The organism is Streptomyces sp. NPDC000941, from assembly GCF_053599555.1.
This window is the reverse complement of record NZ_JBSFMM010000091.1, coordinates 1-43038: the sequence shown is the minus strand read 5'-3', so window position 1 is coordinate 43038 and position 43038 is coordinate 1. Positions and strand designations below refer to the sequence as shown.

Here is a 43038-nt window from a genome sequence, read left to right as displayed (position 1 = left end):
CTCACCCGCGAGCTGTTCACCATGGACCCGGACCGGGTCGCGCTGTTCGACTACTACGAACGGGCGTGGCTGAACCAGATGATCGGCCAGCAGAACCCGGCAGACAGCCACGGCCACATCACCTACTTCACCCCGCTCAACCCGGGCGGCCGACGTGGTGTGGGTCCGGCGTGGGGCGGTGGCACCTGGAGCACCGACTACGACAGCTTCTGGTGCTGCCAGGGCACCGGCCTTGAGATGCACACCAAGCTGATGGACTCCATCTACTTCTACAGCGACACCACGCTGATCGTGAACCTGTTCCTGCCCTCGACGCTCAACTGGTCACAGCGGGGGATCACGGTCACCCAGACCACGTCGTACCCCGTCAGCGACACCACGACCCTCCAGGTCACCGGCAACGTCAGCGGCACCTGGGCCATGCGCATCCGCATCCCGAGCTGGACCACCGGAGCCACCGTCAGCGTCAACGGCACGGCGCAGAACATCACCACAACGCCCGGCAGCTACGCCACCTTGACCCGAACCTGGACCTCCGGCGACACGGTCACCGTCCGCCTCCCCATGCGGATCATCATGCGGGCCGCCAACGACAACGCGAACATCTCCGCGGTCACCTACGGCCCCGTGGTGCTGTCCGGCAACTACGGCAACACCTCGCTCAACTCCCTCCCGACGCTGAACACCTCCTCGATCACACGGACCAGCAGCACCTCGCTCGCCTTCACCGCCACCGCCAACGGCACCACCGTCAACCTGGGCCCGTTCCACGACGCGCACGGCCACAACTACACCGTCTACTGGAACGCCAACGGCCAGGGCGGCGGCAACAACGCCACCGTCCGCCTCGTCAACGTGAGCAGCGGCCTGGTGCTGGGCATCCAGGACATGTCCACGGCTGACGGTGGCCGCGCCCTGCAGTGGCACGACTCGGGTACCGCGGACCACGACTGGGAAATGATCGGCGAAGGAAGCGCCGTCCGGTTCCGCAATGCCAACAGCGGCAAGGTGCTCGGCGTTCAGGACATGTCCACGGCCGACAACGCGTCTGTCCTGCAGTGGTCGGACAACGGCACCGCCGACCACACGTGGACACCGCTCGATCAGGGTGACGGGACCTACAAGATTCGCAACGTGAACAGCGGCAAGCTGCTCGGCATTCAGAACAACTCCACCGCCGTCGGGGCGTTCGCGGTCCAGGATTCGGATAACGGTACTACCGACAACCGGTGGAGAATCGTGAGCAACAGCTGACCGAGCTTTTCAGCGGTGACCCAGCCCAGGCCGGTGGCGCGTTCGGCCGGCTCGTACACCTTGGCCGTGGCCGCGTAGACCATGGTCTGGGCGCTGAACAACCAGACGGCGTGCGTCGCCGAGGTACTGCCCGCCCTGCGCGCCACGGCCGAGCGCATCGAGCGGGAGCCGGCCACTACAGCACGCTTCCTGCGGGAGAGCTGGGTGCGCAGGGTGCTCTGGTAGGGGTCGGTGTCGGCGTAGGTCACCGTGACGTCACGGCGCACAGTGCGCCCTGAGTCATTCGCTTCACAAGGTTCTCCAGCTGATCTTGGAACGATTCGAACAAGCGGGGGCGTGACGCGGGCAATCATCCGGCGCGCTTGGGTGTCCGGCTGGCTTCAGTCCGCCCGACAGCGCGGCCCCGTCGACCACTTTGCCCTCGGCGACCCGGCCGACGAACGCACCGCTGCGCGCGACCGCCTCGGTGGCCTCGGGAAGGAACCCGGAAGACACCTGCCAGGCGTGGAACATCCGCGGCCACACGTCCAGTTCGACCTGCACCCCCGCGCGGGCGGCCCGGTCGGCGAGGATCAGCGAGTCGTCCAGCAGGCGTTCAGCGCTGGAGACCTGGATGAACAGCGGTGGCAGATCCCGGAGTTCAGCCCTGATGGGACTGACGTACGGGTCGTCGGCCGGGTGTCCCGCCAGGTAGTCGTCGTGCATGAGGCGGCCGTGTTCCTGCCGGAGGATCAGCTCGGTATGAGCGTTCTCGACCCACGTCCCCGTGTCGAAATGCTCCAGCCGCAGGTCGAAGATGCCGGAGTGGAGCGCCCCCGCCAGCAGCGCCGGATGCCGCTGAGCGGAGCGCCGCAGGAGAACCGCGAGGGCGAGGTTGGCTCCCGCGGACTCGCCGGCCACGACGACCTTGGGCGCGATGGTGGCGGCGTGGTCGAAGGCGGCGAGGCAGTCGTCGAGGCCGGCGGGGAAGGGGTTCTCCGGCGCGAGCCGGTATTCGGGGAGCACCACGCGCGCGCCGGTCGCGAGGGCCAGCTGTGCTCCGATGACCCGCGCCCCGGAGGCGGCCCCGGACCGGAACCCGCCTCCGTGCACATGGAGGATCACCACGTCGTCGCGGGCGCCGTCCGGTGTCATCAGCCAGGAGCCGGGCCTGAGCTCAGCAGCCTGCTCGGCCACCACGCCGGGGACCGGCTGGTACATGCGGGCGAAGCCCGCCGCCGCCTCTCGTTCGGCCGCGAGGTCCGCGGGACCGGGGTTGCGGGCGGCTTCCTTGAACCACCCCTCCATCAGGGCGTAGGTCTCACTGGGCATGGCGATGGCTCCTCGGCGGAAGCCCGGCCGGGGTTCCGCCCGTATCGGGGTCGAGGACCGGTCTCGACGGCCCTCGTGGGGAGATCAGGCGGTCAGCGCCGCGAACCGTTCCTCCAGGGCGGCCAGGAACTCCTCGCCGTTGGGCAGCATGCCGGCGATCACTCGTACCGTCATGCCGGTCGGGGCGCCGGGGCCGCTCTCGATGAACTCGGCGGCCTCCGGCACGTAGGAGACGAGCAGTTCCTTGAAGTCCCGGGCGGCGTCCTCCTGGTCCAGCAGTTCGTCCACCGTCATGTCCACGGACAGCGGCGCCCGCTCGGCGGACTCCGCGCCGAAGGGCGCCGTCCAGGTGTGCCGTCCGGATCCGACCTCGACCACATCGCCGCCGTCCGGCAGCATGACCTCCGCCGTGGTGTTCGGCGGGATGAGGGCCTGGACCGTGAGTTCGCCGTCCGACAGTGTCCAGGACACCTCCGCGGTTCCGTACGGCGTGTGCAGGCGGGCCTCGGCGTGGGTGAGGCCGCCGCCCGGGCGCGGTGCGACGCGCAGGCGGCGGTAGCCGGGTTCGGCGGGGGCGAGGCCGGCGACCGTGCGGTGCAGCCAGTCGGCGACGGCACCCAGCGCGTAGTGGTTGAAGGACGTCATACCGCTGGGGTTGACCGTGCCGTCGGGCAGCAGGCTGTCCCAGCGCTCCCAGATGGTGGTCGCGCCCATGGTGACCGGGTAGAGCCAGGACGGGCACTCCCGCTGGAGCAGCAGGCGGTACGCGGTGTCGGCGTGCCCGGTGCGGGTCAGGGCATCGCAGATCAGCGGAGTGCCGACAAAACCGGTAGCGATCTTGTAACCGTTGCCGCGGACCAGCTGGGCGAGGCGGTCGCCGGCCCTGCCACGCTGGGCGCCCGCGTCCAGCAGGCCGAAGCAGAGGGCCAGGGCGTACGCGGTCGGCGCGTCGGACATCATGCGGCCCGCGCCGGTGACGTACTCCGCCCGGAAGGCGGCGCGGATCTCGTCGGCGAGCGCCGGGTAGCGCTCGGCGTCCTCGGTCCGGCCCAGGACCTCGGCGGTGCGGGCGACGATGTCGGCGGAACGGAAGAAGTAGGCGGTGGCGATCAGTTCACCGGGGGTCGCGGCAGCGTCCGGGCGGCCGGCGGGGGCCGTCGGGTCGAGCCAGTCGCCGAACTGGAAGCCGCTGTCCCACAGCAGGTCCTCCCCCGCGAGCGAGGCCACGTGATCCACCCACCCGCGCATCGAGTCGTACTGCGCGGCGAGGATCCCGGTGTCGCCGTAGCGCTCGTACAGCACCCATGGCACGACCGTGGCCGCGTCCCCCCATGCGGCCGTGGGGGTGTCGGCGCCGGGGACGACCTTCGGCACGACGAAGGGGACGACGCCGTTCTCGCCCTGCTCGGCGGCGAGGTCCGCCAGCCAGGAGCCGACGAAGCCCGCGCTGTCGTAGAGGAAGGAGGCGGTGGGCGAGAAGACCTGGATGTCGCCGGTCCAGCCCAGACGCTCGTCGCGCTGGGGGCAGTCGGTGGGGACGTCGAGGAAGTTGCCGCGCATGCCCCATACGACGTTCTCGTGCAGGCGGTTGACGAGCTCGTCCGAGCAGGAGAAATGCCCCGTGCGTGTCAGGTCGAAGTGGAGGACGACGGCGGTTACGGCGGTGGCCGGGTCGAAGTCGTCCGGAGCCCCCGTGACCTCGGCGTAGCGGAAGCCGTGGAAGGTGAAGCGGGGTTCGTAGATCTCGGTCCCCTGCCCGCGCAGGGTGTAGGTGTCGGTCGCGGCGGCGGTGCGCAGCGGCCGGGTGCACAGTTCGCCGTCCTCCAGGACCTCAGCGTGCCGCAGCGTGACGCGCCGGCCGGCCTCGCCGGAGACGGTCAGACGCAGCCGGCCGACCAGGTTCTGCCCGAAGTCGAGAATCGTCGTCCCCGACGGGGAGGTGGCCACCGCGACCGGGGTGATCTCCTCGACGCGCCGCACCGGTGGCCCGTCGGGCGCCACCAGAGTGGTCAGATCCCGCTCCAGCACGCGCACCCCGTGCCAGCCGGAGGCGTCGTGGCCGGGCTCGGACCAGCCGGTGCGCTCCAGCCGGGCGTCGTACGCCTCACCGTCGTAGAGGCCGGAGGAGACGACCGGGCCGGTGGCGGCCCGCCAGGATCCGTCGGTCACCACCCGCTGTGCCGTGCCGTCCTCGTACTCCACGTCCAACTGGGCCAGGAAGGCCAGTCGGTCGCCGTAGATCGCGCGGGTCTTGCCGTCGAAGCCGATACGGCCGCGGAACCAGCCGTCGCCGAGCACCGCTCCGAAGGCGTTGCGGCCGGGGCGCAACAGGGTGGTGACGTCGTGGGTCTGGTAGCGCAGGCGCTTGTCGTACGCCGTCCAGCCGGGCGCGAGTACGTGGTCGCCGATCCGGCTGCCGTTGAGCTCGGCCTCGTAGACGCCGAGGGCGGTGGCGTACAAGCGGGCCGAGCGGACGGGGCCGCGCAGCTCGAACTCATGCCGTAGCAGCGGGGAGGGCTGGTCGGACTGGGCGTCCTCGTCCCAGTCGGGGGTGACGAAGACGGCCGACCAGTCCTCGGGCGCGAGCAGGCCCGTCTCGACCGCCGCTGGTTCGCTCCACGGCGAGACCGCGCCGTCGGATCCCGTCACGCGCACCCGGACGGTGGCCCGGCCGCGGGCCGTGAGGGGCTCGAACGGCCACGGCACCAGGACGGATTCGGCCGAGTCGACCGTGACGACGGCGGTGCCGGCCGCGGTCAGCTCGATCTCGTACGCCGTCTGGTACCAGTCCTCGGCATCGGTGAGCGTCGTCCACGACAGGCGCGGGCGACCCGTGCCGATCCCCAGCGCGTCGCGCACATGCTCGAACCTGACATCCGTCACAATGCCCGGCTGGTTACAGGTTTCCTGCCTCACGAAGCGTCCTCACTTCTCGCGCCGGGCGGGTGTGCTCACGTCCATCATGGGCCGCCACTCAGTTTATGAATCGATTCAAAACAAAGGGTCGGAGCGCGGACCAATCCGACATGAAGCAACGACCCGCCCGAGCGGCGGCTCGGAATCTTTGACCGAAACCCTAGCCACGAATCACGAACGACGCTAGGTTTCCGACACGTGAACTTCTGGCTCACCCTTGATCCCGACTGCTCAGACACCTGAACGCAAGGATCACCCCTCCGTCCACCCTTTCCGCCTACGCGGCGAAGTCGACCGCGGGCAAGGGGGTTGACACCCAGGAGTGCGGTTCTCACTATGGCCGCCACGGAATTGAAAGGTTCCAATCCCGACATGGGCGGCCGAGGGGCCGGGCCGCTTGTCCGGGGCCGCTCACATCACCACCGCACGTCGTTCCGGGTCTCCCCGCGCCCGTCGACGTCACCCCTGCAGAGCCGCCGAGCCGCGCGGCCCTCCCCCTGCGACGAGAGGTCACATCGCCGTGTCTTCTTCCACCACTCCGTCCCCGACCGCACCCGCACCGGTCGACGCATCCGGGGGGTCCGGGCTCGGAACCCGCCTGGTGCTGATCGCGCTCGCCCTGATGTGGCCGACGCAGTTGCTCTCCCTGTCCGGCATGCTGGGCGGAAACGCACAGGCCTCCGTCGCCCAGCACTTCCGCACGACGGAGATCGGCTGGTTCATCCTGGTCAACGCCCTGGTCGCGACGGTGATCACGCCGTTCGTCGTGAAGTTCGCCGACTTCTACGGCAAGCGGAACGTCATGATCGTCATCACCGTGCTCGGTCTGGTCGGCGACATCATCGCGGCGCTGGCCACCAGCTACGGCATGCTGCTGGTCGGCCGTGGCATCGCGGGCTTCTACGGCCCCATCGCGGCGCTCGCCTACGCGTCCGTCCGTGAGCTGTTCCCGCCCAGGCACGTCGGCGCGGCCAGCGGCCTGATCGGCAGTGGCATCGCCTTCGTGGCCCTCGGCGGCCCCTTCCTCACGGGCTGGCTGCTGGACTCCTACGGTTTCCGCGGGGTGCTGTGGGCGCTGACCGCCGCCACCGCCATCGGACTGCTGCTCCTGCTCACCGCCGTCCCGAAGACCCCGCAGCGGGTGGCGCGCACAAAGGTGAACTGGTTCGGCGGCGCCCTGCTGGGTGGCGGCGCGGCGGCGCTCACCTACGGCCTCGGCAAGGGCGGCGAGTGGGGCTGGACCGACACCGGCACCCTCGGCTTCATCATCGGCGGCGTCCTCGCCGTGCTGCTGTACGTGGCGACCGACGCACGGAGTGCGCACCCGCTCTTCCACCTCGGCATGATGTCCCGTCGCTCCGTCTGGACCGTGACACTGGCCGCCTCGCTGGTCGCCGCCACCGTGTACGGCACCGGCATCATCGCCCAGCTCCTGGTGCTCTTCCCCAAGATCCCGCAGGTCTCCGACGGCCTGGGCATGTCCGCCACGCACTTCGCGGTCATCGGCATCCCGTCCAGCATTCTCATCCTGCTCGTCGGCTTCGGCACCGGCGTCGCCCTGCGCAAGGTGGACGCCCGGATCCCGCTGGGCCTCGGCGCCCTGCTCGCCGCCGTCGGCTTCCTGCTCCAGCGGCAGTGGCACTACAACGACACCCAGCTGATGCTGCTCGGCACCGTATCCGCCCTGGCCATGGGCATGATCGTGTCGTCCGCCCCGGTGCTGATCATCGAGGCCGTGACACCCGAGGAGCAGGCCACCGCCAACGGCCTGCAGACCATGGTCCAGGGCGTGCTGACCACGGTCATCACGCAGCTGGTGTACGTGGTCCTGGCCCAGGACAGCCGGATCGTCCAGGGCACCCGCTTCTACCTCGACGCCGGCTACAAGAACAGCATGCTCCTGGCCGCCGGCCTGGCCGTGCTCGGAGTGCTCGCCGTACTCCTGATCCCCCGGCTCCGACCGGCGCGGGACGTCGAGGCGGGATCGGCCGTCACCGCTGCCTGATCGCGAACATCACAACCCCGGGACCGCCGTGCGGCCAATGCCCCGCCACGGCGGTCCCGGAATCACCCCCCTCGCCCCATGAAAGGCACTTCACCTCATGACCCGTCGGAACCCGGTCGACGAAGCGGACCTCACCCGGCGCCTCGACGCCATGTCCCTCAAGGAGAAGGTGACCCTGCTCACCGGCGGCGACGCCTGGACCCTGACACCGGTCGCCGCCGCCGGCCTCGCTTCCATCGCCCTGTCCGACGGGCCCGTGGGCCCCCGCGGCACGTCCTTCGGCGGCGACACCCCGCCCGCCCTCCTCTTCCCCAGCCCCAGCTCGCTCTCCGCGGCCTGGGACGAGGACACCGCCTACGAGACGGGCCGGCTGATGGGTCTGAAGGCCCGGGAGATGGGCATCCACGTCCTGCTGGCCCCCACGGTCAACCTCCACCGCTCTCCGCTGGGCGGCCGACACTTCGAGTGCTACTCCGAGGACCCGCACCTCACCACCCGCGTCACGGTCGGCTTCATCAAGGGCCTGCAGTCGACGGGCGTCGCCGCCACGGTCAAGCACTTCGTGGGAAACGACTCCGAGACCGAGCGCATGACGTACGACGCCCGGATCGACGAGAAGACCCTCCGCGAGGTCTACCTGCCGCCCTTCGAAGCAGCCGTGCGCGAGGCCGGCGTCTGGGCCCTGATGGCCGCGTACAACGCGGTCAACGGCACGTCCATGACCGAGAACGGCCGGCTGCTGACCGAAGTGCTCAAGGAGGAATGGGGCTTCGACGGCGTCGTCGTCTCCGACTGGCAGGCCACCAAGTCGACCGAGGCCTCGGCGCTGGCGGGGCTCGACCTGGTGATGCCGGGCCCCGACGGGCCCTGGGGCGACGTGCTGATCGCCGCCGTCGAACAGGGCAGGGTGCCCCTGTCCGTGATCGACGACAAGGTACGGCGTGTGCTGCGGCTGGCCGCCAGGGCCGGCGCCCTGGACGAGACGACGGGCGCTCCCGAGCACAGCGCGCTTCCCTCGGACGTCCATTCCCGTATGCGGGATCTGGCGGTCAAGGGGTCCGTCCTGCTGCGCAACGACGGACTCCTGCCTTTCGAGCCCGGCACCCTGCGCACGGTGGCCCTCATCGGACCCAACGCGGTCCGCTTCGCCACCCAGGGCGGTGGCAGCGCCCATGTCACCCCCGAACACATCGTCACCCCGCTCGAAGGACTGCGTCATGCGCTGGGCGAGGACGTCGAGATCACGGTCCACCCGGGCGTCTTCCCGCACGCCAAGCTCCTGCCGCTCGACGGTGAAACGGCCACCGACCCGGTGAACGGCGAGCCCGGCGCACGTCTGGAGTACCGGGGCGCCGACGACATCCTGCTCTCCGAGGAGCACAGAGACCCGGCGAACTGGTGGTTCCCGGTCGTCCTCGGGGACGGAGTCGAGGAACTGGTCGTCCGCACCCGGCTCACCCTTCGGGCCTCCGGCACCCACCGGCTCTCGGTCATCGGCACCGGCCACTTCACCCTGTACGTCCCGGGGCACGAACCGCAGGCCCACGAGCAACTCCAGGAGGACGACGACATCGCCACGCTGCTGCTCAACCCGCCGTCGCACACCTTCGCCTTCCCGGCCGCACAGGGCGAGACCGAGGTCATGCTGCGCGTCCGCCCGCAGCACAACCTCCCCTACCCCATCACCCTGCTCGGCCTCGGCTACGACGTCCCCCGAGGCACCGACGAAGAGGAACTGGACGCGGCCGTCGCCGCCGCGGCGAACGCGGACGCCGTCGTCCTGATGGTCGGCAGCGACTCCGACACCGAAGCCGAGAACGTCGACCGCACGACACTCGCCCTGCGGGGCCGCCAGGACGAACTCGTCGAGCGGGTCTGCGCCGCCAACCCCCGTACGGCTGTCGTCGTCAACGCCGGCGCCCCGTTCGTCCTCCCCTGGGCCGAACGGCCCGCCGCGCTGCTGTGGTCGTGGTTCCCCGGACAGGAGGGCGGCGACGCCATCGCCGACATCCTCACCGGCACCGAACCGGGCGGGCGGCTGCCGACCACCTTCCCGGCCGCCGAGGCCGACGCACCCGTCCTGTCCACCCAACCCCTCGGCGGAGTACTCGACTACGTGGAAGGCCACCGGATCGGCTACCGGGCCTACGACGCCTGCCGCACCACCCCGCTCTTCCCGTTCGGCCACGGACTGTCGTACACCACCTGGGACTACCAGGACATCACCGTCACCGGAGACATGGCCCGCGGCCTCACCCTTGAGGTCACCGTCCGCAACTCGGGCGACCGGCCGGGACGCGAAGTCGTCCAGGCCTACCTGGAACCGGTCGACGGCGGCGAGCCCCAGCGCCTGGTGGGCATCGGCGCCGTCGAGGCGGGGCCCGGCGAGGCCGTCGTCGCCACCGTCACCATGTCGGCGCGGACGCTCGCCACCTGGACCGACGGAGGCTGGGCCGCGCGTTCCGGAGCCCATCGGCTGCGGGTGGGACGCTCGTCGGCGGACGTACGGCTCACAGCCGCCGTACCCGGATCCCGGTGATCGTCGGCAGCGGCCCGGCGGTCTGCGGGAGCCACAGGTGAAGTACGGTCGGAGCGTGACGACACCACGCAAGCCCCGGGGCCCCTACCGCAAGGGTCTCGAGCGCCGGAAGCAGATCCTGCGCGCGGCCCTTGAGGTCTTCAGCGAGCATGGCGAGCGGGGCTCGTCCCTCAAGGAGATCGCCGACCGCGTGGGTATGTCGCAGGCCGGGATACTGCACTACTTCGACTCCCGCGAGGACCTGTTGCTGGCCGTGCTGGCCGAGCGGGACGCACTGGATGTCGAGGCGACCGCCGACGTGGCCTCGCCCGGCGAGGCGGTCGCCCGCACCGCCGCACACAACGCACGGCAGCGGGGTCTGGTGGACCTGTTCGTCACCCTGTCCGCCGCAGCCTCGGATCCGGAGCACCCGGCCAACGCGTTCTTCATCCAACGGTACGAGGCGCTGACGGAGTCCATCGAGGACGGGCTGCGCAAGGCCCAGGAACGGGACGCGATCCGCACGGACATCCGGCCGGACCACATGGCACGGATGCTGCTCGCCCTCTCGGACGGGCTCCAGTTGCAGTGGCTGCTGAATCCGAGCATCGACATGGCGGAGACCATCCAGGCGTTCAACCTCATGTGCCTCGGCCCGTCGGGCGAGCGCGATGGCGCCACCCCGGAGCCGGGTTCAGCCGACGGCGCCTGAGCTTCGGGCTCGCCTCCGCCCCTTCTGCCCCGATCGCCCACGCGGCCGGTGGGGGCTGCCGGGCGTACACGCCGGCGGCCCCGGCTTCATGACATCCACAGGCTTGAAAACCTAGCCTTGTTCGACTTTTAGTCCTAGAGTCGTCCGCTGAGCGTGCGCCCAGTGGCGCGCACGGAGCCGCGCACCCCTCTCCCGCAACGCCCGCACAACGGGCGGTTCTCTTCCGCGCGCCCACGGCGCGGGATCTCCCTTCCCCCAAGAAGAAACGACGCGAGGTAACCCACATGGAACGTCTGGACAATCGACGCATATTCGTCACCGGGACCGCCTCCGGCATCGGCCGTGCGACGACCTTGCGACTGCTCGCCGAAGGTGCACATGTCGTCGCCACCGATGTCGCCGAGGAAGGGCTTGCGGAAACCGCGGCCCTCGCCGCCAAGGCCGGGACCGGCGACCGGTTGAACACCGCCGTCCTGGACGTCTCCGACGAGACCGCCGTGAACACGGTCGTGGCGGACGCCGTCACTCGGCTCGGCGGACTCGACGCCCTGGTCAACGTGGCCGGCATGCTGCGCGGCGCGCACACGCACGAATGCTCGCTCGACCTGTGGAACCGCGTGATCGCCGTGAACCTCACCGGCACGTTCCTCGTCACCCGGGCCGCGCTGCCCGCTCTTCTCGAGACGGGCAAGGGCGTGGTGGTCAACTTCAGCTCCACCTCGGCACAGTTCGCCCACCCGTTCATGGCCGCGTACTCCGCGAGCAAGGGCGGCGTCCTGTCCTTCACGCACAGCATCGCCCAGGAATACGCCAACCAGGGTCTGCGCGCCGTGAACATCAACCCGGGCAGTATCTCCAGCGGCATCACCGAGAACATCTTCTCGCTCGTGCCCGAGGACACCGACTGGAACCTCTTCACCAAGCTCACTCCCGCCATCGGCGAGGGTTTCGGCTCTCCCGACACCGTCGCCGGCGTGGTGGCCATGCTCATCTCGGACGACGGCGCCTTCATCACCGGGACCGAGATCCGTATCGACGGCGGCACCCACCAGTAGTCCGGTCCGGGCACGTCCCGCCGTGTGCCCCGCCCTCTGCCCGGCCCGCACCACCCATGGACGTGCCCGAACGGCCGGAGGCCGCAGCGATGTCACAGCCCGCAGCCGAGATCCCCGACCCCGTCATTCTCCGAGGACCCGTTGCTCAGCGGGGTGCTCGGGGCCGCCCACGTCCGCGGGGTACAGAGCCAGGGCGTCGGTGGCTGTGTGAAGCACTTCGCGGCCAACAACCAGGAGACCGACCGGATGCGGGTCAGCTCCGACGTGGACGAGCGCACGCTGCGGGAGATCTATCTCCCGGCGTTCGAGCGCATCGTCACCGAGGCCCGGCCGGCCGCGGTGATGTCCTCCTACAGCGTATTCCCGTGTGACCGAGATCTTCGCTGGTCTGATATCCGATCCGCCCCGTGTCGCTCGCCGGGGCGGATCGCGCATCGGTCAGCGGTAGACATACGTCCCAGGACGGGCGCGGAAGGCGCGGCCGTCGGGCAGCACGATGTCCGCCTCGGTGCCCGCGGGGACGGTGACGGTCAGTTCGAAGACGTCATCGGTGTCGATACGCCAGGCGGAACGGGCCGTGCCGTAGGGGGTGTCGAGAGTCGCCTCGGCCCGGGTCAGCCCCCCGCCGGGCCGGGGCCGGACGGTGAAGCGGCGGTAACCCGCGCTGTCCGGGCCCGGGTCCTCGGCCGGGCGCAGGCCGGCGGTGTGGGTGTGCAGGAAGCGGATGACCGCGCCCTTGCTGTAGTGGTTGAGCGAGGCGTGCGGGCGGCCGTCGGCGTCGATGCCGTCCCAGTGCTCCCAGATGGTGGTCGCACCGCGCTCCAGCATGGTCATCCAGGAGGGTTCACCGTCGCGGAGCAGCAGCTCGTACGCGAGGTCGAGGTGGCCGTGGTCGGCCAGGACGGGCAGCAGGTAGGGGGTGGCCAGGAATCCGGTGCCGACGTATGTGCCGGCCGCGCGGACCAGGGCCGCGAGGCGCTCGGCAGCGGCGGCGCGCAATGGGTCGGGGATCAGGCCGAAGGCCAGGGCGCGGACGTAGGTGGCCTGGGTGGCCGGGGCTGCGGGGGTGAGCGAGCCGTCGGCGGTGAGGAACTCGGTGCGCCAGGCGGCGAGGACGTGCGCGGCCAGGTCCGCGTAGCGGGCGGCGTCCTCGTGGTGGCCCGTCAGTTCGCTGATCCGGGCGAGCAGGGAGGCGGAGCGGTACAGGTAGGCGGTGGCGACCGCGCCGTGGTCGGCGGTACGGAAGGCTTCCTCGTCGACGCCGGGCTCGGTCCACTCGCCCCAGTGGAAGCCGCCGTCCCACACATACTGCTCGTGGAAGGCGGGCTCGGGGCTGCGCTCGACGCGGCTGGGGTGGCGGCGGGTGCGGGCGCGCTCGGCGGCGAACTCGACCCAGCGGACCATCATCGGCCGGAACTCGTGCAGGACGTCGAGGTCGCCGTAGGCGCGGTAGAGCTCCCAGGGGACGATGACGCAGGCGTCGCCCCAGCCGGAGGAGCCGGCGAAGCGGTCGAGCAGGTCGGCGGGCAGGTGCTGGGCGGCGGTGCCGCCGGGGTCGGGGGCGAAGTTGTTCAGGCAGCCGTCGTCCCACTGGTCGGCGGCCAGGTCGCGCAGCCACTTCACGGAGAATCCGGCCACGTCGTACAGGAAGGCCGCAGTGGGCACGTAGAGCATCCAGTCGCCGGTCCATCCGGCGCGCTCACGGTGGGGGCAGTCGGTGGGGATGTCGCAGGCGTTGCCGCGGAAGGACCACACGGCGATGTCGTGCAGCCGGTCGATCCGCTCGTCGCCGCACGCGAACGTGCCGGTGCGGCGCAGGTCGGTGTGGACCACCGCACCGGTCGCGTCGGCCGTCGTCAGGCCGTTGGCCGCGCCCTCGACGCGGACGTACCGGAAGCCGTGCGTGGTGTGCCGGGGCTCGAACACCTCGCCGTCCCGATCGGACGGGACGACCGCGTCGACCTGGCCGGCGGGCAGCTTGTCGCCGGTGAAGAAGTCGTCGCCGCGCAGATGCTCCATCGTGAGGTCGCCGTCGGCGTCGAGAGCCTCGCCGTGGGTGAGCGTCAGCTCGCCGCTCTGGACCGGCAGCGCCAAGCGGAGCCGGCCGTTGATGTTCTGGCCCAGGTCGACGAGGTGGGCGCCGGACGGCAGAAGGGTGACCGCGACAGGCGCGATCTCCTCGACGACCCGCACCGGCGGGGCGGGGGAGGCGGTGAGCCGGGTGAAGTCCGCGTAGAGGTCTCCGGTGGCCGCTTCGGCCTTGGCCCAGCCGGAGGTGTCGAATCCGGGTGCCGACCACCCGGGCAGCGCCCGCCGCAGGTCGTGGCGCTCACCGTCCATCAGGTCCGCCGCGGTGATCTCCGCCGTGGCCGAGAGCCACTCTCCGTCGGTGCCGACGACGGTCACCGAGCCGTCGGCGTGCTCGATCCGGAGCTGCATCAGCAGGGCGGTGCGCGGGCCGAAGCCGTCGGCCATCCGCATCGCGCCGGTCCGGCCGCGGAACCAGCCGTCCGACAGCACGGCGCCGAGCACCGCAGTTCCCTCGGTGAGCAGTCCGGTGACGTCGTAGGTCTGGACGTGCAGGTTCTCGCGGTAGGCGGTGAACCCCGGGGTCAGTTCCAGGTCGCCGACCCGGTGCCCGTTCAGGAAAGCCTCGTAGATGCCGTGCGCCGTCGCGTACAGCCGGGCCCGCACCACCGGCGCGGGCACCGAGAACGCGCGCCGCAGCAGGTGCGCCGGGCGCTGCCCCACCCCGTCCGGCTGCGGCTCGGACGGCTCGATCCACCGGGCCGTCCAGTCGGCGGCCTCCAGCAGCCCCGCCTCCCACCACGACGACGCCGACCAGTCGCTCTCCCCTGCGTCGGTCCAGACCTTGACCTGCCATTCGACCCGCTCACCGGAGCGGGTGGCCGGGCCGGTGAAGGGCACCAGCACCGAACGGTCCGACTCCACCCGCCCCGGGTCCCAATCGCCGGCGCGGATCCGGTGGGCGCGCTGGGCGCCGCTCCCCTCGGGCAGCGTCCACGACAGGCGCGGGCGGGGCAGGTGGATGCCCAGCGGGACGTCCAGGTGCTCGACGCGCAGGCGGGTGGGGACGGACATGTGGCGGCTCCCATCAGAGCGGACGGCCTGGGCACTTCGACGGGGCCGGGCTGTGCCCGCCTGCCTGACCGCCCGACATTTAAACGATTCAAAACCACCAGCGATGGCCACAGCACCCGCACGAACACGGGCCAGACTCGGTGTCCTGAGCGCATGGCGGGACACCGGCCTGTTCACGCCCTCGGAGCGTGCGGCCCTCGCGCTGGCCGAGGCCACAACCGATCCGGTGAACACCGCGGCTCAGACATCCGCCTACGAGGCCGCCCGGCAGGTTCTCCCCGAGGCTCGGATCTCAGCTGCGGTCTGGGTGGCGGTCACCATCAACGCGTTCAATCGCGTGTCGGTCATGAGCAAGCACCCGGTGCCGTCGCCTCCCGCCAAGTAGGGGCGGTCGGCCCGCCACACCGGGCTGTCGAGGTCGCAGCGGCGGCGGGGCAACTCATGGCCCCCTTCGTTCTCTTCCCGCTCTCTCAGCGGCCACCGCGGCGACGCTCACGCCGGCCACATGACGCAGGCCGGGCCGCCCGTTCGCGAGAGGCTGGTTCCTCGCCGAGCTTCTCCAACACGCGCTCGGAGATCCGAGCCAGCAACCGCAGCTCGGACGGCATGACATGGTCGAGGAAGAGCTCTCGCACCGCCTTCACATGACGCGGCGCGGCGGCTTCGACCAACGCTCGCCCCTCGTCCGTGATCGCCACGAACGTGCCACGGCCGTCTTCGGCACACTCGTCCCGCACCACCAGACCACGCTGCACCATCCGGGTGATGTGGTGGGACATCCGGCTCTTCTCCCACTCCAACGCCCTGGCGATGTCCAGAAGCCGCCGCCGGTCCGGTACGTCCGTCAGCTCGGCCAGTACGGCGAAGTCCGCAGGCGAGACGTTGAACTCCGTCTGCAACAAGCGAGACAACCGGCCCATGAGTCTCTCATTCATGCGGACGAAGCTCCGCCACGCACGCTGCTCCTCCGCCGTCAACCTACCCACCGCCTGTTCCATGAAGAGGCTGCGGCCGCTCGTCGGTGGTCCGGCCCCCCGGGACATGGCCTGTCAACGGTAGTGGGTCAGTCCACCTGGATGTTCGCGGCGTTCTGGGCGAGCCAGTCGTCGAAGCTCTCGAGTGCCGGGTTGATCTCCCGCAGGAGGTCCAGGTCGCGGGCGCCGGTGAACTCCTGGTCGAAGTCGCCGTAGTACTGGAACATGTTGGCGACCTCGTCACCCGCCGGTACGCCCAGGGAGCGGAAGACGTCGTAGGGCACCGACTGGAAGCGCACCGGCTCGCCGATCGCGGCGCCCAGCTTCTGCGCGTACTGGGCGCCGGTCAGGTGGTCGCCGGCGAGGCCGACGGTCTGGCCGATGAACCGCTCACTGTCCTTGAGGATGGCGAGCGCCGTGCGGCCGATGTCGTTCACGTCCACGCCGGCCAGCAGTTTGCCTTCCTCAAGCGGCAGCGTCAGCGTCAGTACGCCGTCCTCGGCCCGCTTGGGACCCATCATCGACAGGAAGCCCTGGAAGAAGAAGGCGGTGTTGAGGAAGGTGGTCGGCACCCCGGCCTGCCGGAACAGCTCGTTGCCCTCGCCCTTGGCGTCGAAGTGCGGGACGTTGTACTTCTCCTGCAGGACGGGCATCCGCTCGTCCTGCAGCGGCAGCAGTTCACGAGTGTCCTCCAGCGTCGACCACACCACGTGCCGCAGCCCGGCGTTCTTCGCGGACCGCACCAGGACCTCGATCTCCTCCGTCTCCTTGGCCGCCGAACCGTGGGCCCAGAAGTTGGTGACGAGGAAGGCGCCGTAGGCACCCTCGAACGCCTCGTGCACGGACGGCTCGTCATGGAAATCCGCCCGCACAACCTCCGCACCGAGCTGCGCGAGTTCCTTGGCCGCGGGCGAGCCGGGGTTTCGGGTCAGCGCACGCACCGTGAACCCCGAGTCCGGATCGGCGAGGATCGCCCGGGCGGCGCCGCCTCCCTGGGCACCGGTCGCTCCGGCAACCGCGATGACCTTCTTCTCACTCATGCCATTACCCCTACACACAGAGATATTGATGACGCATCAACTGAAGCGCATCCTGGTTGATTAATCAACCAGTAGCACGAATTTCGGCCGCGATCGCCGCGAAAGTGCGGTCATCGCTTCTCGCACCCGACGCGAGGTGGAGCAGGTGGCGAACAGGGACAGTAACGTCCGCCGCCACCATATAGATGACGCATCATCTACATGACCATCGGCACTTGACCTGACAACCGGACACCTGTCCGCGCTCGCCGAGCCCTTCAACGCCACGTTCAAGCGCGAGGTGGGCCGGGGCCCGTTCCGTCACAGGGCGGCCGGGTCACTCCTCCCGATCATCCAGGTTCGTGATGATCCTCTCGGCGATGGTGCGCAGTTGCGTGACCTCGGTCGCCGTGAGGCCGGAGAGCACCGTGTCATGGGCGAAGACGTCCTGCAGCGGCAACACTCGCTCCACGAGGTCGAGGCCACGACGTGTGAGGACGGCCTGGTAGGCACGGCCCTTTTCAGGAGTGTCCTCGCGGCGGAGCAATCCGGCAGCCTCGAGTGTTCGGAGTGCATGTGACAGCCGGCTCTTGTGGAACCGCAGCGCCCGACTCAGTCGGGTGAGGCCCATCGTGTACCGATCCGCGCCGGCGAGCAACGCGAGAATCTTGAAGTGGCTGTGCGGGATGCCGGCATCGGCCTGCGTCTTTCGCTCGAGCTCGGCTTCGACCAGGTGGGCGAGAATCACCAGTGACTGCCAGTTCTCCCGCTGCTCCTGCGACACCCGGGGCGTGGCGACCTCGACCGATTCGGCCTGAGAGCGGGCCCGCCCCCGCCCGCTCGGCCGCGGCGACGTGAGATCGGACAATCGGTCAGCCACCTCTCCCGGCCTGCCGGACGACCGAGCCTTCGTACTGTGAGCCCCGTAGTGAGTTGTGAATTCAACTCACTAGGGCAACCACCCTGCCGAGAGAAGTCTAGTCCTGCCAACCCGTCTGTCCCGTGACCGGAGCAGCGCGCAGATAGGGCCGGGCCCACCCGAGGCCTCGTCAGCGCGGGGCGATGCCCGTGTCCGAGGAACGGAGCGCCTGATCGAGGAGACCCGCACCAGGGCCTGCCAGCCAGCGGTCGAAGTGCAGCAGGAAGGGAAACTCCGCGCGCAACGCGTCGAGGTTCGCGTTCCCCGCCAGCCTGCCGTCGTCCACAAGCGCTTCCAACTTGCCGAGGACCTCGTCCCGTCCCGGCAGCGTCGTCGGCAGACGGCTGTAGCTGATCATCCGGCCGGCGGCCCGGGTCAGATTCTCGGCCAGGGCATTGCCGGTGAGAGCGTCACCGGCAATCTCCATGGTGCGACTGGCGTAGCGGTCGGGTGAGCCGAAGACCACGGCGACGATGCGGCCGATGTCGCGTACTGCGATGAACTGCATGGCCTGGTCCGGGCGCATCAGGAAGGACAGGTGCCCCCGGTCGAGGCCCATTTCGGGGGTCACGAGGAGCTCCATGAACGTGGCCGGCCGAATGATGGTGCCGACGATGTCCAGATTCCGGACATGGGCCTCGATACGGCTCTTGGTGTCGAGATGATCCACGCCCGTTGTCGAACCCGCGGTGACCGCCGAACTGTAGACGAGGTGGGCGACGCCGCAGCGCTCGGCGATCTCGGCCACCGCCGCGCCGAAACGGACCTCGTCCTCGTTGCTCACGTCGGCGCCGGCCTGGCCGGAGTTCGGCTGGACACTGAAGACGCCGTGAGCGTCGGAGAAGGCCGCGCGGAGCGACTCCGGATCGCCGAGGTCACCGCGGACGGTTTCGACGCCCGCGGCGGAGAGGGACCGGGCCCGGTGGCCGGACGGGTCCCGCACGACCGCGCGTACCCCCCAGCCGTCGGCCCGCAGCGCAGCGGCGACCGATCCTCTCTGCTGCCCCGTGGCGCCGAGGACGACGACGGTTTTGTCGATGTTGGTCATGCCGACCACACTGCGCCCTCGGTGATCACGACTGTGTTCCTGATGAACATTGCCGATTTTTCCTGAGGCCTTGAGAAGTGAGTCGGAGACGTGCTGGTCATAGGCGTGCTCCAGAGTTCGGACGGGATGGTTCCCACTGGTCTCCGCTCCCGGAATCCGAATGGCCAGCGCCGATATCCGGACGGTGCCGTCGAACGGGTCAGGCTGATCCAACAGCTGTACTCCGTGGGCTTGACCAGCAGAACCATTCGCGAGGTGCTGCCGTTCGCTGACTCCGGCGGGGCGTCACCGGAACTGCTGGAGCTGCTCGGCTCCGAACGCGACCGCCTCGACCGGCAGATGACGGACCTGCAAAACGCGCGCAGGCGGCTGCACGACTGCATCACCGAGGCGCGTAATCATGGCGGAACAGGAAGTTCATCCTGAGCCAGGGGGCAACGGGCCGAGTGGGCAGTTGATACGTCGACGGCACCAGGGGCGTGTCCGGGAGGCGACCACTTCCCTTACCGGCTCAGGAGAAGCGGTCAACGCCCGCCGGCGCTGTGACCACATGGGTTCGACGGTTCGGATGCCTACAGGTTGTCGACGTAGAAGTTCGTGAGCCGTTCGACGGCGGCGTCGACGTATTCGGGCTCGTCGTACATCTCGTAGTGGCCGGCGCCCTCGATCACCATCAGGTCGACGGGGTTGGGGGCCATCTTCCACAGCTGCATGCCCGCTTCGTAGGAGCCTGTGTTGCCGATGCGTCCGGCGAGGATGACCTGCAGTGGCTGGGTCATGAGTGGGTCGACCAGGTGGAACGCGTCGTAGCCCAGCAGGAGGGAGTCGCTGCGCGAGAGGCGGCGGTTGGTGGAGTGCTCGTTGCCGCCCCGCTCGGTGCGGTAGTAGGTAATAGCCTGCGTGGTGTCGATATCGGTCAGACCGGCTGCCGCGGCGTCCTCCAGGGTGTCGGGCAGCCAGTTCACTCGGGTCATCTCGCCCGAGCGGGCCTCTTCGATGCGCGCGTCGGCGAGGGCGTCGAGTGCGGCGGCCGGGCCGTCGGACTGGAAGCCGCGGAACGAGGTGCCCATGTTGCCGGGGACCACGGTTCCGACCGCCTTGATGCGGTGGTCCGTGCGGGCGGTGTGCACGGCGTAGCCGCCGCCGGCGCAGATGCCGAGGACGCCGATGCGCTGCGGGTCGATGCCGGGGGTCGTGGTGAGCGCGTCGATGGCGTAGGAGATGTCCTCACCGCGGCGGTAGGGGTCTTCGAGGTCGCGGGGTTCGCCTCCGCTCTGCCCCTGGTGAGCGGGATCGAAGACGAGCACCGCGATGCCGCGGGCGGCGAGGCGGGACGCGTAGTTCGCACCGATCTGCTCCTTCACGCTGCTGCCGGGCGTGGAGAGCACCACGGCGCGCAGCGGCGCGGCGCTGTCGGCGTTGTCGGGCAGGTGAAGGTCGGCCGCGAGCTCGATCAGTCCGCGCGGGATCGTGATGTGCTGAAGCATGGGCAGCGCCCTCCGTGAGACCATTCCTCCATAGCTGCGCCAGTACAAAAACGATACTAGTACAGCTTGGAACTAATACAGAACGGTACCACTTGGTTGGGGGACTCACATGTCGGCCGACGGTGCGCAACTGTGGACGCTGAACCAGCGGCTGCTGAGTGTCGTGATGGACGCCTGCACGGAGGAGCTGACTGATCTCGGGCTGGAGACGAAGGAGTTCTTCGTCCTGGCGGAGGTGGCCGCGTCGCCGTACCCGGCAGAGATCGCGGCGGCACTGCTGCTGCCCAAAGCAAGCGTGACGGTCTACGTCCGCAACCTCGTCGCCAAGGGATTCATCCGGCGCGAGATCGACGACGCGGACCTGCGGCGTCACCGCCTCGTACTCACCTCCGCGGGCACAAAGGCGCGAGATCGTGCGCTCGCAGCCCTGGCGGCGGAGTACGACCGCAGGCTGGCGAGAATCACCCCGCAGGACCGTACCGAACTGCAGCGCATCCTTCAGGAGATGCTCTCGCCCGCCGACCGGGCGGAGGCCTGACCACGCAGGCTCAGGCTACGCCGGCAGTACTACGAGCTTGCCGCTCAGGTGCCCGGATTGGCTCACCGCCAGTGCCGCCGCAGACTCGTCGAGGGGGTAAGTGCCCGCGATAGGCATCTGCAGCCGTCCAGCCTCGATGAGGGCGAGGATGTCACCGAGCGCTTGGGAACCCCCCGCTCCCGGCTCGGCCATGTGCACCTGGATTCCGGTGTCCGCGGCGTCGAAGGCCACGAGTGAGAGGACGCGTGTCGGACCGCCGGCGAGTTCGATCGAGTCCGGGATTTCACCGCGGCCGGAGGCGTCGAGGACCGCGTCGACTCCGTGGGGGGAAATCGCTCGTACGCGGTCGACCAGGCCCTTGCCATAGGTGACCGGTTCCACACCGAAGGAGCGGAGCTGTTCATGGTTGCGTTCGCTCGCGGTGCCGATGACACGCGCACCGCGGGCGACGGCCAACTGTACGGCGAAGGTGCCCACGCCACCGGCTGCGGCATGGACCAGCAGCGTCTCCCCCGTGGAGATCTTCAGCTTGTTGAGGACCTCCCAGGCGGTGATACCAGTACCGGCCAGGGTTGCGGCAACCTCCCACGGGACGGAGGCCGGCTTGGCGACCAGTACAGCGGGGTCAGCGAGCGCCGACTGCGCGTAGGAGGGTGTAAGGGAGGCCCCCAGCACCTCGTCACCGACACTGAAGGCGGTCACGCCCTCGCCGACCTGGTCGACTACGCCGGCCACGTCGGAGCCGAGGCCGCCCGGGAGATCGACGGGCATCACCTGGCGCATGTATCCGTGCAGGATCTTCCAGTCGATCGGATTGACACCTGCGGCGCGCACCACGAGCCGTACCTGCCCGGGGCCCGCGGTGAGCGGCGGAACATCGACGATACGCAGCACGTCAGGGGTGCCGTACTCGGAGAACCGCACTGCAAGGGCCATTTGCTCGACTCCAAGATCTTGGGTGCTACACGCGGGAGAGCGGGCACGGCCGTGTCACTGACCGCAGGGCCCCGCATGGTCGCAGTACGGCTGGAGGCGGCTCTGCCCGCAGCCGCACAGAATGACCCTGGTCTCGGCGCGCGCGCCTTGCGGCGTGTCCACGCTCAGCTCCCCGCGCACGGTCAGCTGCCCGATGGCACTGCGGGTGATCATGGTGGGCCGGTCGGGGGTTTCCGTCCCGCCCTCCACAAGTTCGTACTGGAGCGCGCCCGAGGGACAGCGCCGCACGACCTCCGCCAGGCGCTCGGCCGTAGTCCTGTCCAGCTGGATCCACGGTCGCTTCGTCGGGTCGAACACCTCGGGCAGGCGATGGACGCATTCGGCGGCGTGGAGGCAGCGCCTGGCCTCGAAGATCACCGTGATCGATTCCGTCCGGTATGCCTTCTGCTCGGATTCGCCGCTCATGCCCGCCTCCGTTCCTGCCGTGCTCGGCTTTCAGTCACTGACCTTGCTGCGGGACTGGTACAGCAGGTCCTGGTACTCGGGGTGCCGGCTGATCCAGCCCGCGAAGAAGGGACAGGTGGCCAGCACCCGCAGGTTCGCGGCACGTGCCTCGTCAAGGGCTGTACGGACCAGCGCGGACCCGACTCCCGCGCCCTCGTACTCCGCCTCGACCTCGGTGTGCACGAACGCAACGAGTTCCGTCGTACGGATGTATTCCGCCACGCCCGCCACCTTGGACTCTCCATCGACGCGGGCCTCGTAGCGCTTCGCCTCGGGCACGTCGCTCACTTCGACCGTCATGTGTCCTCCTTGTGGGGTCTGATCCCGCTCAACTCGGCAGAATCCCGTCGGCCAGGACGTCAGCCTAGCCTCGCAAGGTTGATGCATCAACTTAACCCATGACGAAGGCATCCGCAGCGCCGAGCGAGCACAGGGCGCCGACCTCCAAGCCCGCACGAGACACGGCTCGAGCACTCGCCGGCCGGGTGTGAACCGAAGCATCCCGGTCACGACGCACGCACCCTCGCTGAGGGTTGCGTCGCCGCCACCGCCAGTAGATGAGCTGTCAACGATTTCGTTAGACTGCCCCCATGGACGCACAACCGCGCTGGCTCGACCCAGAACAGAAGGCCGCCTGGGACAGCTTCATCCGGATGCAGGAGACACTCATCGGACGGCTGTCCCGGCGCATCCAGGCCGACTCCGGATTGTCAGCAGCCGACTACATCGTGCTCGTCAGCCTCACCGAAAGAGGCAACGGGCGGATGCGCTTCCTGGATCTGGCCAAACTCGTGGAGTGGGAGAAGAGCCGAATGTCCCACCAGGTCACGCGGATGGCGAAACGCGGGCTCGTGGCCAGGGAGGAATGCCCCGACGACGGACGCGGAGCATTCATCGTCGCCACCCCGGCCGGCTACAAGGCGATCGAAGAGGCCGCACCCCCGCACGTCGAGCACGTCCGCCGCCTGTTCATCGATGCCCTGACCCCGAACCAGCTCAGCACACTCGGCCGGATCTCCAAGCGCGTCCTGGACCACATGGAGAAGCAGCCGGACTGACCGGGCGGGGGACGCGACTGCCTGGATCACGAGAGGTCTGCCCTGCGCCGACTCGAAGGGACGTCCTGACGCACGGGGCTGCCGGTCGGCGGGGGTTTCCCTCCTCTCCTCCCACGCCAGGACTGGAAGGGCGCAGGGTTGACTGAGCTTTCATCCGGAACCCTAGGGCAACATGGTTGACCTGTCAACCTCTGGGGATCGGGGCAGAAGTAGCCGCACATCGGCCGCCCTTGGCGGCGGCAAGGCCGACGCCGGGTGGCGCTGCCGGGGCTACACCACGATCACCGGCAGCCCGGCCTGATGGGCAAGCAGCTGACGGACGGTGACATCGCCCTTGCCGGCGGCGGCGAATTCGGGCCAATAGGCCGCCACACGCTCATCGTGGTCGAGCAGGCCACGTGCGTGCAACACCACGAGCGCCACTGCCGCCACGCCCTTGGACGTGGAGAAGACCGGCACCATCGTTTCCGCCTCCCAGGGAAGACGGTTGCGGCCGTCCCGGTAGCCGCCCCATAGGTCCACGACCTTCCGCCCGCAGTGGTAGACGGCGCGCCGCCTGTCGAGAGGGGCACCCCCGACCGGTGGGTGCAGCTGCACCCACCGCGACACGATCTAGTTGACATGCCAACCATAGAAGTGTCATGGTTTACGTGTCAACTAGATCGGCGGAGGTGGTGTGGGCGCGGGACCTGCCCGGCGGGGAACTCGCGCAGGTCGCCCGGCACGGACGTCCCGCCCGGTCGTCACGGACCACGCACCGCCACACCCCGACACAACGAAAGCGTTGAGCGAAGTGAACACGATGGATGTTTCGCAAATCGAGTTCGGTATCGACAGCTTCGGAGACCGGCCCCGAAACGACCAGGGCGTGATCGTCTCGCACGCGCAGGCGATCCGCGCCGCGGTGACCGAAGCGGTCCTTGCCGACCAGGTCGGTATCGACGTTGTTGCGTTGGGCGAGCACCACCGGCCCGAGTACGCGATCTCCAGCCCTGAGACAGTGCTGGCGGGCATCGCGACAGCCACGAAGCGCATCCGGCTGGCCTCGGGCGTGACAGTGCTGTCCTCGGACGACCCGGTGCGAGTGTTCCAGCGGTTCGCCACGGTCGATGCGCTCTCCAACGGCCGCGCCGAGGTGATCCTCGGACGCGGTTCCTTCACCGAGTCGTTCCCCCTGTTCGGGTACGACCTCAAGGACTACGAGGTGCTGTTCGAGGAGAAGATCGACCTGTTCCATCGGCTCCTGGACGAGAAGCCGGTCAGCTGGGAAGGCACCACGCGTGCCGCCCTGCACGATGCGGACGTGTACCCGAAGACGGATTCGGGACGTCTCAACACCTGGGTAGGGGTTGGCGGGACACCGCAGTCCGTGCTCCGCACCGCTCAGTACGGCTTCCGGCTCATGCTCGCAATCATCGGCGGCGCCCCCGACCGGTTCGCTCCCTACGTGGATCTGTACCGGCGTGCCAGCCACGAGTTCGGCACGACCGCGCAGCCAATCGGCACGCATTCGCCCGGCTTCGTCGCCTCCACTGACGAAGAGGCCAAGGAGCTCTTCTACCCTGGGTACAAGGAGATCCGCGACCGGATCGGGGGGCAGCGCGGCTGGCCGCCGCTCCGCCGGGAAGAATTCGACGCCGAGGTGGACCGCGGGTCGCTGTACGTCGGCTCGGTCGAGACGGTCGCGGCCAAGATCGCCCATGCCATCCGGGTCCTGAACGCGGGCCGGTTCGACATGATCTACTCCGCCGCCGGCACCGTTTCAGCCTCCGCACGTCTGCGTTCGGTCGAGCTGTACGGCACCCAGGTCATCCCTCGGATCCGCGAGCTTCTGGCCGAGCAGCCCGCGGCCACGGCGGGAGCGGCGCGATGACCAACCCTGTCACCACTGTCGGGATCCTGGGAGCCGGGAAAGTCGGCACCGTCCTGGCGCGCCTGGCGGTCGCCGCCGGCTATCGAGTCCTGATCTCCGGGTCCGGTGATCCCTCCAAGATCGCGCTTACCACCAAGATCCTCACCCCCGGAGCGATCGCCGTATGGCCGGCCCAGGCCGCGGATGCCGCCGACGTGGTGGTCCTGGCTCTGCCGCTCGGCAAACACCGCGACCTCCCAGTCCCGAAGCTGGAGGGAAAGCTGGTCATCGACGCGATGAACCACTGGTGGGAGGTCGATGGTCCCCGCGACGCGATCCTCCCTCCCGATACCTCTTCGAGCGAAGTCGTTCAGCGGTTCCTGACAGGCGCACGTGTCGTGAAAGCCCTCAACCACATGGGTTACCACGACCTCGAGGACGGGGCTCGTCCAGCCGGCGGCCTCCGACGCAAGGCCATCGCGATCGCCGGCGACTCGCCCAAGGATCTCGCCGTCGTGTCTGCGCTGATCGACACTCTCGGATTCGACCCACTCACCATCGGCGACCTCACAGCGGGCGTCCGACTCGAGCCCGGAACCCCCGCCTTCGGAGCCAATGTCGACGCCGTCCGGCTTCGCGTGCTTACCGCCACCCCCGCTCCGACAACACTTTTTGAGCACTCGTAACAGAAGAACAGAAGCACCTCGGCCGGACCGGAGAACCTGGCGCAAGCGAAGAACGAATATTCTTCCATACCGAGGTGTGCCAGGATTTCGGTGGACGTGATCTGGTTGCGCTGCTGGTGAGCAAGGCACTCACAGACAGCATTCGCGAAAACGTCACCGTCGTGCCGTTGTGCCCAATGTTCGCTCGCCATCTGCGGGTGCATGGCGACGAATTCGTCGCGAACGGTGGTGTGTTCCGTCAGCCGATACCTGACGACATAGGCGTGATCACGCGCGCCGCGCTCGGCGAAGCGTGAGGCCATCTCCCTGGGTTGCATCGACAATGTGACGCAGTGAAGCGCCGCCAGGTGCCTCCTGGTACCAGGGCGGACGCAACGCGGTTCTCACGGCGCGAAGATGGCAATTATGCATGGAGGACGAATGCGGCCAATCATTCCCGACTACCTGGCCGAGGTACTGAGAGATGTGGAGTCGGACACGTCCGGAGAGCCGGCGGGATACATCCCTGAGCTCGCAGCAGCGAACCCCGAGCGCCTCGGTGCGGCCTTTGCCATGATTGACGGAGAGGTCTATGGTGCCGGTGACATCGATATCGAGTTCACAATCCAATCGATCTCCAAGCCGTTCGTGTATGCGTTGGCCCTGTCTGATCGCGGATTCGACCCCGTGCTCGCCAAAGTCGGTGTCGAACCGTCCGGAGAGGCGTTCAACGAGATCTCTCTCGAAAGCGATACGGGGCGCCCTCTCAATCCCATGATCAACGCTGGCGCGATCACCGTACACTCACTGGCCGGCGCGGAGGACCTGAATCCGACGGAGCGTGTGGAACGCGTGCTCCACGGCCTCTCGGCGTTCGCCGGTCGTCGACTGAAGATGGATGAGGCGGTATGTGCGTCAGAGATGGAGCACGCGCACCGCAACCTCGCCATTGCCCACATGCTCCGCAGTCACGATGTCCTCACCAAGGACCCAAGGACCATCGTGGACGGCTACACCCGCCAGTGTTCCGTGCTCGTCACCACGCGTGATCTGGCCATGATGGCTGCGACGTTGGCCAACCGTGGGATCAACCCTCTCTCGGGTGAGCAGGTGGTGCCGGAACCGGTGGTGCGTCAGGTGCTGAGCGTCATGTTCAGCTGTGGAATGTACGACGCCGCTGGTGACTGGGCGACCCAGGTCGGTATTCCGGCAAAGAGCGGGGTGGCCGGGGGCCTGATCGGCGCGCTCCCCGGACAGATCGGCATTGCCACGTTCTCACCACGACTGGACGGTCACGGGAACAGTGTTCGCGGGGTGTCACTGTTCGAGCGATTCTCTTCGGACATGGGTCTGCATGTGATGGAGGTCCCCGCCGCCGCGCGTGCCGTCGTGCGGTCCCACCATGTCGTCGGCAGCGGACCGAACGCGCTCCGGGTCCTGCAACTGCAAGGTGGCGTCGGCTTTGCCGGAGCCGAGAGAGTTGTTCAGGAAGCCATGGACATTTTGCCTTCGGACGTCAGGGTGGCTTTGGACCTGACAAGGGTCCATTCGATCGACGATGTGGCACGGCGCGTGCTGCTGGAGGTCGCACGCCGGCTGACGCTGACTGGTCACGAGGTCTACCTCGTCGACCCAGAATCGATCATGCCCGATCCCGATCCCGGCGATGGTGGCCGAGTCACAGTCGTAGACAACGTGGATCAGGCTGTGATCCCGACTCGGGGCAGCTCAGCACAGGAGCCAGCCGGATACGGATCGGCGAATCCTCTGGCCCGCCTCCAATAACACAGAGTTCTCACACAGATATGGGCCGGTGTTCGTACGTCGGCCGGGAGGGAAAGAAATCATGGGTTACATCACCGTCGGCATGGAGAACAGTACGCCGGTCGAGCTCTACTACGAGGATCAGGGTTCCGGGCAGCCGGTCGTCCTGATCCACGGCTACCCGCTGAACGGGCACAGCTGGGAACGTCAGACGCGCGAGCTGTTGGCCCAGGGCTATCGGGTCATCACCTATGACCGTCGTGGCTTCGGCCAGTCGTCGAAGGTGAACTCCGGTTACGACTACGACACCTTCGCCGCTGACCTGAACACGGTCCTTGAGACCCTCAACCTCCAGGACGTCGTCCTTGTCGGTTTCTCGATGGGCACCGGGGAACTCGCCCGCTATGTGAGTCGCTACGGTCATGAGCGTGTCGCGAAGCTCGCCTTCCTCGCCTCGCTCGAGCCGTTTCTCGTCGCCCGCGACGACAACCCCGACGGGGTGCCGCAGGAGGTCTTCGACGGCATCGCCGCGACCGCAAAGGCGGATCGGTACGCCTGGTACAAGCAGTTCTACGCGGACTTCTACAACCTCGACGAGAACCTCGGCACCCGTATCAGCGAGGAGGTCGTGACCGGTAGCTGGAACGTCGCAATCCGCAGCGCTCCGGTGGCTGCGTACGCTGTGGTATCGGCATGGATCGAGGACTTCCGCGCCGATGTCGAGGCGGTCCGCGCGAGCGGCAAGCCCGCACTGATCCTGCACGGAACGAAGGACAACATCCTCCCGATCGACGCCACTGGGCGCCGATTCCACAAGGCACTCCCCGAGGCCGACTACGTCGAGGTCGAAGGAGCACCGCACGGCCTGCTCTGGACCCACGCCGACGAGGTCAACACCGCGCTGCGCGACTTCCTCTCGAAGTGACGGTGGATGACCGGCTGTTCCCCTGACGGATTCTCATGACGCGGAACCGCGTCAACGCCGCCGACGAGGGGCGTATGTGGCGCCGAACTGTTGTTGAGGCGCCACATACGCCCCTCGAACGCGGGAGGGATACGACATGCCGTGGAGCACTCGCCGGCTCGCAGCGGGGCGACCTCCAGCGCACGAGCCCGCTGCGCAGGGCCGGCGTCGCCGATCCGGCGAGGATCTCCACGTCCCGCAGCTCTCCGGTGCGCAGCCGCTTGAGGACGAGTTCCTCGCGCCGGACGACGAAGACGCCGACGAGGGCCGAGTAGACGGCGAACAGCAGGGAGAAGCCGACCGCGGCGGGCAGCATGAGCGTTCCGGTGGTCAGCCCGGCTCCCGCGAGATCCATCTCCTTGGCCGCCGACTTCACACTGAACGGCAGCACCAGCGGCACGAACAGGGTAGCGATCAGGGGCCCCTTGTTCCGTCCAAAGAGGGTCAGCTCGGCGCGGGCGAGGGCGACCATGCGCGACCTCAGCGTGCTGATTCGCGCCACGCCGCACCGAGGCGCTCGGAGTGGCCGTGGTGGCGCTCATGCCACGTACTCCTTCGCCGTCTCCGGTGTCGTTCCGTCGCTCGTCCGTGAGGAGACCTCTTTGACGATGCTCAGGAAGGCTTCCTCCAGGGACGCCGAGCGCACGTCCAGGCGGCGCAGCTCGACTCCGGCCTGTCCGGCCCACACCAGCAGTCCGGTGGCCGCGCGCCGGAGTTCCCGGGTTTGCAGCTTGACCATCCGGCCGTCGACCTCGTGGTCGCTCACGCCCAGTGAGGCGAGCGGTGGCAGGTCGCCCACGAAGTAGCCCGCGGGGAGTTCGAAGGAGATGTGGGACGGCTGAGCCGCGGTCACCTCGGTCGGGGTCCAGGTGGCGGCGATCCGTCCCTCGTGCATGATCGCGAGCCGGTCGGCGAGGTGCTGGGCCTCCTCCAGGTAGTGCGTGGTCAGCAGCACCGTCGTACCGGCGTCACGCAGTGCGCTCACCAACTCCCAGGTGTCCCGGCGGCCTTCGGCGTCCAGCCCGGCGCTGGGCTCGTCCAGGAAGAGCACCTCGGGGTCGCCGAGCAGCGCGAGCGCCAGGTCCAGGCGGCGCCGCTGGCCGCCGGAGAGCTGCTTCACGCGGGTGTCGGTCTTCGACTTCAGGCCGACCAGATCCAGGACTTCGGCCGGCGGGCGGGCGCCGCTCACACACCCCGCCCACATGCTGGCGGTCTCCGCGACTGTCAGTTCGGAGGGGAAGCCGCCCTCCTGGAGCATGACCCCGGTGCGGGGGCGTACGGCGGCCCGTTCGGTGTACGGGTCGTGCCCGAGGACGCGCACTCGCCCGCCGGTCGGAGCCGCGAGGCCCTCCAGTAGTTCGACCGTCGACGTCTTGCCGGCGCCGTTCGTGCCCAGCAGCGCGAAGACCTCGCCGCGGCGCACGGAGAAGTCGACACCGCGCACGGCCTCGAACCCGCCCCCGTACACACGCCGCAGGTCCGTGACCTCAATCACAGGTTCGTGTCCGTCTGTTCTCATGTTTCAACCCTCTCCGTGGAAGCACGGGGAACCAGTGCGCCCTGTCACCAGCCGGCATGACAAACGTCATACGGCGGTTGTGTGCGAGGGAGGCACGCCTGTTCAGTACTCCGGCAGCGGTGTGGCCCTGAGCTAGTGATCGTCGTTGACCAGGCGTGAAGGGCGTGGCTGAGGCCGACTGCTGGACTGGGGAGTTGGAGTCGGTGTTCGAGAGCGGGTGGCAGGCCGGCTCGGTCGGGCGGATCTACGGTGGCGCATGCGGGACTACGTCCGCGGTCCGCTGGGCCGAGCGCGAATCATCACCCTTTTCGGGATCACAGCCCATAACTGCTCATAGCTCAGTTCGCCCTCGGGGGAACCGCGTTCAGAACTCCTGCCCGGCCGGCCGCACCAGGACCTCGTGCACCGCGAACCGACGTGGCGACGCTGCCTGGCCCGCCGGCCGGCCACGGAACTGATGTTGACGATGTCGGCGTGCGCGGCGGCATTCAACGCTACGAGAGACGCGCGATCGGTGACGTCCGCCTCGATGGCAATCGCGCCGTTGCCGATCTCCTCTGCGATGGCGGCGATGCGATCGAGCCGGCGAGCCAGAAGTGCCACGGCGAATCCGGCCGCCGCGCGTTCTCGGGCGGTCGCGGCGCCGACCCCGGAGGATGCACCGGTGACGACGGCGACACCAGCCGAGGTGCGGGAATCGGTCATACGTCTCCCCCTTTCGATTCTCCTGCAGCCGATCAACAATTAGTTGACATGTCGACCACTGGAGAGCGCACATCGAAGCATTGGAGGGTTCGCACGACAACTGGCACGTCGGCAGCACTTTGACGGTTTCACTGTGCTCAGGGAGAGGGTCAGCTTCTCCGGAATCTCGTTGTTCGTGCGCCCTCGCGCCACGAAGCGGACGATCTTGTGCTCCTGCGGGCTCAGTCGCTGTGTGGCGGCCGAGTTCTCGGTGTGCTGCGGTGGGCTCAGGTGCTCCAGAAGCCACACGGTGACAGACGGGGAGATGAGAGAGTCCCCTCCGGCCGCGGCATGCACCGCCTCGATCAGCAGCCGGCGCGTCGGAAGCGGCATGGAAGCTGGGACGCTTCAGCTGCCACCCACTGTGTGGTGCCTCAGGTCTGGTTCTCGCCACCGTCGACGTAGACGTTCGCGCCGACGACGTAGCTGCTCTGGCCCGAGGCCAGGAAGGCCACGACTGCGGCGGCCTCCTCGGGCTGGCCCATGCGGCCCTTGGGCACGGTCGCGGCGACCTGCTCCTTGATGGCCCGGGCGGTCTCCTCGTCGCCGAAGGCGGCGGTGCCCCCGGGAGTCTCGATCCATGCCGGCGAGACCACGTTGACCCGGATGCCACGGCCCTTGAGCTCGGTGGACCACGTCCGCGCGAAGGACCGGACGGCCGCCTTCGACGCCGCGTACGCGCCGAACGCTTCCATTCCGCGGTCAGCGGCCGTCGAACCGACCAGGACGATCGAGGCTCCGTCGTTGAGCAGCGGCAACGCCTTCTGCACGGTGAACAGCGTGCCTCGGGTGTTGACCGCGAAGGTCTGGTCGAAGTGCTCCTCGGTGGTCTGTTCCAGCGTCATGAACGAACCGATCGCCGCGTTCGCCACGAGCACGTCCAGATTCTGGCCTCGCGCCCGGACCGCCTCGTAGAGCCGGTCCAGGTCCTCCGGCTTCGCGATGTCGCCGACGACCGCGGTGGCCCGGTCCGTTCCGATGGTCTTGACGGCGGCCTCCAGCTCGGCCTCGCGTCGCCCGGTGACGAACACGTACGCGCCCTCGTCCGCCAGCCGTACGGCGGTGGCCAGACCGATACCGGTGCTGCCCCCGGTGACCACCGCCGTCTTGCCTTCCAGCTGTCCCATGTGGGTGTCTCCATCACTTTCTCGTTGCCGATCCGTCCGACATCGATACTGCGGGAGATCGCGGATACTATCCATGATGCAGAGTCCAGAGTTCTTTACGTATCGTCCAGGAGGTGCCGTCGGTGCTCGGATTTCGGGATCCAGTTGCTGACGCGATCAGCCTGCTCCGGCCCCGCACGGTGATCGGGCCCAGTCTCCGGGCCGCGGGAGAGTGGGCCTTGCGCTTCGACACGTTCTTGCACGTGCGGATCGGGGGCCTCGTGCGCGGCACGTGCTGGTTGATCCTCGAAGGACACGAGCCGGTGCTCCTGCATGAGGGCGATACCTTCATGCTGGGCAACCCGCCGCCCTACGTGCTGGCCAGCACGCTCGACGCGAGCCCGCGCCCTGCGGAGCAGGTGTGGGGGGCTACCGAAGACGGGTTCGTGCGGATCGGCCCGGAGTCCGAGGAGGACCTCTACCTCTGCGTCGGGCACATCGCGTTCGACGACCAGAACGCGGCCCTCCTGACCGATCTTCTGCCGCCGCTCGTGATCGTTCGCGTGGGCGACCTTCATGGCGGGCGGCTCGCGCAGCTGATCGATCTCCTGGCCACCGAGGTCGGGGTCGCCGCCGCCGGCGGCCCGCTGGTGCAGAACCACCTCGCACAGATCCTGCTCGTGCACATGCTGCGTGCTCACGCCGGTCAGACAGACCGGCCCACCGGCTGGCTGAGCGCCCTGAACGAGGACGGCATCGGTGCCGCCCTGCGCGCCGTGCACGCGGACGTGGCCCACTCCTGGAGCCTCAAGGAGCTCGCCGACATCAGCCACATGTCGCGTTCCGCGTTCGCCCAGGCCTTCAAGAGCCACGTCGGTGTCCCGCCGCTGGAGTACCTGATCCAATGGCGCATGAGCCTCGCGCGCGACGCCCTCGCCCGCGACACTCTGTCGATCTCCGAGCTCGCACGGGCCACGGGTTACCAGTCCGAGAGCGCGTTCAGCACCGCGTTCCGCCGCGTGGTCGGCTCATCGCCCGCACAGTTCCGGAACCAGGCACGGCAGCCGGCGCCCTCGGCCGCGAACGGAAGCTGAAGGAGGCGTCCTGTTCAGCAGTGAACTCGCCGAAATGGTCACCTACAACGGCGGTCGCCTCTTGTCATGTTGGGCGTGACGCTCGCTGTCTTCGAACGTGCTGGTCGGCGGTTCTGGCCTGACGCTCGATCGGGGGCTCGTGCGCGCCGCTGGAGGCCGCGCCGGATGCCGACCTGCTCGTTGTCGGAGCCCCGCAGGCGGCGTGGGCGCCTCGCGCTGCAACTGGGAGTGATCAACCACGTTGTGCTGCATCACACACCGTCTCCAATCGCGGTGGTTCCGCAGATATGACCGCCACCCACTGGAGGCCCGCCCCGCATCCGCGCGGTCAACCGCATCCCATACGCCGCACGACCGCCCCCTCCTCTCGGTGCCGTACCGGAACGACCACGACGCTGAAGTCACCACGGCCGGTGCTGGTGACGGCTGCCCCTCCCGGCACGGTGACAGCCGGTCAGGCCCCTGGCTCACGCGGAGGCGGCCGGCCCGGCCGGTGGGTGTCGCGGTCTGTCCGCAACCCATGACGCCAGGAGGGCCCACCGGTCTGGAAGGTCACGCCGATCCAGTTCGCCCAGCCGACCGGCTGCAGTGCCCAATAGCTGATGGCCCGGTACAGCAGCGTCCCAGCGATCGCCGGTCCGGGAGGCAGGCCGTACAGCACCAGCAATGCGGACAGGCTCGCCTCGACCACCCCGATGCTGCCGGGCGTCAGACGCAGACTGCCGGGGATCTGCGTGAGCGCGTACGCGAGCAAGATCCCGCGCCAGGGCACGCCGATGCCCAGCGCCCACAGGCAGGCTGCCAGGCAGGCAGCGTCGAAGACCCAGTTCATCAGGGCGTACGTGGCCGGTCCCAGCCACGGCCGGAAGCCGCGCTGCAGGCTCCTGGCCTGCTGCACCATGCGCGCCAGCAGCAGCTGGGCCTGCCGTACCCGCCCGGACCGCCCGCCTGCGGTGAACCAGGCCCGCCGCACCGCTGCGCGGAAGCCCGCGAAGCGGGAGAGACTGAACACCACCAGGCCGATCACCAGCGCCAGCACCAGCGCCCCGGCAAGCGGACGCACCACGGCAGCGGCACCGGCCGCACCGACCGTGAACATCCCCAGTACGGTCAGAATCGCCAAGCCGAGCGCTGAGAGCGCCCCGGCGACCATCAGCACGGCGGCGGCCAGGACTGGTTCCACGCCCCGACGGTTCAACTGTCGGTACACCCAAGCGGTAGCGAAGGCTGCCCCGCCCGGCAGCGCTCCGGCCACGGCGTTGGCCGCCACCGTGATCGCGGTCATCCGCCGCAGACTCCACCGCACCCCGCCCGCCAGCAGCAGCCGACGGGGCACAGCGGCGAAGCACACCACCGACAGCGCCTCGCACCCCACGGCGGCCGCCAGCTGCGGCACCCGCACCCGCGAGATGAGGCCGAACGCCTGCGCAAGCTCGTGCCGCCGCCAGACAGCCACCACGACCGCGGCCCCCACCAGCAAGCCGGCACCGACCCACCACACCGGCCCCGGCCGCACGAGACGACCCGCCTCCCAGTCCTCGCGGTCCGCTGCCGCGGAATCCGGCCGCTCAGCCACAGGGCGTCACCGCCGAGAGGCAGCACCGCGTCAGGGCCGGACGGCGTCGAGGAGCCAGCAGCCCACAGGCGGTGCAGGTCGCCCGGGCCGCTTGCCGGGGCTGCCCCTCGACGGTGTCGGCCCCTTCCGGAGCCCGGGGAGGGACGCTGTCCACGGCACTCCTCCAGCCAGAATCACTGTCCCCGTCAGCACATCATCAGGACATACCGCCACTGCGACAGGCGCGCCCCTCCCAGTCGAGGGCCTGCGCTATGTGGCGGCACCGCCGGACTGTGGGCGCCGCCACGCGATGATGAACCCGCTGGTCAAGTCCCTGATCAAGATGCGCGGCCCGAGGCGGTGCCGTGCTCTTCGGATCAAGGCGGGCCGGCGCGAGGGAAGTGGCGCACTGCTGCCCCGAGGCGAACACTGGAAACCGGGCGACAAGGCATCCGACACACAGACCGGCAGCCACCGGCAGACGGACAGGAGGACGCCCGTGCACCACACAGTCAGGGCGGCATGCTGTGCAGATCATTGATGCCCGGACCCTTGAGCCCGCCGAGATCCGGCGCAGGCCCGGCGGGCTGCTCAGGGTGTGCGTGCGCACCTCGCCCACAGGGCACTTCGACGGAGCGGGTGACCTGCGTGGACTGCTGATCGCCGACGTGCTGTTCCGGATCGCGGAACTGGACGGCGTACAGGTGATCATCGGACACGTCGAGACGTACCCGCCTGAGGACGCGCAGGCACTGACCCGCGCCGCAGGCTTGCTGGGAATCCGCCCCCCGACGGTCCGCACGCTCGACTCGGCGCACTGTGCTCCCTTCGGCGGCCCTGTGGACGTGCATATCCTGGCCCCCGCGGTCAGGGTCCGGCACCCCGGTCACGAACTCCTGGTCGAAGTGGCGCCCACACGGCTGCCGGGCGGCCTGGGCGCGGTGACCGCAGGCGGGCACGATCCCCTTGCCATACGTCTGGCGCTGCTCGACCACGGCCACACGCGTCCGGCCCGCCTCGGTCCGGACGAGCTGCCCCGCGCTCAGGCGCTGCTGGACCGCTGGCGTCACCGGGTGGCCGCGTGGGCCGACTCGCCGTCGCGGCCGATGCATTCCGACACCGTGCGGTGTCTGGATGCCGCCTTCCACCATGACCTGGACACTCCTGCGGTCCTGGCCGCCCTGCGACGGCTGGAATCGGAGCCCGGGGTGCCAGATGGATCCCGGTTCGAGACCTTCGCCTATGCCGACCGTGTCCTTGCTCTTGAACTGCCGCGGGAGATCGGCCGGAGATGAACGACGGTGGCCACCGCGAAGGCGCTTGCCCGCCTCGGTCGGCAAGCCGTGTGCAAGCGACCACGTCAGGGCGAGCGCAGGGCGAGTACAGCGATGTCGTCGTGCTGGTCGTCACACAGGCGGGCCAGCAGCTTGTCCCGGAAGACGGCTAGCGACTCGCGGGCGAGGGCGGCCGCGTGCTGCTGCAGCCTGGTCAGGCCGCGGCCGATGTCCTCGCCGGGGCGTTCGATGAGGCCGTCGGTGCAGAGCAGCAGGGTGGTGCCAGGAGGCAGGGCGATGGTGACGGTCTCGCGAAACTTCGCGCCAAGTTCGCGTCGCAGCGTCCACGAGGACAGCGACTGGATGCGCACCGGACCGTCGCACGCGTTCGAACCTCCTACCCTGGCGTAGTGGCCAATGTTTTACGGAGGTGAGATCACGGTGACCCTGGGGGCACTGGAGAGCGCGGTCATGCGGGTCTGCTGGGAGGTCCAAGAGCCAGTGACGGTCCGCGCCGTACTCGACAGACTCAACGAGGGCCGGGAGCAGCCGCTGGCCTACACCACGGTGATGACGGTGATGACGCGCCTCGCAGAGAAGCGCATGCTCGATCGGGCCATACAGGGGCGTGGCTACGCGTACACAGCCACCGTCGCGGATGAGGCCGCGATCGCCGTACGGGAGGTGCTGCGGGCGCATGGGGATGCCGCGGTCGCGCATTTCGCCGCCGAGGCGTCACTGGATCCGCAGCTACGGGACCGTCTTCGGCGGCTCTTGGAGCAGTCGCCGTGACCGGCAAGCGAGCCTTCTGGACTCTCATAACGGCGTCCGTGGCGATTCACGCGGCGGTGGCCTTCCTTGGCTGCTGTTTGGTCACAGCTCTGGCCTGGCAGTTCACCCATCACGGGATCGGTACCGACCCGCGGTCGGGCGCCGCGTGGGCCGGCGCCACGCTGCTCGCCCTCTCTGCGGCTGGAGCGATACGGTCCGCCCGGCGGCTGTGGCTTGGACTCAGCGCGACTCGGGCCATGGACCGCCAGGTCCGCGCCATGGCTGTCACCGATACGGCCATACACACCACCGCCCAGCCGGTGGGCCTGACCGCCCGAGTGGATGTGATCGAGAGTGCCGGTCGCTTTGCGTTCACCCACGGACTGCTGCGCCCCCGAGTGACGGTCAGCAGCGGGCTCATGAAGTCGGCGACTCCTGGGGAATTGCGTGCGGTTCTGGCTCATGAGGCCGAGCACGTCCGTGGGCGCGATCCACTCAGAACGCTCGTGGCCGATTTCCTGGCGGCACGCCACATCGCGCTTCCGCTCCTGCGTCACCTGCGAACGGTGGTCGCCGCCGACCGTGAACTGGCGGCAGACCGCTGGGCGATGGCTCACTGCGGCGTCGGCGCCGTGGCCGGGGCGCTGCTGAAGGCCGGCGACACTCCCCGATGGGCGAACACCGCCCCCGCCGCCGCGATGGGAGACCGCACGTTGCTCGCCGCCAGGATCACGCAACTTGAGGGCGCGATACCGCCGCCCATACGTCCGGAACACCGGCAGGTCGCTGTCACGGCCGCCGGGGCCGCGCTCTACATGTGGGCGATCGTCGGCTCCGCCTGGCTGATGTCGACGACTCCGTTGGCCTGCTTGGGAAGAGGTCACTGAGGTTCGCCCGCCTACACCCCCTATCTACTACAACCACATAGTAATTACTACGTGCTCGTAGTAGACTCGAGGGCCCTACCCGCCGAGAGGAGTCATACATGGCCTCCGCGACGGACCGCGAGAAGCCGATACGCCATGCGCTCTTCGCTCGCATCTACCCGAGGATCAACGCCTTCGCCGAGGCCCACGGTGCCCTGGAACACCGGCGGGAGCTGCTGGCCGAGACCACCGGCCGGATCGTGGAGATCGGCGCGGGAACCGGCGCCAACTTCCCGCACTACCCGCCGAAGGTCGAGCAGGTCATCGCGGTCGAACCGGAGCCACGCCTGCGTGAACTCGCAAAGCGGTCGTCGGCCGGATCCTCAGTGCCGGTAGAGATCCGCGCAGGCCGGGCCGAGGCGCTACCCGTCTCCGACGCTTCCGCCGACGGAGTCGTGGCCTCGCTCGTCCTGTGCACGGTCGCCGACGTCCCCGCCGCGCTCAGGGAAGCCGCCCGTGTGCTACGACCGGGCGGGCTTCTGTACTTCTACGAGCACATCCGATCGACACGCCCCGGCCTGGCGAGGCGGCAGCGGATCATCAACGTGGTATGGCCACTGCTGGGCGGCGGCTGCAATCTCACCCGGAACCCCGAACCAGCCATCACCGCCGCCGGATTCAGGATCGAGCGCGCACGGCACTTCGACTTCCTCATCAACGGCCGCACCACACCCAGCTCCCCCTGTGTCATCGGCGTCGCGCGCAAGGCCGAGATCGCCGCCCAGGAGAACACCGCGTAATGCGCGAGCGAGACTTCACAGTCTCACGGACACCGCGCGGCGAGACGTGACCCTGATCGGTCAGCGAGCGCACCGGACGGGGCACAGGCACCTGAGTCTTCGCCCACCACGGTCAGGTCGTCACCCAGCGCCGCGGCGATTTCGGCGGCCCAGGAATGGTCGTCCCATCGGCGCGTCAGGCAAGCGCGGGCATGGCCGTGCCGGAGGGATCACCAGGCGGCCGAGCCGCCGATCCCACCCTTGGCAATCTTCCCCTTGTCACGTACGAAACCCGGCGTCCAGGGATCTCGGTACCGAAGACCTCGTCGTAGCCCGTGACTTGGGAGGCGAGGAGCTCAGTGGGCAACCGTCGCCCCAGCAGTTCGCATACCGGCCCGCCCTCACTGGTGAGCCGGGAGAAGAACTCGGCCATGGCGGTCGCGGTCGTGTGCAGGTTGACCGCCCCGAAGACGGCCTGCCGCCGGGCCCGGGAGTTGACCCGCTCCACGTCCGGCACCCCGACCGGGGTCTGCAGCCACGGTTTGGCGTGGAGCTGCCGTGGCCAGTTCGGGTCCACGCATGCCAAGTCGGCGACACGGACCAGGGCCTCATCCGGCACCCCGAACCACGCGTCGAGCCCCAGCTCGGGCCATACCACATCATTGAACATCTCCCCCAGCGTTGCACCGGCGCTCGCTCGAAGGATGCCAGCGCACCCGCCCTGACCGCGGCCAGGGCAGCGAGCGTGACGAACGATTTCGACAGCGAGTAGTGCTGGACCAGGGTGTCGCCACGCCAGGGACGGCTGGACGGCTCCTCCCCGCACCCCCCACCCCGCGTTCAGCCGGACGACCTCGCGGCCCTCCCGCCAGACCGATACACCTGCCCCGGTCTCCAGGCCGTTGTCCACCAGCCGTTGGAAGACCTGGCGCACCGCGTCGACAGTAACCCCCCGGGGGATGTCGGAGGCACGGTGAGGCACCGACGCTCCCGTCACCTGGTGGAGCCCACCAGGTGACGGGAGCCCTGAGGCGATGAGGCTCGATAGGCCACCAGCGCCATCATCCTGGCCTCGCCGTGGTAGACGTTGTGGCAGTGCAGCATCCACTGGCCGGGGCTGTCGGCGTCGAAGACCACGGACAGTTTCTTCGGCAGCACGATCGCGGTGTCCTTGCGAGGCCCGGAGCTGCCGAGTTGGTAGGTGTGGCCGTGCAGATGCATCGGGTGCCACATGCCCGTGCGGTTGACGATGTCCAGCCGGACCCGTTGCCCCTCCTCTTAGAACTCCTAACGAAATGATCTCCGTGGTGGTTGGATCACTCCGGGGCTGGTGATCTGGGGGTGTGGGGTGGCTCGGCCGAAGCCGTGGGAAGTCGACGACGAGTTGTGGGCTGTGATCGAGCCGCTGCTGCCGAAGGTGGAGCGTCGGGCCCGGCATCCCGGCCGCAAGCGGCTTCCGGACCGGCTGGTGTTCCAGGGCATCCTGTTCGTCCTGCACACGGGGATCGGCTGGGAACACCTCCCGCAGGAACTCGGCTTCGGGTCGGGCATGACCTGCTGGCGCCGCCTGGCCGAATGGACGGAGGCCGGCGTCTGGGCCCGGTTCCACGAGGTCCTTTTGGCCAAGCTCCGCAGCGCGAACGCCCTGGACTTCTCCCGGGCGGCCGTGGACGGCTCTCACATCCGGGCGTTAAAGGGGGATCCAAGACGGGACGAAGTCCTGTCGACCGGGGCAGGACGGGCAGCAAGCATCACCTGATCACCGACGCCACCGGCATCCCGCTTGCCGTCATCTTGACCGGCGGCAACCGCAATGACGTCACTCAGCTGATCCCGCTCCTCGATGCGGTGCCACCGGTGCGGGGCAAGCGAGGTCGGCCCCGGCGCCGCCCCGACGTGGTGCTGGCCGACCGCGGCTACGACCACGACAAGTACCGCCGCCTGGTCTGGGGCCTCGGCGTGAAACCGCTCATCGCCCGCCGGGGCACCGAGCACGGCTCCGGGCTCGGTACTCAGCGCTGGGTCGTGGAACGCGCCTTCGCGCACCTGCACTGGTTTCGCCGTCTGCGCATCCGCTGGGAGATACGTGATGACATCCACGAAGCCTTCCTGAGCCTGGGATGCGCACTCATCTGCTGGCGCCGTCTCTCACGGCTGGTCCGGGACGCCCCTGCCCAGTAGCCATTCCTTGACGCTCGGGGAGCTGTCCAGGAGTCGGCTGACCTCCATGCCCTCATCCCGTGAGGTCACTCTCGGCAGAGGGGCGAAGTCACCAGGCAGGACGTCCAGCAGGCTCATCACGCGGTCTCCCGCATGAAGAGTGATGAGCAGTTCGCACCGAATCTGACGCGGGATGCTGGGGCGATGCGGCAGGCTGTTCCACAGGGCTGGCCACAGATAGTGGGTCCCATCGGGCGCCGCATTCGCCTGCACCCATGCCGGGTCCAACCGCTGGTTGAGGCTGAGCTCACATGCCCGCTCCTCCAGCCTGACCAGCGAGGCCGTATCGAGGACCTTCAACTCCCGAGGCACCGGCTCATCCGAGTTCATCGCCCCATGCTGCCCGACAGCACCCCAGCACCTGGAACCGACCCATCGAAGATCATTTCGTTAGGAGTTCTTAGCGCTCACCCATGCCGATCAGCAGGGCATCGGCCGGCTGGTGCTCGACAGGGCTCCTTGTAAGGGGCTTGCCTGCCGAAGGCCCAGCTCTTGGCCATGACGCCGTCGCCGAGCTCCAGCATGGCGGGCGCGGCGATCAGGGTCAGCTTGTGCACCCTGCCGGTACGGGTGCGCTTCTTCTCTGCGGCGGCCACGGCCAGGTCGGACGGCTTGACCAGGGCGGTGGTGCGGTCGGCGTCGCCGCTGGAGCCGCGGCAGGCGGCGAGCGCGGACGCCGAGATGCCGTGGGGGCGGCCTACAGAAGCAATCGAGAGAGCACGGAAAGGTCGGGCGGCGCCCACCTCACGGTGCCGGGAACAGGGCGACCGGCCGGGATGGCGTGCACGTCGCCCTCGCGGCCGACCCAGGGCTCGCTCGGCGGCATGTGTTTTACGACGTCGATGCCGGCGGCCGAGCAGTGCTGCACGCCCATGCCGGAACAGGGTCCATCGTCACCGTGCGCGGCCGTCTCGTGGTGGAGGAGCACTGCGAACGCGGCGAACAGTGCGACGACCGCGCCCCACACCCAGCGTCCGGCGCCACCACGGGCACGGTCCCGTCCGGCCCCGGCTGTGGCCATGGCTTCCAACCCTGCTCTCGGTGAGCAACTCCGCGAATATACCCGGTGGGGGTAACACTGAACGCTCTCCTCATCTCCTACGTACTCAGGGGCTCAGTAGCCGATGCCGCACGACGCACCGAGGCCGTACCCAGAAGACGAGGGAAGGCAACAATGGAGACTCTGAGCTGGTTCGTAGCGGCGGTCGCCGCGCTGGTGACCGCCGTCAGCCTGATCCGCATGGTGACCACCAAGGGGGATACCCGCTTCGCCGCAGGAGGCGATGCGTTGATGGGCGTGTCAATGGCCATCATGGCCCTGCCCGCGACAGCGGCCTGGTACGCCGGTCACGGCATGTGGTGGGCCATGGCATTCGCCCTCCCGGCACTCGGTGGCGTGGTGATGGCCGCCAAGCACACGCGTGCGAGCGGCTGGAGCCACGGCCGCCAATGGGTGCACCTCATCGTCGGCAGCGCAGGCATGGTGATCATGACGCTCGCCATGACGAGCACGTCCTCCGGACCGGTACTCGCACTCGGCGGCTCAGCCATGGCCGGGATGCCGGGCATGGAGAACATGCCCGGGATGAACTCGACACAAGGCATGGACGGGATGGAAGGGATGCAGGGCATGGGAGGGATGCACGGGATGAACACGCCGGGCATGACCACCGCTGCCGATGCCACCGCCGCGTCGTCCTCGGGCCCCTTCTGGCGTTACGTGGCCGCGGCGCTCGCGGTGTACTTCCTGTTGTCCATCGGCGCGTCTGTCTGGGCCCGGCTCCGAGGGACCGACGGGAAGCACCTCCCCCCCGCCCGCGACGGCGGCCGAGGCCGCACATGGGGACGTTGGCTGCTCGCCATGCCGGACACGGTGGTGGTCTTCGTGGTATCGCTGACCCTATCGGTGTGGGACAAGGCCCGGACGGTGGAGCGGGGAAGCCACGGGCGCCGGCGCAGGCTCGGCACGGCGCCGGACGCCGCACTGGCCGCTCATATCGGTATGGGCGGAACCATGTCCGCGATGCTGCTCATGATGGTGGTGTGACGGGCCTTGCCGAGCGTGACGGACCTCGCCGAGCTTGTGCGGAACCGCCGACCGGCATCCTCAAAGCCATGGCTCGTCCACCTGGGTGCCCATCGGCCACGCCGCGAGTCTCATCCTCCCGGTACGGAGCAGGACAAGCGCACCATGAGCTGCAACCGGACCATCCGGCTGACGTGATCGGCGAGCGCCGGCATGCCCCGCCCCCAGAGAGTCCCGGCATGACCTTTACCAGTTTCCCTCCAGTCCCGTACTGCCCTGAGAGGGCTTCTCGAAACCGAGTGTGGGGCTGGGTTTGTGCTGGTCAGGCATAGTTCCGGGGTGGGTGAGGTAGGTCCGGTGCGTCCGTGGAGGTGGCGTGCTGGAGGTATGTGATGGCGTCGGTGCTGGGGCGGCTGGAGGAGCGGGAGCGTGCGGCCCGGAAGCGGGTGGAGGAGTTGCAGGCCGAGCTGGAGGCGGCGCAGT

At 68.8% G+C, this 43038-nt stretch carries 42 protein-coding genes and 4 pseudogenes; 23 read left to right on the top strand and 23 right to left on the bottom strand.

Annotation, left to right across the window (positions count from 1 at the left end):
- The coding region (locus ACWDSL_RS27325) for an RICIN domain-containing protein (protein ID WP_450489714.1) at positions 1 to 1254 on the top strand (1254 nt) is incomplete at its 5' end.
- Positions 1255 to 1335: 81 nt separating this feature from the next.
- Positions 1336 to 1479 carry a hypothetical protein gene (locus ACWDSL_RS27320; RefSeq protein ID WP_450489712.1) on the top strand — a complete coding sequence of 48 codons (144 nt, stop codon included), beginning with the start codon at positions 1336 to 1338 and terminating at the stop codon, positions 1477 to 1479.
- A gap of 63 nt (positions 1480 to 1542) precedes the next feature.
- On the opposite strand, the gene ACWDSL_RS27315 is transcribed toward ACWDSL_RS27320, so the two are convergent.
- Positions 1543 to 2565, bottom strand: coding sequence for an alpha/beta hydrolase (locus ACWDSL_RS27315; RefSeq protein WP_450489711.1), 1023 nt, complete (start codon positions 2563 to 2565; stop codon positions 1543 to 1545).
- An 84-nt stretch (positions 2566 to 2649) separates the two neighbouring features.
- Positions 2650 to 5448, bottom strand: coding sequence for a glycoside hydrolase family 78 protein (locus ACWDSL_RS27310; RefSeq protein ID WP_450489709.1), 2799 nt, complete (start codon positions 5446 to 5448; stop codon positions 2650 to 2652).
- 553 nt (positions 5449 to 6001) lie between these two features.
- Between ACWDSL_RS27310 and ACWDSL_RS27305 the strand changes: the two genes are divergently transcribed.
- The 5 genes and pseudogenes from ACWDSL_RS27305 to ACWDSL_RS27285 form a co-directional block, all read left to right on the top strand.
- Positions 6002 to 7486, top strand: coding sequence for an MFS transporter (locus ACWDSL_RS27305; RefSeq protein WP_450489707.1), 1485 nt, complete (start codon positions 6002 to 6004; stop codon positions 7484 to 7486).
- Between the two features lie 97 nt (positions 7487 to 7583).
- Positions 7584 to 10025, top strand: coding sequence for a beta-glucosidase (locus ACWDSL_RS27300; protein ID WP_450489705.1), 2442 nt, complete (start codon positions 7584 to 7586; stop codon positions 10023 to 10025).
- Positions 10026 to 10080: 55 nt separating this feature from the next.
- A complete protein-coding gene (locus ACWDSL_RS27295; protein ID WP_450489703.1) occupies positions 10081 to 10716 on the top strand; it encodes a TetR/AcrR family transcriptional regulator in 636 nt (211 codons plus the stop codon).
- 284 nt (positions 10717 to 11000) lie between these two features.
- Complete coding sequence (locus ACWDSL_RS27290; protein WP_450489701.1) at positions 11001 to 11771, top strand: SDR family NAD(P)-dependent oxidoreductase; 771 nt, start codon at positions 11001 to 11003, stop codon at positions 11769 to 11771.
- A 126-nt stretch (positions 11772 to 11897) separates the two neighbouring features.
- Positions 11898 to 12128 (top strand): annotated as a pseudogene (locus ACWDSL_RS27285) (glycoside hydrolase family 3 N-terminal domain-containing protein); the annotation flags it as partial.
- A gap of 81 nt (positions 12129 to 12209) precedes the next feature.
- Here ACWDSL_RS27285 and ACWDSL_RS27280 read toward each other — a convergent pair.
- Positions 12210 to 14873: a family 78 glycoside hydrolase catalytic domain gene (locus ACWDSL_RS27280; RefSeq protein ID WP_450489699.1), complete on the bottom strand. Its 2664-nt coding sequence runs from the start codon at positions 14871 to 14873 to the stop codon at positions 12210 to 12212.
- Between the two features lie 124 nt (positions 14874 to 14997).
- Here ACWDSL_RS27280 and ACWDSL_RS27275 point away from each other — a divergent pair.
- A pseudogene (locus ACWDSL_RS27275) lies at positions 14998 to 15258 on the top strand (carboxymuconolactone decarboxylase family protein); the annotation flags it as partial.
- An 85-nt stretch (positions 15259 to 15343) separates the two neighbouring features.
- Here ACWDSL_RS27275 and ACWDSL_RS27270 read toward each other — a convergent pair.
- From ACWDSL_RS27270 to ACWDSL_RS27255, 4 genes are all read right to left on the bottom strand, one after another.
- Entirely contained in the window at positions 15344 to 15808 is a 465-nt protein-coding gene (locus ACWDSL_RS27270) for a MarR family winged helix-turn-helix transcriptional regulator (protein WP_450489698.1), read from the bottom strand.
- A gap of 128 nt (positions 15809 to 15936) precedes the next feature.
- The gene (locus tag ACWDSL_RS27265) at positions 15937 to 16887 is read right to left on the bottom strand and encodes an NmrA/HSCARG family protein (protein WP_450489696.1); all 951 of its coding nucleotides are present in this window, start codon (positions 16885 to 16887) and stop codon (positions 15937 to 15939) included.
- Positions 16888 to 17203: 316 nt separating this feature from the next.
- Positions 17204 to 17734: a MarR family winged helix-turn-helix transcriptional regulator gene (locus ACWDSL_RS27260; protein ID WP_450489694.1), complete on the bottom strand. Its 531-nt coding sequence runs from the start codon at positions 17732 to 17734 to the stop codon at positions 17204 to 17206.
- Between the two features lie 181 nt (positions 17735 to 17915).
- The gene (locus ACWDSL_RS27255) at positions 17916 to 18833 is read right to left on the bottom strand and encodes an NmrA/HSCARG family protein (RefSeq protein WP_450489692.1); all 918 of its coding nucleotides are present in this window, start codon (positions 18831 to 18833) and stop codon (positions 17916 to 17918) included.
- A 126-nt stretch (positions 18834 to 18959) separates the two neighbouring features.
- Between ACWDSL_RS27255 and ACWDSL_RS27250 the strand changes: the two genes are divergently transcribed.
- Positions 18960 to 19259 (top strand): MerR family DNA-binding protein, encoded by a 300-nt coding sequence (locus ACWDSL_RS27250; protein WP_450489718.1) that lies wholly within the window; start codon positions 18960 to 18962, stop codon positions 19257 to 19259.
- Between the two features lie 146 nt (positions 19260 to 19405).
- On the opposite strand, the gene ACWDSL_RS27245 is transcribed toward ACWDSL_RS27250, so the two are convergent.
- Positions 19406 to 20320 carry an alpha/beta hydrolase gene (locus ACWDSL_RS27245; protein ID WP_450489690.1) on the bottom strand — a complete coding sequence of 305 codons (915 nt, stop codon included), beginning with the start codon at positions 20318 to 20320 and terminating at the stop codon, positions 19406 to 19408.
- A gap of 109 nt (positions 20321 to 20429) precedes the next feature.
- Between ACWDSL_RS27245 and ACWDSL_RS27240 the strand changes: the two genes are divergently transcribed.
- On the top strand, positions 20430 to 20858 hold the full coding sequence (locus ACWDSL_RS27240; protein ID WP_450489688.1) for a MarR family winged helix-turn-helix transcriptional regulator: 429 nt from the start codon (positions 20430 to 20432) through the stop codon (positions 20856 to 20858).
- Positions 20859 to 20873: 15 nt separating this feature from the next.
- Here the strand turns inward: ACWDSL_RS27240 and ACWDSL_RS27235 are convergent, their stop codons facing one another.
- From ACWDSL_RS27235 to ACWDSL_RS27225, 3 genes are read right to left on the bottom strand one after another with little or no spacing between them, the layout of a single operon-like run.
- Complete coding sequence (locus ACWDSL_RS27235) at positions 20874 to 21794, bottom strand: NADP-dependent oxidoreductase (RefSeq protein ID WP_450489686.1); 921 nt, start codon at positions 21792 to 21794, stop codon at positions 20874 to 20876.
- A 54-nt stretch (positions 21795 to 21848) separates the two neighbouring features.
- Positions 21849 to 22259 carry a (4Fe-4S)-binding protein gene (locus tag ACWDSL_RS27230; RefSeq protein ID WP_450489684.1) on the bottom strand — a complete coding sequence of 137 codons (411 nt, stop codon included), beginning with the start codon at positions 22257 to 22259 and terminating at the stop codon, positions 21849 to 21851.
- A 30-nt stretch (positions 22260 to 22289) separates the two neighbouring features.
- Positions 22290 to 22598 carry a GNAT family N-acetyltransferase gene (locus ACWDSL_RS27225; RefSeq protein WP_030354507.1) on the bottom strand — a complete coding sequence of 103 codons (309 nt, stop codon included), beginning with the start codon at positions 22596 to 22598 and terminating at the stop codon, positions 22290 to 22292.
- 290 nt (positions 22599 to 22888) lie between these two features.
- On the opposite strand from ACWDSL_RS27225, the gene ACWDSL_RS27220 reads away from it, so the two are divergent.
- Complete coding sequence (locus ACWDSL_RS27220; protein ID WP_089512220.1) at positions 22889 to 23356, top strand: MarR family winged helix-turn-helix transcriptional regulator; 468 nt, start codon at positions 22889 to 22891, stop codon at positions 23354 to 23356.
- Positions 23357 to 23626: 270 nt separating this feature from the next.
- Here ACWDSL_RS27220 and ACWDSL_RS27215 read toward each other — a convergent pair whose 3' ends face one another.
- Positions 23627 to 23953 (bottom strand): serine hydrolase domain-containing protein, encoded by a 327-nt coding sequence (locus ACWDSL_RS27215; RefSeq protein ID WP_450489682.1) that lies wholly within the window; start codon positions 23951 to 23953, stop codon positions 23627 to 23629.
- A 205-nt stretch (positions 23954 to 24158) separates the two neighbouring features.
- Here ACWDSL_RS27215 and ACWDSL_RS27210 point away from each other — a divergent pair, with 205 nt between their 5' ends.
- The 5 genes from ACWDSL_RS27210 to ACWDSL_RS27190 all read left to right on the top strand — a co-directional run bounded on the left by ACWDSL_RS27210 (position 24159) and on the right by ACWDSL_RS27190 (position 28562).
- Positions 24159 to 25229 carry an LLM class flavin-dependent oxidoreductase gene (locus ACWDSL_RS27210; RefSeq protein WP_450489680.1) on the top strand — a complete coding sequence of 357 codons (1071 nt, stop codon included), beginning with the start codon at positions 24159 to 24161 and terminating at the stop codon, positions 25227 to 25229.
- Positions 25226 to 25894, top strand: a complete 669-nt coding sequence (locus ACWDSL_RS27205; RefSeq protein WP_450489678.1) for an NADPH-dependent F420 reductase — start codon at positions 25226 to 25228, stop codon at positions 25892 to 25894. The genes ACWDSL_RS27210 and ACWDSL_RS27205 overlap by 4 nt, the downstream gene beginning before the upstream one ends.
- A gap of 56 nt (positions 25895 to 25950) precedes the next feature.
- Positions 25951 to 26190: an N-acetyltransferase gene (locus ACWDSL_RS27200; protein WP_450489716.1), complete on the top strand. Its 240-nt coding sequence runs from the start codon at positions 25951 to 25953 to the stop codon at positions 26188 to 26190.
- A 124-nt stretch (positions 26191 to 26314) separates the two neighbouring features.
- Positions 26315 to 27658 carry a glutaminase gene (locus ACWDSL_RS27195; protein WP_450489676.1) on the top strand — a complete coding sequence of 448 codons (1344 nt, stop codon included), beginning with the start codon at positions 26315 to 26317 and terminating at the stop codon, positions 27656 to 27658.
- 61 nt (positions 27659 to 27719) lie between these two features.
- The gene (locus ACWDSL_RS27190; protein ID WP_450489674.1) at positions 27720 to 28562 is read left to right on the top strand and encodes an alpha/beta fold hydrolase; all 843 of its coding nucleotides are present in this window, start codon (positions 27720 to 27722) and stop codon (positions 28560 to 28562) included.
- A 178-nt stretch (positions 28563 to 28740) separates the two neighbouring features.
- Here the strand turns inward: ACWDSL_RS27190 and ACWDSL_RS27185 are convergent.
- The 5 genes and pseudogenes from ACWDSL_RS27185 to ACWDSL_RS27165 form a co-directional block, all read right to left on the bottom strand.
- Positions 28741 to 29073, bottom strand: a pseudogene (locus ACWDSL_RS27185) (ABC transporter permease); the annotation flags it as partial.
- 66 nt (positions 29074 to 29139) lie between these two features.
- Positions 29140 to 30120 (bottom strand): ABC transporter ATP-binding protein, encoded by a 981-nt coding sequence (locus ACWDSL_RS27180; protein WP_450489672.1) that lies wholly within the window; start codon positions 30118 to 30120, stop codon positions 29140 to 29142.
- Positions 30121 to 30384: 264 nt separating this feature from the next.
- Positions 30385 to 30825, bottom strand: coding sequence for an SDR family NAD(P)-dependent oxidoreductase (locus ACWDSL_RS27175; protein WP_450489670.1), 441 nt, complete (start codon positions 30823 to 30825; stop codon positions 30385 to 30387).
- A gap of 39 nt (positions 30826 to 30864) precedes the next feature.
- Entirely contained in the window at positions 30865 to 31197 is a 333-nt protein-coding gene (locus ACWDSL_RS27170) for a LuxR C-terminal-related transcriptional regulator (protein ID WP_450489668.1), read from the bottom strand.
- A gap of 41 nt (positions 31198 to 31238) precedes the next feature.
- Positions 31239 to 31991, bottom strand: coding sequence for an SDR family NAD(P)-dependent oxidoreductase (locus tag ACWDSL_RS27165; protein WP_450489667.1), 753 nt, complete (start codon positions 31989 to 31991; stop codon positions 31239 to 31241).
- 113 nt (positions 31992 to 32104) lie between these two features.
- Between ACWDSL_RS27165 and ACWDSL_RS27160 the strand changes: the two genes are divergently transcribed.
- Positions 32105 to 33064, top strand: a complete 960-nt coding sequence (locus ACWDSL_RS27160) for an AraC family transcriptional regulator (RefSeq protein WP_450489665.1) — start codon at positions 32105 to 32107, stop codon at positions 33062 to 33064.
- A 454-nt stretch (positions 33065 to 33518) separates the two neighbouring features.
- Here ACWDSL_RS27160 and ACWDSL_RS27155 read toward each other — a convergent pair whose 3' ends face one another.
- Entirely contained in the window at positions 33519 to 34640 is a 1122-nt protein-coding gene (locus ACWDSL_RS27155; RefSeq protein ID WP_450489663.1) for a lysylphosphatidylglycerol synthase transmembrane domain-containing protein, read from the bottom strand.
- Positions 34641 to 35146: 506 nt separating this feature from the next.
- Between ACWDSL_RS27155 and ACWDSL_RS27150 the strand changes: the two genes are divergently transcribed.
- Positions 35147 to 35914, top strand: a complete 768-nt coding sequence (locus ACWDSL_RS27150) for a hypothetical protein (RefSeq protein WP_450489661.1) — start codon at positions 35147 to 35149, stop codon at positions 35912 to 35914.
- A gap of 65 nt (positions 35915 to 35979) precedes the next feature.
- Here the strand turns inward: ACWDSL_RS27150 and ACWDSL_RS27145 are convergent, their stop codons facing one another.
- Positions 35980 to 36264 (bottom strand): SpoIIE family protein phosphatase, encoded by a 285-nt coding sequence (locus tag ACWDSL_RS27145; RefSeq protein WP_450489659.1) that lies wholly within the window; start codon positions 36262 to 36264, stop codon positions 35980 to 35982.
- A 70-nt stretch (positions 36265 to 36334) separates the two neighbouring features.
- On the opposite strand from ACWDSL_RS27145, the gene ACWDSL_RS27140 reads away from it, so the two are divergent.
- From ACWDSL_RS27140 to ACWDSL_RS27130, 3 genes are all read left to right on the top strand, one after another.
- Positions 36335 to 36685: a BlaI/MecI/CopY family transcriptional regulator gene (locus tag ACWDSL_RS27140; RefSeq protein WP_256982560.1), complete on the top strand. Its 351-nt coding sequence runs from the start codon at positions 36335 to 36337 to the stop codon at positions 36683 to 36685.
- 257 nt (positions 36686 to 36942) lie between these two features.
- Positions 36943 to 37551, top strand: coding sequence for a M56 family metallopeptidase (locus ACWDSL_RS27135; RefSeq protein ID WP_450489657.1), 609 nt, complete (start codon positions 36943 to 36945; stop codon positions 37549 to 37551).
- Positions 37552 to 37649: 98 nt separating this feature from the next.
- Positions 37650 to 38330 carry a class I SAM-dependent methyltransferase gene (locus tag ACWDSL_RS27130; protein ID WP_450489655.1) on the top strand — a complete coding sequence of 227 codons (681 nt, stop codon included), beginning with the start codon at positions 37650 to 37652 and terminating at the stop codon, positions 38328 to 38330.
- 175 nt (positions 38331 to 38505) lie between these two features.
- On the opposite strand, the gene ACWDSL_RS27125 is transcribed toward ACWDSL_RS27130, so the two are convergent.
- On the bottom strand, positions 38506 to 38979 hold the full coding sequence (locus ACWDSL_RS27125) for a hypothetical protein (RefSeq protein WP_450489653.1): 474 nt from the start codon (positions 38977 to 38979) through the stop codon (positions 38506 to 38508).
- A 323-nt stretch (positions 38980 to 39302) separates the two neighbouring features.
- Positions 39303 to 39587: pseudogene (locus tag ACWDSL_RS27120) on the bottom strand (multicopper oxidase domain-containing protein); the annotation flags it as partial.
- Positions 39588 to 39657: 70 nt separating this feature from the next.
- Here ACWDSL_RS27120 and ACWDSL_RS27115 point away from each other — a divergent pair.
- Positions 39658 to 40490 (top strand): IS5 family transposase gene (locus ACWDSL_RS27115; RefSeq protein ID WP_450489651.1). Its coding sequence is split into 2 segments (ribosomal slippage): positions 39658 to 40000 and positions 40000 to 40490, totalling 834 coding nucleotides; the frame shifts between segments, so codons are not numbered across the junction.
- Here the strand turns inward: ACWDSL_RS27115 and ACWDSL_RS27110 are convergent.
- Together ACWDSL_RS27110 and ACWDSL_RS27105 are read right to left on the bottom strand one after the other, a co-directional pair.
- A complete protein-coding gene (locus ACWDSL_RS27110) occupies positions 40458 to 40859 on the bottom strand; it encodes a hypothetical protein (protein WP_450489649.1) in 402 nt (133 codons plus the stop codon). The genes ACWDSL_RS27115 and ACWDSL_RS27110 overlap by 33 nt on opposite strands.
- A 77-nt stretch (positions 40860 to 40936) precedes the next feature.
- Positions 40937 to 41272: a hypothetical protein gene (locus tag ACWDSL_RS27105; RefSeq protein ID WP_450489647.1), complete on the bottom strand. Its 336-nt coding sequence runs from the start codon at positions 41270 to 41272 to the stop codon at positions 40937 to 40939.
- Positions 41273 to 41769: 497 nt separating this feature from the next.
- On the opposite strand from ACWDSL_RS27105, the gene ACWDSL_RS27100 reads away from it, so the two are divergent.
- Positions 41770 to 42576, top strand: a complete 807-nt coding sequence (locus ACWDSL_RS27100) for a DUF5134 domain-containing protein (RefSeq protein WP_450489645.1) — start codon at positions 41770 to 41772, stop codon at positions 42574 to 42576.
- Positions 42577 to 43038: the final 462 nt, after the last annotated feature.

Excerpts from the sequence above, each read along its gene's own strand:
- ACWDSL_RS27320 (WP_450489712.1), top strand. The coding sequence starts at position 1,336 with ATGGTCTGGGCGCTGAACAACCAGACGGCGTGCGTCGCCGAGGTACTG.
- ACWDSL_RS27315 (WP_450489711.1), bottom strand. The coding sequence starts at position 2,565 with ATGCCCAGTGAGACCTACGCCCTGATGGAGGGGTGGTTCAAGGAAGCC.
- ACWDSL_RS27300 (WP_450489705.1), top strand. The coding sequence starts at position 7,584 with ATGACCCGTCGGAACCCGGTCGACGAAGCGGACCTCACCCGGCGCCTC.
- ACWDSL_RS27290 (WP_450489701.1), top strand. The coding sequence starts at position 11,001 with ATGGAACGTCTGGACAATCGACGCATATTCGTCACCGGGACCGCCTCC.
- ACWDSL_RS27280 (WP_450489699.1), bottom strand. The coding sequence starts at position 14,873 with ATGTCCGTCCCCACCCGCCTGCGCGTCGAGCACCTGGACGTCCCGCTG.
- ACWDSL_RS27270 (WP_450489698.1), bottom strand. The coding sequence starts at position 15,808 with ATGAATGAGAGACTCATGGGCCGGTTGTCTCGCTTGTTGCAGACGGAG.
- ACWDSL_RS27265 (WP_450489696.1), bottom strand. The coding sequence starts at position 16,887 with ATGAGTGAGAAGAAGGTCATCGCGGTTGCCGGAGCGACCGGTGCCCAG.
- ACWDSL_RS27255 (WP_450489692.1), bottom strand. The coding sequence starts at position 18,833 with ATGACCAACATCGACAAAACCGTCGTCGTCCTCGGCGCCACGGGGCAG.
- ACWDSL_RS27250 (WP_450489718.1), top strand. The coding sequence starts at position 18,960 with ATGGTTCCCACTGGTCTCCGCTCCCGGAATCCGAATGGCCAGCGCCGA.
- ACWDSL_RS27245 (WP_450489690.1), bottom strand. The coding sequence starts at position 20,320 with ATGCTTCAGCACATCACGATCCCGCGCGGACTGATCGAGCTCGCGGCC.
- ACWDSL_RS27240 (WP_450489688.1), top strand. The coding sequence starts at position 20,430 with ATGTCGGCCGACGGTGCGCAACTGTGGACGCTGAACCAGCGGCTGCTG.
- ACWDSL_RS27235 (WP_450489686.1), bottom strand. The coding sequence starts at position 21,794 with ATGGCCCTTGCAGTGCGGTTCTCCGAGTACGGCACCCCTGACGTGCTG.
- ACWDSL_RS27230 (WP_450489684.1), bottom strand. The coding sequence starts at position 22,259 with ATGAGCGGCGAATCCGAGCAGAAGGCATACCGGACGGAATCGATCACG.
- ACWDSL_RS27225 (WP_030354507.1), bottom strand. The coding sequence starts at position 22,598 with ATGACGGTCGAAGTGAGCGACGTGCCCGAGGCGAAGCGCTACGAGGCC.
- ACWDSL_RS27220 (WP_089512220.1), top strand. The coding sequence starts at position 22,889 with ATGGACGCACAACCGCGCTGGCTCGACCCAGAACAGAAGGCCGCCTGG.
- ACWDSL_RS27210 (WP_450489680.1), top strand. The coding sequence starts at position 24,159 with ATGGATGTTTCGCAAATCGAGTTCGGTATCGACAGCTTCGGAGACCGG.
- ACWDSL_RS27205 (WP_450489678.1), top strand. The coding sequence starts at position 25,226 with ATGACCAACCCTGTCACCACTGTCGGGATCCTGGGAGCCGGGAAAGTC.
- ACWDSL_RS27195 (WP_450489676.1), top strand. The coding sequence starts at position 26,315 with ATGCGGCCAATCATTCCCGACTACCTGGCCGAGGTACTGAGAGATGTG.
- ACWDSL_RS27190 (WP_450489674.1), top strand. The coding sequence starts at position 27,720 with ATGGGTTACATCACCGTCGGCATGGAGAACAGTACGCCGGTCGAGCTC.
- ACWDSL_RS27180 (WP_450489672.1), bottom strand. The coding sequence starts at position 30,120 with ATGAGAACAGACGGACACGAACCTGTGATTGAGGTCACGGACCTGCGG.
- ACWDSL_RS27175 (WP_450489670.1), bottom strand. The coding sequence starts at position 30,825 with ATGACCGATTCCCGCACCTCGGCTGGTGTCGCCGTCGTCACCGGTGCA.
- ACWDSL_RS27170 (WP_450489668.1), bottom strand. The coding sequence starts at position 31,197 with ATGCCGCTTCCGACGCGCCGGCTGCTGATCGAGGCGGTGCATGCCGCG.
- ACWDSL_RS27165 (WP_450489667.1), bottom strand. The coding sequence starts at position 31,991 with ATGGGACAGCTGGAAGGCAAGACGGCGGTGGTCACCGGGGGCAGCACC.
- ACWDSL_RS27135 (WP_450489657.1), top strand. The coding sequence starts at position 36,943 with ATGGCTGTCACCGATACGGCCATACACACCACCGCCCAGCCGGTGGGC.
- ACWDSL_RS27130 (WP_450489655.1), top strand. The coding sequence starts at position 37,650 with ATGGCCTCCGCGACGGACCGCGAGAAGCCGATACGCCATGCGCTCTTC.
- ACWDSL_RS27125 (WP_450489653.1), bottom strand. The coding sequence starts at position 38,979 with ATGTTCAATGATGTGGTATGGCCCGAGCTGGGGCTCGACGCGTGGTTC.
- ACWDSL_RS27110 (WP_450489649.1), bottom strand. The coding sequence starts at position 40,859 with ATGAACTCGGATGAGCCGGTGCCTCGGGAGTTGAAGGTCCTCGATACG.
- ACWDSL_RS27100 (WP_450489645.1), top strand. The coding sequence starts at position 41,770 with ATGGTGACCACCAAGGGGGATACCCGCTTCGCCGCAGGAGGCGATGCG.